We start from the raw sequence: 44,260 nt of genomic DNA on the forward strand, positions 1-44,260 counted from the left end.
GGAGAAACGGTAAAGGCTATTCCAGTGCGCATGCCCTCCCATCGCATAGGCGCCTCGGCCTGGGAATCCCTTTCAGGACTCTTCCGTTAGGCGGAAACCACTAGGATAGCGACGAGCTGCCCTGCATGCACGACGGTTGTAACCACTTTGCTCAATTGTGCCGTGCCCGACCGCCGCGCAGGGTCATTGCCAAGATGCTGAAAAGATGGGTGCGTGACTATGCTTCAACCGGCTTTCTACATTCCGCATGGCGGCGGACCTTGCTTCTTCATGGAGGATCCCAACGGCATCTGGGCCGGAATGGCGGCATTTCTGCGCAACCTTCAGTCACGATTGCCCGAGCGGCCTAGCGCGATTCTCATTGTCTCCGGTCACTGGGAAACGCCGGGCTGCTTCACATTCGGTGGGAGCCCCCGTCCGGAACTGGTGTATGACTACTATGGCTTTCCGAACCACACATATCGCTTGGGCTATGACGTCCGGGGTGATCCCGAGCTTGCGAAAAGGGCTGCCCGGCTTCTGCATAAAGCGGGCTTGCCCGCCGAAGTCGATCCGGAACGGGGGCTTGATCATGGGGCATTTGTTCCGCTGAAGGTCGCGTTTCCCGACGCCGACGTGCCCGTAGTTGAAATGGCGCTTGAACAGAGCCTCGATCCAGAGCTTCATCTCGCCGCAGGTCGCGCGCTGGCCCCGCTTCGAGAGGAAGGAGTGCTGATCCTCGCCTCAGGCATGAGCTTTCATAACTTGCGTGGATTTAGCGACGCGCGTTTCGCCGCTCCGTCGAGAAACTTCGACCGCTGGCTGGCGGAAAGCGTCGCACTTGAGCCGGCATTGCGTAGTCAGCGCCTTCGCATGTGGTCGGCAGCGCCCAGCGCGCGCTTATCCCACCCTCGAGAAGAGCACCTGTTGCCAATTCACGTCGCCGCGGGCGCAGCTGAAGGGATCGGGGAATGTGTCTATCACGAGAAAATAATGAAGACGGTGATATCCGGGTTCATGTTTTCCTGAGCCACTATGGCATCCACGGCACCGCCGAGCCATCTGCAACAGGCCATGCCGGTGTCGTGGGTAAGGATGTAGCGGTATATGCGGATCATCCGCGGATGGCCGAAATCTTGGCGTCGATCCATGCAGCGGCTTCCTTATCCTCGCCGATGTCGCAGACGAATTCCTGGCCGCGGGAGACGAGTTGTAGGGCGCCCGGTTCTGTCCAGCGCCATGGTTTGGCGTGATAGCTGAGTCCCTTGCCCTCCAGCCAATGCGGGACGAGCCAGTGGGATAGCGGGCCGCCGGGGCGGGTCATGCGTAAGGATACATGGGCGTTACGCGCGGCGGCACCTTCACCGCGGTAAATGGTGTCGTTGGTGACGCGGCGGTCGAGCAGGTGGGGATGGCGCAGGGCGACGAGCTTGGTGCGCTCGGCGGCGGACATGGTGGCGACGGGAGTGGCCGAGTGGACTTTCAGGTAGCCGTAGATGCGGTGGTGGCGCTCGCCGGTGGCGGGGTCAGTGAACAGGCCGAAGAACAGAAACACGTCACCGGGGCCGATGCCGTGGCGGGCCAGGTGCGATTGCGCCGCGCCGCATTGGCCAAGGATGCACTCGCCCTGATGGAACACCGGATCGTGGTGGCACAGGGCATCGCCGGCGATGCGGCCGCGAGTGATCCGTTCGACGATGGGGCCGAGGCCGAGATCGGCATAAGTGGTTGTTGAGCTGCCTGAGGCGGGGATTGGCATGGAGACCGGGCGGTCGTCGATGATCGGTGACGGGCACTTCCCGGCGGCAGAATCGAAGCCCTTGCGACTCAGGATTAACTTCATCGAAGGCAAGCCCCCTGGTGGGTCAGGCAATGACGGACGGCCGGTTTCGATCATCATGCCGTTCCCGTCAAACGACAGCAATGTCGGCGGATTTCGCCGCGCTGGCCGGCCAACTGGCCGCCCTCAAAGGTCGCTTCCTAATGTCGCTCAACGATAATGATGGCGTCCGCGAGACTTTCGGCGCCTTCAATATCGCGACGATCGAAAGGACCTATGGCGTTGGCAAGAAGCCCAAGGCAGTAAGTCAAGTCGTGATCAGCAATTTTGCTCTGCCCGCCAACGATAACTAATTGAGAATACAAATGGGCGCCGCACTGCGGCGCCCATTTATCGTTCGGCCTCCGACGATCAGATGCACTGCCGCTCAATAGGGAAGGCCATAAGACGAATAGATAGTGCTTCCCCAAGAGCGATCCCAAGTTGGTTCCTGATCGCGCGCATAGGAAGGCGTCTGTCCGATCCGCTCTTTTTCGATGTTGATGACGTATCCGCCGAGGTCCGTGTCGTACTCAAGCGCATCCCAAGGCACGGGACGGTATTCCTCTCCCATTCCCAGAATGCCTCCGCAGGTCATCACGGCATATTCTACGTGGCCGTTCCGCTTTCCCACCATGAAGTGATGAATGTGACCGACCTTGTCCCCATCGTGTGAATATACGGCAGTGCCGTCCACCTTTTCGGACGAGATCAAGTTTGTGGTTTCGTCAGTTTCCGATCTGTTCGCGTCGTAACTGTCATCATAGCGTCCCATCTGATTTCTCCAGCTTGCTGCCTGCCGAACGTTCGCGGTGCGGATGCCCCATCGAAGCTGGCAGTTCCGTCGATGAAACCGCAAAGCAGAGCGGACGGTTCCCGACCGTTAACCCTCACGGGCCACGCCGGCGTATTTGGTCAGCCGCCCGTCCTGATGTAGCCCTGCGAAACGATCACGAGTGTGCGCCATTGTCGGTCCCATGGCGCAATCTCAGGACCACGAGCAGTTGACCGGCGACGTGCTGCGGCTCGGCACCATCGCGTCCGTCGATCACGCCAACGCCACCTGTACCATCGAAAGCGGCGATATAGTCACCGGCGAACTGAAGAGACCGCCAGACGAGGGCTTGTATCAGCAATGTCGGTTACGAACCTCATGCTGATCCGCAACTGGGTGTCGGAAGATCGGCGCCGTGCGATCGACGCGATCATCAGAGCGGCGCGAGCTGTCGGGTCCGCGCCGGAAAAGCGCCCCGCAATTCAGGTCAGGGAACTTCTAATATCCGAGCGTGATGGAGCGGGAGCCCAAAGCATATTCGCATCGATCAAGCAGGGCAGAAAGAACGCGCTGGTATCGATTTTGATCAAACAGGGCCATGGTGTGCGGGACGCCTGGGTAGCGAGCTCGCTACCCAGGCCCGAGATCGAAGACATGCTTGACCATATTGCGTCCGAGATGTCGGTCCATGAAACGACGGCCGAGGACACGGCCTTGATCCTGAGCAGCGCCCTGGCGGACGGCCCGGCTAGCTCGCCACCCCCCTTTGGCCTCGCTCAGGCTATCACGCTGATCGGGCTCTCGGATGTCGCGCCCAAGTTTGTATCGATGGATGATCTCATTGCCTCGATGCTCGCGGACGCCGACGCTGCGGAAACCTATGTCAAGACGGTGAAGAGGGCAGTGCGCGCCTCCGGCCGGTGGCTGGCGACCAACCCTCAGCTCGATTCCTGGTTCGAGGATGGCGACAACGTCACTGCAGCGATCAAAGGCAAGCGCAAGATCGAAGACCGGATTGCCGCGATTATTGAGAACGTGCTGGAACCGAAGCGGGCCTATTGGGCCAGCGTCATCGCTTGGAGTGCATTTGCGCAGCGAGGTGACGGCCACGGTTCGGACTGGATCGAAATGGCGCTCGTCGCTCGTGAGATGGCTTCGGAACGACCTCTGAGCGAGATTCCACTAGCGCGCTTCATCGCCGTGCAAACGGAGGAGGCGGCCCGGACCTGATCAGCGAACCAACTGGGCGCCGGATGTGCAATGCGGAGTGCGCGTCCAGCACCTGAATGTATGGCAAGTTTTGACGGAAGCAATTCAGGCTGGGAACGACCGGAATGGCGGCGGAAGACGCTGCCCGATCAGCGTTTTTTCTTGGCTGTGGTCGCCCTGAAATCGGGGTCTTTGTTCGCTACCCAAGCGACAAATTTGCTGACCGTGGGATTGGCCAGAAGTCCCTCCACATCCATACCATGTCGCTGCAGTTCGGAATTGGTGAAATTCGCGATCAGCGTTTGCTGGCAAATGGGATGCATGGGCACAACATCGCGTCCGCCTCGGCTCTTGGGCACGGGATGGTGCCAAACAACGGTCTTGCCAGTGGGTCGACCACAGAGCCAGCACGATACCACCGTTGCCGGAGCGTCGTCGTCGCGATCCAGGTCGATATAGGGATCACGTTTTGAATGTTTGCGGGCCATGCGTCTGCCTAAATTACGTAAATCTGTGCTGCCCGCCTAATAGCGGGTGCGGTCAGCATTACCACGTCAACTTCGCCCATCTGCGCGCAGTCCAGCTCGCGCGCACCGGACCTTCAGTCGTCATCAATCGCGCGAATGATCCGCGGCGGATTTCCTCCCACGATGGTAAGTGCATGCGGTTGAGCATGCCGATCAAGTAGCGGTGGGGAATTGCGTCGCATACTCCAACGTCCGCGAAATCCTCAGATTTCCTGCAAATCAAAGATGCTATTCCCGGCAACCTCGCCGTGGCCGGCCAGTGGTGAACGTAAGGCAGCTTCCGACCCGCCGATTCGAGGCTGGCTGCGACAGCTCTGTCGGCGAAAACGACAAGGCCTGCTAGGCCATCGCTATCCCGCAGCACAAGGAACCGAAGGGCAGACCGGAGACTGAGCGATCCGCAATCTAAGCTCTTCCTCCGTAACAATCTCGATGGCACAACCAGCTTGCTGAAGCTCAACCGCGCGCCGGTATGCAGGACTGGCGTGGAAGTACCTGCCGAACGGCTGATCGGCAGAGATGACGAGAATGGTAGAGGTCGTCCCTACCGACGCTACGACCCGGGCTCCTGCGGCGGCGAGCCATTGGCCCAGAGCGCCATCGCGAGGCGCGCCCAGGAGAGCAATCCGATGTCCCTTGAGTGGACCTTCCTTGGCCGGCGTTGGAGCTTTTCCCCCTCGCGGGTTGGTTGGCTTGAGCCAGTCCGCCAAAGCGATGCCGGTATGATCGATAGCCTTGACGATCACCATCCCTGCGGCACGCGCATCGCTCAGAGCGTCATGGTGTTTATGCCGAAGACCCAGATAGCGGCTCAGCACGTTCAGCCGATGGCTGGGAAGATCAGGCCATGCCCGTTTGGCGACACGGACGCTATCGAGCCAAGTCGTCTCGATCGGCTGCTGAAAGTGAACCCGGCACGCCGCCGCGAGGGCGCCTTTGTCGAAGAAGGAATGGGCGACCGTGACGCGGCCTGACAAGTGTTCATCTACAATTGCGTGAACATGAGCGAAGGTCGGCTTACCCGTGACGTGATCCGAGTTGATGCCGTGGATTCTCGTGTTGAATGGCGAGAAGTCGTCGCACGGATCCAGAAGCGTATCGTAGGCGAAGATCTCTGACCCGTTTCGGAACCCGACGATACCAATCTGACAGATGCTGCTGACGCGAGAACAGGCTGTCTCAACGTCCACAACGACGAAATCGAGATCCGTATCGCTGCTTGGCGCCGCGAGCGAGCCGTTCTGGACATGTGACCTGACATACATCGGGAGGGACATATCATGCCCATCCAACGACGGCTATCGGGTAGCAAAGTTGCAATCGCTGAGCATGCCTAAGTCGGCGACGAGCACGGCTTCCTCCCATGGCTCGTGCAACAGCTCCCAATTGACAGGGCGACGGTTGGGGGGAGCTGCTGGCGTCCTAGCGTCGCCATCTCGTGAATTCCTGACCACACACCTGTTCCCGTTTCCGCTACACCATCCGCAAAATCTCACCGCAGTCCGACTGGCACTCCTTTACACAGACGTGTCCATTGGGGCATGGTCGCCACATGCGGAAGAAAGCCTCATTCTTCCCCAAGGAAGAGTTTGATCGTCGCCTTGCAACCTTGCGCGCGCGCATGGCCGAGCTTGGGCTCGATGGCTTATTGGTGTCGGCCCCGGAGAATATCTACTATCTTACCGGCCTTGATCATCAGGGCTATTTTGCCTTTCAGCTCCTGATCGTTCCGCTCGAAGACGAGCCGGTATTGATAACCCGCGCAATGGAACGCGCCACTGTGCGCGATCAGGTACCCTGGGTGAGGCATGAGGGCTATTCAGACGGGATAGAACCGCTGCCGGCGCCCAGCGACCGCAGCCAGGATATTGTCCTCTCGCACGATCATGGAGGCGAAGCCGGCCTGCGTCCGTGGGAGATGAGCTACGGCGTTCCGGTAAAGGGGCCGGTAGCCGATTCAGCCACCATCCCGGTGACAAAGACGCTTCAGGCCATACATGATTTAAGTCTGTCGAACGCCAGACTGGGTGTTGAAACGACGAGTACGTTCTTCCCTTATTCAATTGCCGACGGCATCATAAAGGAACTGCCGCAGGCGACAATTCGGAATGCCAGCGATCTGGTCAATGATTGCCGCATCATTCAATCTTCTATGGAAATAGAATGTACGCGGCAGGCGGCGCAGCTGAGCGATACCATGATGCTGGCTGCGATTGCGGCTGCCGGACCCGGCGTGTCGGAACATGAGGTCATGGCGGCGGTCTATGATGCAATGTTCCGCAGGGGTGGCACCTACCCGGGATTCATTCCACTGGTTCGTTCAACCCGTACTCTTGACCATGAGCATGGCACCTGGACAGATGGCAGGCTGAAGCCGCGGGACCTCCTGTTTGTCGAGCTGGCCGGCTGCATACGCCGCTACCATGCGCCGATGGGGCGCTTGATCTTCATTGGCAAGACGCCCTCACGCGCGGACAGCATACAGCGCGTTTGCGAGGAAGCGATGATGAAGGCAGCCGAGACCATCGGCCCCGGCGTCAGCGCCGGTGAGGTCTATCAGGCCTGGCAAGATGCCGTGGACCGCGCCGGACTGGCCGGCTATACGCGCCATCATTGCGGTTACGCGGTGGGCATCGGTTTTCCGCCCAGCTGGTCGGGCGGTGGCACGCCGCGCGGACTGCGTCGAGGCTCGGACATGCAGCTGCAGAGCGGAATGGTTTTCCATCTCATGTCCTGGCTGTTGCGCAGCGGCCGAGGGGATTCCTTCTTGTCCGATACCATCCTCGTCACGGATCAAGGGTGCGAGTTTCTCACCAACGCCTCGCGTGCCGTCACCGTCCGTTAAGCACCTCACGAGCGGCAAGCAGAAACGCTTCGACATCGGCCTCCTGTGTATCCCAGGCGGTCATGATCCGGCCGATGGAGCGCTGCTCGTCCCAGCAATGAAATGGGTGCCTTGCCTGCAACGCAGTCATCCGGCCGGCAGGCATTTGCGCGAAGACCACATTGGTTTCGACCGGCTGAGCCAGCGAAACATCAGGTAGGCTGGCCAGGCCGGCGGCAAGCATTTTCGCCATGGCGTTGGCATGGGAGGCAAGACCAAACCATAGCCGGTCCGTCAGCAGCGCGTCGAACTGGGCCGCCAGAAAGCGCATCTTGGACGCCAATTGCGCGGCCTGCTTGCGGAAGAAGGCGGCAGCGGCCGTGCGCTCGGAATCGAACAGCAGCACCGCCTCGCCAGCCAAAAGGCCATTTTTGGTGCCACCGAATGTCAGAACATCAATGCCGGTGGCGGCGCCGAGTGCCTCCAAGGGCAAGTCCAGCGCGGCAGCTGCATTGGCAAGCCTCGCGCCGTCCACATGCAGGACCATGCCATGATTATGGGCCAGCTCCGCCAGCTCGGTCAATTCTTCCGGCGTGTAGACGGTGCCCCACTCTGTCGGCTGCGCCACTGAGATAACGCGCGGCTGCACATGATGGACGACGCCAAAGCCGCGCAAGTAAGGCTGCACGGCCTGCGGCGTCAGCTTGCCGTCCTTCGTTGGCACCGGGATCAGCTTGGCGCCCAGAAATCTTTCGGGTGCACCGCATTCGTCCAGCCATATATGGGCGCTCGCCGCGCAGATCACCGCCTGATAGGAATCGACGAATGGCCGCAAGCCGACAAGGTTGGCGCCGGTGCCACCAAAGACCAGCAGCGCTTCGGCAGCGCCGCCGAATTCCTCGCGCAGACGTGCCGTGATGGCTTTGGTCCACGGGTCGTTGCCATAGGCCAGGGCATGACCATGATTGGCGCGCTCCAGGGCTTGCATAACCGCGGGATGGACGCCCGCGGCATTGTCACTGGCGAAGCTTCGCCCGACCGGCGCCGGTTCATCGTACATGGAAGGCCACCGTTTGCAGATTGCTCATGAAGTCCAGCACATGACGACCGCCCAGCCTGCCGACGCCGCTGCCAGTGCCGGACATTCCGCCGAATGCGACATGCGGCTCCCAGAAATTCGAATTGTCATTGATCACGACAATGCCGGTGCGCAGCCACTCAGCCCAATGCCAGGCTTGGTCGATATTTTCCGTGAACACGGAGGAAACCAATCCCAGATTGCTTGCCTCCACCAAGTTCTGAGCTTCATCCTCCGTTTCAAAGGACCGGATGGGCGCAATGGGACCAAATGTTTCCTCCGTGTTGACCAGACTGTCGGCTGAAATGCCCGAAAGGACGGTCGGTTCGTGGAAAAAACCGGGACGCTTTGGACGTTTTCCGCCGGAAATCAGGGTCGCTCCCCGCGCAATGGCGTCCGCGACGTGCTCTTCCATCTTTGCAACCACCCCAGGGTTATTCTGCGGCCCCATGGTTGTGGCCTCATCCCAGGGATCGCCGGGCACCCAGTTTTTGGCCTGCTCGGCCATGGCCTGTACGAACGGGGCTTCGATGCTCTTGGCTACCAGAACCCTTTCGGCCGCCGAACAAACCTGTCCCGCGGCGAAGAAGCAAGCCGGCGCAATCGCGGCGGCGGCCTTTTCGGGATCCGCGTCGGGCAGTACGATGGTGGGCCCGTTACCGCCCAACTCCAGCAAGCGAGGTTTGAGCCCACATCGCGTGCTGATCAGCCGACCGGTCGCCGAGCTGCCGGTCATGGCTATCGCATGCGTGCCCGGGTTTATGACCAACTCGTCGCCGACCTCATCGCCAGGACCAATGACCAGATTGACGACACCTGCCGGCAATCCGGCCTCGGCCATCCAGCCCATCAGGGTGGCGGCTGTTGCTGCTGCGGTGGGCGCTGGCGTCCAGACAACGGTGTTACCCTGAACGATTGCATAGGGAATATATTCGCTTGGTATCATCGCCGGGAAATTCCAGGGGGTAATCACGGCGACGGTCCCGTGCGGACGATGGAACGAGAGCAGCCGCTTTTTGGGATCGCGCGCCAGCGAGGTAGCACCCTCCTGGTAACGCGCCATTTCAGCCGCCTGGCGGAAGAATATTGCTACAAAATCGCACGCCTCGATTACGGCTTCGCTGCGCCGCGGCTTCCCAAGTTCGGTGGCCAGGATATCGGCTAGTGCGTCTACACGCTCTTCAAGCAGGCTGGCTATCCTGATCAGCAGGTCGGCACGCTCGAACAGCGGTACGTCAGCCCAGCGCGGAGCTGCCTTGTTCGCAGCGGCAATCGCGCGCCGGGCATCCTCGCGGCCTCCCCAGGCGACAGTTGCAAACGGCTTCCCGGTGGCCGGATTGATGGCTGCACGGCTTGCGCCGGACGATGCCTCGCACCGAACACCGTCGATGAACATCTGAAAATCGCTCATGCTCCTCCCCTTGGCCAGAGGTTGGGTTGCCGGAATGTTTCGCAGCTGAAAGCGTCGGCAGTGTGGCCTTTGCTGCCAACACGATGCTTGCATGAGTTGTTCGTGGCATCGGATGGAAGCGCAGGTCAACCTGCATGTCGCCGGTTCATTCAACGGCCGATCTCTCCCAAGAGCAAGACGTCAACGAGCGACTGCTTTGGGGAGCGCTGATTTGGCTGGCCAGTGACCGCAATGCTCGCATCCTTAGCCTGCAGGAATGCCAATAGAGATGATTTCAATGGCATCTTCGACGTTTGCGAAGTCCAGCTTCACTCCAGGTTCGGCGTCCATTAGCCCCCGACTGAGTGGTGCGGAAAAGGAGAGCGGGCCGGTAGCCGGATCCGCCTCGTCATCACCAACGATGGTGATGGTGCGCTGACCGCCGTTCATTTGGAAGGTCACGGTGGAGCCAAAGGTGACGCGGGAGCCATCAGCCTTTTCCGTCAGCTGCGCGGTCGCGCAGGCCGTCTCCCGCGCGGGCATCAGGCGCCGCTCGCTGCACGCCACAGGCGATCATAGTCATGGGGCCAAGCGGGTGCGGCAAGTCTGCCTTGGCCAGGGCGCTAGCCGCGCAGTGCGATTGGCGGTTCATCGAAGGCGACGATCACCATCTCCCGCGGAACATCGCGAAAATGGCGCAAGGAACCCCTCTGAACGACGAGGATAGGCAGCCATTCTTCGACAGCATCGGCCCTGCGATCCAGGACGGGGCCCTGCCCGCAGCGGTAAGCTGTTCCGCGCTGCGCCGCGCCCATCGCGATCAGTTGCGGCGCAATGCGCCCGACATCCTGTTTGTGTGGATAGACGTTCCCCCGCAGGAACTGTGGCGACGGGTGCAGGATCGGGCGGATCATTTCATGCCCGTCTCGCTTCTTCGCGACCAGCTCGCCACGTTAGAACCGCCGACGCCGCCGGAAAGGTTCGTCAAGATCGACGGCATGTTGCTGCCTGCAGACCAGCTGGAGGACGTCCTACACCATCTCCGCAGCTTCCGCCGGAACCCGCAGGCGGCTCCCCGAAGAAGCGCCTGAGCCCAGCCGGGCGCCCGAGGCGACTGGAGGCCTCAAGCAGTGCAGCGGGAACTTGTCCGCCTTCCGGGTTGTTGGTCGGGCGGAGGAAGCGCATGATTGGCAAGACGACCTGGGCTATCGCAGAAGGATATATTCCGTCCGGTAGCACCGATCCTGGCGACCCCGCCCTGGTGTCGCATGAGACGGTCTGCATCCTGAACGCCGCCGATGTCGATGCCGACATCGAGATCACACTATTTTTCGCCGATCGCGAGCCGGCGGGGCCATATCGCCTTACGGTCGCGGCACGGCGCACCCGGCACATGCGCTTCAACGATCTTTCCGATCCCGAGCCGGTGCCTAGGGATACCGATTATGCGTCGGTGATCCACTCCACTCAGCCGGTCGTGGTCCAACATACCCGCCTCGACAGTCGGCGCCCGGAAATCGCGCTGATGTCGACCATGGCTTACGCGCATGGCTGAGGTAGTGGTCGTTACCGGAGGGACAGCCGGCGTCGGCCGCGCAACGGTTCGCGAATTCGCCCGGGCTGGCGCCGACGTGGCGATCCTTGCGCGGGATCAGGGGCGCATCGATGCCACGGTCGCCGAAGTACAGGCGGCTGGCGCGCGCGCGCTGAGCATTTTCGTCGACGTGGCGGATGGGGCGGCGGTCGAGGCGGCAGCTGAGCGGATCGAACAAGAGCTCGGAGCGGTCGACATCTGGGTGAACAATGCCTTCGCTGGGATATTTTCGAGCTTCATGGACATGAGCGAGGCGGAATACCGCCGGGTCACCGACGTCTCCTATTTCGGCCAAGTCCACGGTACGCGAGCAGCGCTCAAGCGCATGCTTCCACGCGACCGGGGAACGATTGTCCTCGTCGGGTCGACCTTGGCCTATCGCGGCATCCCCCTCCAGTCCGCCTATTGCGGCGCGAAACATGCCCTCCAAGGGCTTCTGGATTCAATCCGTCCGGAACTCGAATACAGGGACAGCAAGGTCCATGTAACGATGGTCCAGCTCCCCGCGCTCAACACGCCCCAGTTCGATTGGGCCCGCGCGCACATCCGCCCCAAGCCGCGGTCTGTGGGCCGGATCTATCAGCCCGAGGTCGCCGCGCGCGCGATCCGGTTCGCGGCTCATGCGCGGCGCAAGGAAGTCTGGGTCGGCTATACGACCGTTCAGGCCATCCGCGGCGATCAGCTCGCTTCTTCCCTGGTGGACGAATACCTCGCAGCGACCGGCGTGGAAGGGCAATCGTCGGGAGTACCGATCGAGGCGGATCGCCAGGACAACCTGTTCGATCCTGTCCCGGGCGACTTCGCCGCCCACGGCCGGTTCGACGACCGAGCGCACGAGACCAGCTGGCAAATGGGACTCAACCGGCACCGCGCCGCCGTCGCGGACGGATTTGCCGCAGGTACTCTGGCGGCTGGGATGGACTGGCTCCTGAGACGCCGTCGGGGTTAGCGCCCTGGCAACAGGTCCTCTCGGTAGAAAACGGTCTGGCTTATCCGCACATCCGCGAACCGGTCACAAACTGACCAGAGGAAGGAATGGGCAAGCGGCCAATCCTGGAGAAGCAAATTGTCAAAGTGGTGGCACGACGCAGCGATCTATCAGATCTACCCTCGCTCGTTTCAGGACACGACCGGCGACGGCGTCGGCGACCTGACTGGCATCCGGCAGCGGCTCGGTTACTTGCGGGATCTCGGCGTCGGCGCGGTGTGGCTGTCTCCGATCTTCCAGTCGCCAATGTCGGATTTCGGCTATGACATCTCGGACTACTGCGCCATCGACCCACTATTCGGGCGAATGGAGGATTTCGACGCGCTGCTCGCCGATGCCCACGACCAGGGCTTCAAGCTGCTGCTCGACTTTGTGCCCAATCACACTTCCGACCAGCACCGCTGGTTCCAGGAAAGCAGGTCAAACCGGTCAAATTCCAAGCGCCACTGGTACATCTGGCGCGAACCCGCATCCGACGGCGGTCCGCCGAACAACTGGGTCAGCAACTTCGGCGGTTCCGCGTGGGAGTTCGACGAGGAGACCGAGCAGTACTATTATCACGCATTTCTCCAAGAGCAGCCGGACCTCAACTGGCGCAATCCGGAAGTCCGCGCAGCGATGTCCGACACCTTGCGCTTCTGGCTCGACAAGGGCGTCGACGGCTTCCGGGTCGATGTCATCTGGCATCTGATCAAGGATGAGCAGTTCCGCGACAATCCGCCCAATCCCGCGTGGGAGCCAGGCCAACCGGAGATCGACCGGTTCCTGCAAGTCCACTCGGCCGACCAGCCGCACGTCCGCGAGGTCATCGCCGAGTTGCGCGACGTTATCGAGGAGTACGAGAACCGACTGCTGATTGGCGAGATATACCTCCCGGTCGATCGGCTGGTTGCCTATTACGGCGGGAGCAACGACGGCGTGCATCTGCCGTTCAATTTCCAGCTGATCCATGCTCCATGGAGAGCCGAGCGGCTCGGCGAATTGATCGACGAGTACGAGCGCGCGCTTCCAGCCGGGGGCTGGCCGAACTGGGTCCTGTCGAACCACGACCAACTGCGCATAGCAGCACGCATCGGCCCCGCGCAGGCGCGGGTAGCAGCAATGCTACTACTCACCCTGAGGGGAACCCCGACGCTCTACTACGGCGACGAACTTGGCATCGACGACGTCACGATCCCGCAGGACCGGATCCGCGACCCCTGGGCCAAGAACGAACCCGACGCCAGCTTCAACCGCGACCGGGCGCGGACCCCGATGCAGTGGACCGCCGCGCCCCATGCCGGCTTCAGCAGTGGCGAACCGTGGCTGCCGCTCACCGATGACGCCGCTGAACGCAACGTCGCGTGTCAGGGTGATCAGCCGCATTCGATTCTGTCGCTGCACCGCGCGCTGCTGAAAGTTCGGGGAGCAGTCGCTGCGCTGCGGACCGGAAATTACGCGAGACTTGGCGTGAGCGGTCCGGTGCTGTCCTACCGACGCGGCGAGAACATTGCGATTGCGCTCAACTTGTCGGACGTCGCGGCGCCGCTCGACTTGCCCCAGCGGTTTGCCCGAGGAGAGGTTTTGCTACGTGCGGCTTGCGCCACCTCCGGCGGGGCGGTTCCGGACGAAATCGGACCGAACGAAGGCCTGATCATCCGCGCCCGCTAAAGCGGGGCAGCACCTCGCGCCCGAAAATGGTAACCGACGCGCAGGCTACCGGTCCTTCCGCGCCAGGCCTTCGCTCGGGTCCCCCACCCTGAACCAGCGGTAGCCGCAAGGTTCGAGGACCATAGTGTAGCCGTCATCGTCGGTGGGCTCGTCCCGCTCGTAGGACAACAGGCTAACGAGCGGGCTTCCTGCCCCTGAGCCGTCGCCCAGATCCAGCACGACCTCGCGCGGTTCCTCGGCGAAATTGTGCACGATCACGATGCAGGCCCCCTTCCAGCGGAATCGCATGGCCAGGATTTCGGGATTGGTATTCAGAATGTCGAACTCGCCGTAGCCGATCTCGGGCAGTTCCTTGCGCAGCCGGATCACCCGCTCGGTCCAGTTCAGCAGCGATTCCGGGTCCCGGCGCTGGTCGGCGACGTTGATCTGACGAAATCCGTACGGCCCATCCTCGATCAGCGGCACCATCGATGTCTCTGCCGTGGTGAAGCCCGCGTGGCGATCGTCGTTCCACTGCATCGGCGTGCGGATCGCACCCCGGCCTGCGATGCTCAGATCTTCGCCCATGCCAATCTCCTCCCCATAACGAAGCATCGGCGTGCCCGGCAGGCTCAAGAGCACGCTGTTGGCCAGCTCGATCTTACGCCGGTCGCCGTTGAGCATGGGGGCCAGCCGCCGCCGAATGCCTCGATCGAAGACGCGCATGCTATCGTCGGGAGCCATGCGTTCGAACACTTTCGCCTGCTGCTCCTCGCTCAGGCGGCTGAGATCGAGCTCGTCGTGGTTGCGAAGAAAATGGCACCATTGTGTGCCTGGTGGATTGACCCGGGAGTCCTCCAAACCCTGCTTGAGCGGTTCGGCGTCGCCCGTCGCGAGCGCATAAAAGATGCGCGGATTGACGTGAAAGTCGAACATCATGTGCAGCCGTTCCCCGGACGCGCCGAAATAGTTGGCGGCATGTTCTGGCGGAACGTTGGCCTCGGCCAACAGGACGCTATCGCCACGGCGAAACTGAGAAAACCGGCGCATGTCGCGCAGAAACTCGAATTCCATCTCGTGAGTATCGGCTTCGTGTTCATCGGTTGCGATGATGAACGGTGCGGCATCCAAGCGAAAACCCGAGACGCCGAGCTTGATCCAGAAGCCGATGACCTTGAGGATCTCTGCCTGGACCTCTGGATTCGCCATGTTGAGGTCAGGCTGAAACTTAAAGAATCGGTGGAAGTACCAGGCCTTGGCCTTCTTGTCGTAATCCCACAGGGCGTCCTGCAAACCAGGGAACACCATGCCTTGATGGCGGTTGGGCGGCTCCTTGTCGGACCAGATATACCAGTCTCGCCTCGGGCTATCGGGGCTCGATCGACTCTCCTGGAACCACGGGTGCTGGTTCGACGTGTGATTAAACACCAAATCCATCAGCACGCGAATGCCGCGCTGCTCGCATTCGTGAGTGAACTCGGCGAAGTCTCCCAGCGTGCCGAACCGTGGGTCGACGCCGTAGTAGTCGGCAATATCATAGCCGTGATCCTTGCGCGGGGAAGGTTGGAACGGCATCAACCACACCGCGCCCGCTCCTATCCCCTCAAGATAATCCAGCCTTCGGATCAGACCGCGAAAGTCGCCGATCCCGTCACCATTCCCATCCATGAAGGATTCAACGTTGAGGCAATAGATGAGCGCCTCTTTGTACCAAAGAGATTGTACCATTCATAGGTAACGGGGCGGTCTCCTCCGTGTTCCGACGGATAGGCGACTCCTTACACGAAAACGCCTGCTGGCCGGTCGATAGATCTCGGCGTGGCAGCCGAGCTCCATCTAGATTCGCAGCCAAGTGTCGCAGCGGAGCACCGGTGCGCTGGTCAGAGGCTGCCCCGCCACGGGCTGCACTATACGCTTCGCGGGCGCCCCGGCGAGCCCAAAGGACATTCAAGTGCGGCTCGGTCCCAGCCGCCGTTATCGGCAGCGGCCGCATAAGTGGTAGAGAGGAAATCCAGAAGCAGCGCGTCGGGATTGGTAGCCCCGCACACCGCTGCATAAGGCAGGACGAATTCACCGAGCGTCTCGTCGAAAGCGGCTTCCTCGGGCACCTTTGCGGTATGGAACCCTGGCGGTTCGGGATAGGCGTAGGAATAGAATGCCGCCTGCGGGTAAGCGTCGGAGCCAGGCCAGAATCCGGCGCTGCTCACCTCATGTGAATAGGCCTCGCGCGTGACCCGGTCGGGCAGCCTGGGAACGCCGCCCGGATGAAGAGGTGCACCTCGCCCGGAAAAGCGCGTGACGGCAAGGTCAAAGCTCCCCCAAAAGAAATGGACCGGGCTGACTTTGCCAAGGAAGCCCGTCTGGAACAGGCGGAATACGCGATCGACTTGCACGAGTACCTGCCAGAACCGGTTCACCGCTCCCGCGTCATAGCTCGCATGGACGTCATCCTCATCGAAGGCGATCGGATCGGGGACCTCGTTGGGCATCAGATTGATATGCACGGGCACATCGAGCGCAGCCATTGCCGCCATAACCTCGCCATAGAACGACGCCACCGTCATCGGCTTCAGCTCGATAGTGTGCACCGTGCCGGAGTTCCTGCGACTGACTAGCAGGTGGTCGACGAAGTCGAACTCGATGTCGAACGTTGCCGACCGGGCGGAAATGGCTGAAGTCCCTAAACCGCGCGCGGTAATGTACAAAGGCACATGCCAGCCGTGGTTGCGCCAGGGCGTCAGTGATAGCCGGATCTTGCCGATAATCTGCGTCCAGAGCTGAAGCGTCAGCGCCGTATCTTGCCAGGCTGGGTATTCGAGATCGGGCCAAGCTTCCTTTGCAATTGCCATTGCCATTGTCGTCCCCTGGTGAGCTGCCGGGAAGCATACACGATGTGGATGGCCGCCGCACCAAACTGCTCTGCTACGCCCGCTCACCGCCTCGACCCAGTTCTCCTTGATCTGCTTTGTGCAGGCGAAGTCCGCTGTCCGGTTGTGGTCGAGAGAGCCCGAAGGCGCTGTCAGACGTAATGCACCGGTCGTTAATGTCCGCGGTTTAGCGCCGCTCCCGGACTGGCGGACACGATCGATGCCTTGCTCAAGGCCCGCGCCACACTGCACGAGCAATTTCACCGCCTCGATGGCATTGTCACGAGGCGGGCGCGGCAGGACGAGCGAGCGCAGTTGCTGATGACTGTACCTGGCGTTGGTGCGCTGATCTCGCTGACTTTCGTGTCGGCCATCGATGATCCTGCGAGGTTCCGCTCATCTCGAACGGTTGGCGCGCATCTTGGCCTGACGCAGCGCAAGTACCAGTCAGGCGAGACCGATGTCACCGGGCGCATTTCCAAATGCGGGGATCAGGAGGTGCGCACAGCCCTCTACGAGGCGGCCTGCTTGAAATAGCCAATCTCGGCAAGCTGGGCCAATCCATCCGCGTCATTCGCATCGGTTCTGTTGGGGGCCATGTCGAGCGCCTTGGCCGCATGTCGCGCGTCAATGCAAATCACTGGTAGCTCCTCGGCTTTCGGCGCATGCCAGAACCAGACCGAGAGCGGACCAGTCTCGATGACGATCCGTTCGACTGCGGGCGCACGCTTGCGCACGAGTTGGGCAATGATCTTGGGATCGGAGGCGCATTTGCCCCGCGATATTCGCTTGCCCTCGCACCGGATCGAGACCGCAGTCTCTTTCATCGACACATCGAGTCCGATGTATTCTGCCACGACTGTTCCTCCATGGATGCTTGGGCCCGGTGTCCATCGTGAGCCCGTATCTTCATCCTATCGGGGAACAGTCACCTCCCACCACATCCACGATGCTTCAGGGCGACTCGCTCCCACGATTACCCCCATGTTTCGGGCGCAGGCAGCCTCGCAGGCGAGCGCGGAACGGGAGCGCGGCACAGCCGTTATTGTTGGCATGAGGCAGGAGGAGCTTATGTATCCGCCAACTGGCGTTTACTGGATCGAAACTGCGTCGCCCGCCGCGTTTCCGCGCTTGGCCGGTGACATCTCGGTCGATGTGGCGGTTATCGGCGGCGGATTGGTTGGCGCTATCGCCGCACGGCTGATCAAGGACCAGGGTCTGCGGGTGGCGTTGGTGGAAGCAAGAAGTGTTGGCCAGGAGGTTACCGGCAAGTCGACCGCAAAGATCACATCCCAGCACAATCTGGTCTACACCCGTCTTAGGAACAGGTTCGGCATGGATGGCGCTCGTTCCTATGCCGAGGCAAACGAGGCCGGCTTGCGGAAAATACTCGCCCTGGCGGCAGATCACCAGCTCGCCGCAGACATCGAAATCAAGGCCGCTTATACTTACACGCTCCTTGAGGAACATGTGGGCTCGATTGAAGAGGAGGTGCAGCTCGCGCGCGAATTGGGCCTCCCGGCCACTCTCGCGATGGAAACGGGGCTGCCGTTTGCGGCTCGCGCGGCAATGCGATGGATCGATCAAGCCCAGTTCCATCCGGTAAAGTTCGTCGCTGGACTGGCCGCCACGCTTCCCGGCGAAGGCAGCCATGTCTTTGAACAGTCCCGGGTGCTTGACTGGGACAGCAGCCGCGTCGTTACAGCCAAAGGCGCAATAAAGGCCGGCCACGTGGTAATGGCCACGCAGCTACCGCTCGGCCAGACCGGGGCGTATTACGCGCGGAATTACCCGCACATGCATCCGGTAATCGCCGGGCAAGCCGATCCCGGGCGTGTTCCCGAGGGGATGTACATAAGCGTCGAGCAGCCACGGCATTCCCTTCGCAGCCACCGCACGGCTGACGGCCGCCCCTTCCTCATATTCACTGGTCCTTCCTACAAGCCGGGCCATGCGGACGAGGCACGGAAAGCCTTTGCGGAAATCGAGGGTTTCGCACGCGACCACTTCGGCGTACAGGCGTCGTACCGCTGGACCAATGAAGACTATACGCCCATGGACGGCCGTCCGTTCATCGGATGGTCGTCGCGCCAGGACGGACTGCTGGTCGCGACGGGATTCGACGCCTGGGGCATTTCCAACGGCGCTGCTGCGGCAATGATCATCTGCGATCTGCTGACCGGGCGCGAGAACCCGTGGGCAGACTTCTTCGATGCCAGACGGCTCGATGTCGCGCATGGCGCAAAACAGTTCGTGAAGGGCAACGCCGCTGTGGCGGCGGAGCTTGTCGGAGGCCATCTCGCGAGCACACCCAGGGATGCGGAGGCGCTTAGCCCCGGAGAGGGTGCGGTCCTGAAGATCAATGGCGAGAAGATGGCCGTTTTCCGCGACGAAACCGGTCAACTCCATAGCCTTGCGGCGGCCTGCTCGCACTTGGGATGCCTGTTGGGATGGAACGAGTTCGATCGGACCTGGGATTGCCCGTGCCATGGGTCGCGCTTCGGACTGGACGGCGAAGTGATTCATGGCCCGGCAACGGAGCCGCTCAAAACAGGAGTGACCGGCTAGGCGCGGCCCCGCTCGGAAAGGCTCCTCGTGAAACACGCGAGCGGCCAAGTTGTACTGGCGATAAGGAGGAAGCCTATGACCACTCGCGGGTTCGCGCTGATATTCGGCGTCGTTTTCGGTCTGGTCGGCATTGCCGGCTTCGTCCCGTCGCTGGTCACGGCTGTCCATGGGCCACATCCGCCGCTCGCCGTCGAGACGGGATATGGCCTCCTGCTCGGATTGTTTCCGATCAACCTGCTGCACAATCTGGTGCACGTGCTCTTCGGACTTTGGGGGCTGATCGGCTCTCGCTCGATCGTCGCCTCAAAGTTCTATGCGCGCTCGGTTGCGGTCATTTACGCAGTGCTGAGCATCGCAGGCCTGGTCCCGGGCCTTGACACACTGTTTGGGCTCACCCCTCTGTTCGGCAACGACGTCTGGCTGCACGCGCTCCTGGCGCTGATCGCGGCCTATTTTGGCTGGCTGCATCGCGAAGTGGGCCCGGCCTCGCGCATGTAGCCCATGCACAAGGTCCCATTCGTGCAGCAATCGCCCATCCTGTGATGCAGAGCGGGCATACGCCGACGCACGAAAATTTGCGAGCGCGCGGCCCTGGCGGGCGGAACGGACGTTCGGCATCGACGCTCGTCCACGCACAGTCAGATATACAGACGCTGGTGGAGGAGCTGGCGCGCAATCACATGAACGAAACAGCGGCTATCAGCGGTCCAGACTTGAGAGTGCACGGAAAGAATGCCGGAACGTCGGCCCAGCGATAGGAACTTGTGCTCAATTGTGCTCCTAAGCGGCGGGTTGGGACTATGTGGACATATCGAACTTTCCGCCCCGAGGGTCGTTTACACTCCCATGCTGCCGATATGATCGGGGCCAATGGAGACGCCTATGGCGCGGCCTGTCAGCGTTCTTGTAAGCCTTATGCTGTTTGGCCAACCTCGCCGCCGGCTGCGGGCACACAGCGGATCTGCCGCTTACGGCCGGCATCGGACGCGCGCCGAAGTTGCCGGCTCCCACCCAATCCTTGATTCCCACGATCCAGGTCGCTGAAGCGGTAGGTTGGCCTGCCGGCAGAGCACCGGTTGCTGCCCCAGGCTTCAAGGTCAACGCCTTTGCGGCGGGGCTCGAGCATCCCCGCTGGCTTCTGACGCTGCCAAACGGAGACGTGCTGGTTGCCGAGACCGCGGCGCCAGCCCAGTCCAAGCAGTACAAGGATAAGAGCCTCAAGGGCATTTTCATGCGCATGTTCATGAAGAAGGCTGGCTCGGCTGTGCCGAGTGCCGACCGCATCACACTGCTGAGGGATGCGGACGGGGACGGCGTCGCGGAAGTGCGCGCACCCTACATCACTGGCCTGACTTCTCCATTCGGCATGGCGCTGGTCGGCTCCGCGCTTTACGTTGCCAACGCGGACGCGCTGGTGGCCTTTCCATATGATCCGCTTGCATCCGCGATCTTCGCCACCCCGAGGGCCATCGTGAGGCTGCCGGCGGAGCGGAATCATCATTGGACGAAGAGCCTCACAGCCGGTCCCAATGGTCGGCTCTACGTCGGAGTCGGCTCAAATTCCAATGTCGCCGAGCATGGGATGGCGGAGGAAGAAGGTCGCGCAGCCATCTGGGAGATCGACCCGGCGAGCGGAAGCCACCGGCTGTTTGCCACCGGAATGCGCAACCCGGTCGGGCTCGCCTTCCGGCCCGGCACCAATGAGCTGTTTGCCGTCGTCAATGAGCGGGATGAACTCGGCAGCGACCTGGTTCCCGATTATCTCACGCGTGTGCAGGACGGAGCTTTCTATGGCTGGCCCTGGAGCTACTTTGGACAGCACATCGATGCTCGCGTTGAGCCCCGGCGCCCGGATATGGTCGCGCGCTCGGCGATCCCCGATTACGCGCTCGGCTCACACGTGGCGCCGCTGGGCCTGGTGTTCGCGGACGGGGCACGTCTCGGACCGCTGTTCACCACCGGCGTTTTCATCGGTGAGCACGGCTCATGGAACCGCCGGCCGTTCAGCGGTTACAAAGTGGTGTTCGTGTCTTTCGTCCAAGGCCGGCCAAGCGGTGAACCGATAGACGTACTGGCCGGGTTCCTCGACGGCGACAAAGCCATGGGCCGGCCGGTCGGGGTGCAAATCGCAGGGGACGGCGCACTGTTGGTGGCCGATGACGTGGGCAACACCGTGTGGAGGGTAAGCGTCAGATGAGAGCGTCGAAGGCGTGCGGACCGTGACCCGTCCCCGAGTTGACGATCCATTCAATTGAAAATCGAATGTGAATGACCGACGGCTATCAGGCGAGCCATCGCCAAGGTCTCACGACCGCTTTGGCGGCGAGTCCCGCCGGCGTTCCGGAGGCACAAAGATGACCTAACATGCGGGCTTAGCGGACGTTAAGCCCGAGTTCGCCGAGGAGCTGGCCGGCCTGCTCGCGCGAAATCGTCGCGCCGCGAAACAGTGCGGCGTCGACCAGGCGCAGTCCGCCAAGATCCACGCCGCGTAGGTCTGAACCTTCGAACCGCGAGCCTGTTATCATCGCCTCGCGCAGGCTGCAGTCCTCGAACACCGTCATGCGGAAATCGCTCTTGCGCAGATCCGCGCCTGAGAAATCGACGCGGGACAGGGTTTCCTTGCGAAACGAGAAGCCCGGCAGCTTGGCGCTAACCAGCAGCACTTCTTCGAAATGGATGTGCATCGCGCGCGCTTCGGTGAAATCAGCGCCAGTAAGTTTGCAGCCGGAAAACCGGGTCGAGGTCAGGCCCACCCGGCGCATCGAGCAATTGTTCCAGTCGCCGCCGGTAAACACGGCCTCGCTGAGGTTCGCGCCGTAGAAGTCGGCAAACGGCCCGCGGCAACCCTGCCAGTGTGTGCCCTCGAGCTGTGCCCCTGACAGGTCGCTGTGCCGCAGATTGCAGCGCTCGAAGCGCCAGCGGCTGAGTTCGAGCCCGGAGAGGTCTGCCCCTTCGAGGTCGCAGTCGGTGACGAACCCAGGCGTCGTGGCACTGAGCGCGGCGAGATCGTCCCGGCAAAGCGTCCGGCCGGTCAATTGCGGCGCAGAAAACAGGTCTTCCATCACCAAGCGCAGTTCCCGAAGGATGACAGCCACAGACCGGCGCTGCCGGGTTGGCACAATGTTCCCATTGTCAATCGGGCGGCAGTGCGCATATAGAGGACCCAAGTGGACTGGGGGTTCCCGGTCGGCGTCATAGCCTCGGTGAGTTTCATCGGGGCTTTTCGCTTATTTGGGGCCGGAAAAGCTTGAGGCCCCAGTTCTCATAGCCGGTTCCAACATTCTCGCGCCCGCCGTCGCAATAGAACTTGCGGGTCAGGACTTCGAAGGCGCGGTTGTCCTGTTCGGGCCTCAGCACACTCATGCCGATCGGCCTGGCGACGAGGTCCGCAAGCTGCAGCCCCGACGAGTTGGCCTTCTTGTCGGCGAAGATGATCTCGAACGGGAGGGGCGCGCCGAACTTGTTCTCACCGTCGCAAATCCGGCGGAACTCCAGTTCGAGGTCCTTGTCCTCCTTCTTGCCGCGGCATTCGAAGACCACGTGGGTCTTCTTGGTGTCCTGGTTCTTCTCGATGAGGAACTCGTAGAGTGTCTCAAGGCAGAACCCGAGGGCGAGATGGTAGGGGTTGTCGCGCTCGACGTCGCGGGCGCCGAGGCGGTGCTTGTCGATCACACAGCTGATGAGGATGAAATTGGAATTGTCGATGATGCCGCTGAGGCCGTCGATAAAGCCGAGCTTTTCAGCTTCATTGGCGAACTTGAACGGCCCGGTTTCCTTGCGAATCTCGCGCTCGTGCAGGATCACGATATCGTGGCCGAAGTGGTTGAACTTGAACTTCTCGAGCGCCGGGACGACCTTCTCGCTGTAGTGCTTCTTGTAGAAGACGCAGAAGGCCAGCACGAACAAGGGGTAGTTCGGATCGACGGTCTGCATGCCGTGATCCCCGCTCTCGTCGACATAGACGATGAAGTTGCTGAAGCGCCCCGAGGGCGTCGTGGCGCTCTTGCGGTCCTCGACAACGGGATCGAGATCGAGATCGAACAAGGAAAATTGCTGGTCGGTTGCCGTCATCGCGCGGTGATGCCAGCACGGAACCCGCAAGCCAAGGTGAAGCGATCTTTTCCACACCCCTACGAGACCAGCGACGAGCGCTACCTTATTGGCAAGGCAGTCGCGGAAAAGCGGCGGTTCGTGAAGGGCCTGCGCGTCAATCTCGACTCCGACCGCCGATCGCGAGCCTGGTGCTCAAGGACACCGGAGAGGAAGCCAGCGCGATCCATATCCATGACCGTGACAACGAGGTGGCCGAGCCCATATCAAGCTCGTCGAAGACCTCGCCCCCGACGACGTGCTGATCACCTTCAACTGGGACACCTTGCTCGATCGAACCCTTACAGAGCGCACCCCTTGGCGCCCCGATTGGGGCTTATGCCCTTGCGTTCCAACATGACGCCGATCCGGCGATAGCCGAACCGACGGCGCTGACCGGCGATCTCCCGCATGGCTTCGCGAGCGGCCTGCCGAACGCTAGGTTCGGCAGTTCGATTTGAAGCGCAAGATCGATGGTCAATTCGAGCCGGGCAGATGTTCCATGTGCGGACCGCGGCGGTCAGCTGCTTCAGTCAGGACGCACCACACAGCGAAAGCCGACGTGGCAGGTCGTCGTGTCGACCGGCTGCGGATAGCGCGCTGCGGGACGATAGCGGCGGCAGTACTCATCGGCGCAGAGATGCGAGCCGCCCTTCAAGACCTTGCGCGGGATTCGTGTCCCGTCGCGCTTGTCGATGCTGCCGCCGCGCGATCCTCCGCGGGGGTTTGCCGGGATGCAGCAGGAGCCGCGGCTCCCGCGCTCTGCCTTGGGCTGGGAAAACCAATCATCGGTCCATTCCCAGACATTCCCGATCATGTCGTGGAGCCCATAGCCATTGGGCGGGTATGTTCCGACTGGAGAGGTCCTGAGGTACCCGTCTGCGAGCGTGTTGCCGAACGGGAAGCGGCCCTGCCAATAGTTGGCGAGCATCGCTCCGCCCGGCGCCAGTTCGTCACCCCAGGCGTAGGCGACGCCTTCCAGCCCCCCTCGCGCAGCGAATTCCCACTCTGCTTCGGTGGGCAGATCCTTTCCCGCCCAGCGGGCGTACGCCGCTGCGTCGCAGTGGGCGACGTGAACGACCGGGTGGTCCTCGAGGTCTTCGAGCGTGCTGCCCGCTCCGAGCGGTGCGCGCCAGCTTGCCCCGAAGCGAAAGTCCCACCAGCTGACCTGCGCCAGATCGATCGGTCCTGGTGAGGGCTCGAACACCAGGGAGCCGGGCTGCATCAGCTCCGGCAACATACCCGGATAGTCCTTCGGGTCGGGGGCTGTCTCGGCGAAGGTGACGTATCCGGTCTCGGCTACGAACCGGGCGAACTGGGAATTGGTTACAGGCGCGGTGTCGATCCAGAACGGATCGACACGGACGCGGCGGACAGGCGCCTCCTCAGGATAGAAGTCTTCCGAGCCCATGGCGAACGTGCCGCCGGGTATATGCACCATCCCCGGTGGTTCCGCTGTCGCCAGAGCGCCTGTGACGATCATTCAAGACAGCCTAACGATCAAACGCGATGGACACCCGCCGAACGTCGCCTTCCAGAGCGCCGTGCGGGGTAGCGTAGCGCGTGACCGGCACACCGATGTCACGGCCGATGTCGAGCGTCTCGGTCAGGCCCGAAGGGCTGAGAAACGTCTGTTCTACTCGGCCCGAGGCGAGTTCCTTGTCTCCCTGGAGAATGGCGACGCGCCCGCCCTTGCCCGGACCTTCCGCATCGAAGCGCAGACGCAAGGTCGTCGGTTCTGCCGCCAATGGCCGCTCCGCCACGATCCGGTAGATGTGGTCGGGGTGAGTGGAGCGGGCATAGACGAACACCGGCCGGCCCTGTTCGAGGAACAGGCTGAAGCCCGCGAAATGGCTGCCTACAGCCATGACGACCCCCGACGCATCCGGCTTGGCGGGCACGAGCTCCGCTTCGAGCGTATAGGAACGGCCCGCCCAGACCGGATCCCGGAGCGCGGTGATGCTGACCCCCTTGCCCCAAAAGTCATATCGTTTGCGCAACTCGCGCGGCGGCATGGTCCGAGCGAGTGCGAAACCGGTATCAAGCGGGAAGACGTTGTTGCGCTCTGCCTCGCGCTGCCAGATCGCGGCAAGCTCCCGGGTGAGTTCCGGATTGCGGGCGGCCACATTGGTCGACTGCGAGAAATCGCGCCGCAGGTCGTAGAGTTCCCACGTGCCCATTTCGCGAGGTCCGCCGGGGGGAACCTTCTCCCAAGGCACCCTGCCAGTGTCGCGAGATGCGAACCAGCCATTGTGGTAGAGCCCGCGCATTCCGGTCAGCTCGAAGTACTGGGTCCGGGGCCGGTCAGGTTCGCAACCCGACAGGCTTGGCAGCAGGCTGTGTCCGTCGATCGCCTTCTGCGCCACACCGTTCACCGTCTCCGGCGCCGGTACGCCCACGGCCTGGTAGAGGGTCGGCGCGATATCTACGACATGGCCGAACTCCGCGCAGACCGCGCCGGAATTCGCGACTTTTCCTGGCCAGGCGGCGATCATGCCATTGCGGATCGCGCCCAGCATAGATGCGTTCTGCTTAACCCACCGCAGCGGACTGTTCATCGCCCACGCCCAGCCCACGGGATAGTTGCCGTAGGTCATCGGACCGCCGAGGCGGTCCACATTGGCCGCAAGCCAGCTTGGGTCTTCCTTCAGACCGTTGATGTGCTGAAGCTCGTTGATCGTACCGGGAGGGCCTGCCTCGCCGCTGGCACCGTTGTCGCCTTGGACCACCAGGGCCAGCGTGTTGCCCAGCTGCCCCATCCGCTCGAGTTCGGCAATCACCCGGCCGAACTGCTCGTCCTGATAGGCCAGCTGTGCCGCCGCCACTTCCATCGAGCGAATGGCGAACGCGCGTTCGTCGGCAGAAAGGCTGGCCCATGCCGGGATTTCTGCCGGGCGGGGGGTCAGCTTGGTGCCCTTAGGGATGATTCCTGCGTTCAGCTGCCGCCGGTAAGTTTCCTCGCGCAGCCGGTCCCACCCTTGGTCGAACTTGCCGCGGTACCGGCCTACAACCTCGGGCGGAACCTGATGCGGAGCGTGGGTCGAGCCGGGCGCATAGTAGACAAAGAACGGCTTGTCCGGCACCGCGGCCTTCTGATTGTGGACCCAATTGATGATGTCATCGGCCAGGCGCCGCTCGAGCACGCGTCCCTCGTCCTCATCGGGATCGACCCGGTTGGTCCCCCGATACAGGTTCGGATTGAACTGATCCGAATCGCCGGCGACGATGCCGAAAAAGTACTCGAAGCCCAGACCGGTCGGCCAATGATCGAACGGCCCGGCTGCGCTGTCGTTGCCGTCCGGCAGATTGTGATGCTTGCCGAACATGGCCGTACTGTAGCCGTTCAGTCGCAGCACTTGGGCAACCGTCGCGGTCTCGGGCCCGATTCCGCCAGTATAGCCAGGGAAGCCGGTCGGCGTGTCGCTCAGATGCCCGACTCCAACGTTGTGATGATTGCGGCCCGTCAACAGGGCAGCCCGGGTTGGCGAACAAATGCCGGTGGTGTGGAAGCGGTTGTATCGCTGGCCCCGTGACGCCAGCCGATCGAAGTTGGGAGTGGCGACCGGTCCGCCGAACCCGCTCGACATGGCGAACCCGACGTCGTCCGACATGAAGAGCAGGACGTTGGGAGCCCCTTGCGGTGCACGAACAGGCTGCGGGGTTGGCAATTTCGCATCGAGGATGTGCTCGGTCACGACCCCGTCGAACGCCGCCGGCCGGATCGGCAGAACGGTCCGGTCCTGCGCGAGCAGCGGAGCGGACAGTGCGAGGCCGAGGCAGGACGTGAGCAAAAGACGGAGCTTCATGGATGGGTCCTCAAATCGATGCGATGGTACGCGAAGGCGCCGTCAGGGCCGCGGCGGCCATCGTCAGAGCCGTGTCGAACAGATGCGCGGATGCCGTTTCCGCCTCGTTGCCTTCCTGATCGGCGATCTGCAGCGCCGTGAAGATCAGGGCGATCGCCAGGCGAATGCGGGTGTTTGCATCGGTCGCTGAAGCCGCCGGAATGTGAGCGGAGATGCGCCGGACGAGCCGGCTGGTCTCCGGGAAGTCGTTCTCCACCCGGCCGCGCGAGGCGATCCAGCCCGATCGCTCGATGGCGGCGACGAAGCGGGCGTAGGAATGGCGCCCATCTGCGTCGGTCTGCTCGAGCAGGGGCAGTGCGAATGCACGCAGGAGCGCGAGCAGGTTCTTGCCTTCTCCGGAATCGTCAGCCGCTCGGAGCAATTCGCCGCGCCGCCGGTCAATGGCTGGAAGGCGATGAAGGTAGACCGCCTCGACCAGAGCCTCCTTGCTGCCGAAATAGTAGGCGACGACATTGGTGTTCGATGAACCGATCGCCGCGCCGAGCTGACGGGTCGAAACGCTGTCCACACCATGCGAAGCAAACAGGGACTCCGCAGCCTCAACCAGCGCGACACTGGTCGCCTCTCGCCTCGGATCGTGCCGTTTGCGCAAAAATCTGTCCCGAACATCTGATCTCGCCAATATGAGGCGATTGCCTTATATTAGTCAAGGGCCGGTTGCGGTCAGCTTCGCTAAGGCGCACTGCACCACTCTCAGCCGAATGGCGCTCGGCTAGCTGCCCCCCAGTGCCCGACAACCGGCTCATGAATGATGTCAGCTTTCAAGAAGTTAGAATTGCCGCAGGAACGGCCGAATTGCCGGCGGTGCCCGCTACGTTCTCTACTCAAGCGAGAAACGGCAGTGCGTGACCCAGAACGGACGTCGAAGGCAAACGGTCACGGGGCGATTTTCGTCGAGCTGGAACAAACTTTAAGCATGTTTGTTCATCTCTGATTGCGAACGCTCGCTCACAGCCTGAAAGGAATGATGAAATGCGGGGTATCCTCGGGCTCATCGTAACCGTGGTGGTGATCGTAATCGTGCTCAGATTTTTGGGCGTCGTGTAGCGCTTGCCGAAACGTCCGCTCCCCCCAACAAACCGGTGGTTCGTGGGCTCGATCAGCGGCATTGATTCCAGCCATTCGGCGTATGCAATTGGCGGATGAACGTAAGGCGGGTTCCAGGGTGGCGAACGGTTATGGGGCGGAGACGCAGGGCGTCTTTATCTACGACCGGGCCCTGACGGAGCCTGAGCATCGCCGGAGGGCAGCGAACGATCGGGTTAACACAGGCGAACGTCGCCTTCTGGTCGGGAGCTGCTTCTCACGAAGAGCCGAGCGCTGTTTCCGCAGCCGCCGCCAGAGCCGTCATTCCCTGCTTCGGATGAACCCCGTCGAAAGCCCCTACGTTCAGGCACTCGCCGACGACGGCAACTGGGCCGGAACCTGAAGGGCGGGAACTCGCGATGATCTGGGCAAAGCCGTCTTCCTGCAAACGACGACACTGCAGACGTCATCAGCATCCCGCGTACTTGGCACCGGGTGGCCTGCCCTCACCGCGTCACCACGAAAATGCACCTCACGAATGGTGTGACGTTCGTCCAGCGGATCGCTCGACCTTGCGAGAAGCCAATCACGTCGCCCGCCTTGAATTCATGCTGCTCCTCGGTTTCTTCGTTTCGCACCCGAATGTCCTCGTCCGTGTCAGGGTCGCCGGGATTTGCGGCACCGCCTTGTGCCACTGGAAGAAGCACGAGCCGGAGCTCGCCTGCAAGATCGTGAGTCGTGGGCTCACCGGTGAAGCTCTCACTGTTCTGTCGATTCTGTCTTCAATCTGGTGACCGGTGTTGTAAGGCCTTGGTATGCGTGGGAAGCGCTGTTGGGAGAAAACGCTGATGAACAAGCCAATCGGATTGGCAGCCCTGCTCGCCGCGTTAACGGTATCCACAGCGTCTTGCGTCACAAGTGCGGCGGGTCCAGGCACCGAGCTTGCCCAGCTCCGCCCGATCGCCGAAGTTGACGAGCGTTTCCAATCCTACAATGTCGAGATGGTCGAAGTCACTGGCGGTCGATTCTGGGCGCCATACGGTGGTTCCGCAGACGAAATGTATCGTCAGCGTCCGCCGGAGAACCTGGCCGACCCTCGTCTGCGTGCGCTTACCAAGCATCTAGGCCCCGCTTACATGCGGGTAAGCGGCACTTGGGCGAACTCGACTTACCTCGAAGCGGAGGACGAGGACCTCTCCAGCCCCCCTCCGGGCTACAATCAAGTCCTCACCCGTGAACAATGGCGCGGCGCAGTGGATTTCGCCCGCGCGGTCGATGCCGAGATCGGCGTCAGCTACGCGGTGAGCGAAGGTCCGCGCGGGCCGGACGGGGTGTGGACGACCGATCAGGCCCAGCGCTTGCTCGATCTGACGCGCGCCGCCGGTGGCGACCTTGCCTTTTCCGAATTCATCAACGAGCCGAACGCCGCCTCGCTCGGTCGGCTGCCGAAGGACTACTCGGTGGCGGACTACACGCGGGATTTCGGGATCTTCAAAGCTTGGGCCCAGAGGGAGGCTCCCAGCATGAAGATCGTCGGGCCCGGGGGAGTGGGCGAAGGCGGGGACCTGAGCCAGATCCCCGTCGCGTCGCTCGCGAAGATGCTGCTGACGGAGCAGTTGATGAAGGCCAATCCGGACGCCGTCGACGTCGTCTCCTACCACTTCTATGGCGGCGTCTCGCAGCGCTGCGCCAACACCCGCGCCAAGAAGGCCGACCGGGGAGAGGCTTTGACCCCTGGATGGCTCGATCTCACATTGCGCGACTGGCGCTACTACTCGCAGCTTCGGGACAAGTACGAGCCCGGCGATCCAATGTGGGTGACCGAAACCGCCCAGGCCGCGTGTGGGGGCAGTCCGTGGGCCACGGCATTCGTCGACAGCTTTCGCTATGTGAACCAACTCGGCTTGCTGGCGCAGAAGGACGTGAAGGTGGTCTTTCACAACACGCTCGCCGCCTCCGACTATTCGCTGATCGACGAGCATACGCGCGAACCGCGCCCCAACTACTGGGCGGCGATCTTGTGGCGCCGCACGATGGGCACAACCGTCCTGGCGTCGCCCTCGTCACCTTCGCCAGACCTGCGCATTTACGCCCACTGCTTGCCGGGTGGGAACGGCGGCGTTGGTTTGGCCGCGATCAACTTGAGCGAATCCCCCCACGGCCTCGACTTGGGGGCGCACGCTCGCGTTTGGCTGATGCAGTCTGGCTCGCTCGACAATAAGACGGTGACGGTAAACGGACTGACGCCTCGGCTCGAGGCTGATGGATCGCTTTCGGGCCTCGGCGGAGCGCCGGCCTCGACAAGCTTCGCGGTGCCCGGCAGGTCAATCGCGTTCGTGGCAGTGAGTGACGCCGGCAATCCGGCTTGCAGATGAGGCGTCATCAGCGAGCAGAGGTAAATACAATATGAAATCGAACTATCTCGCGATCATCACGGCGCTGTTTTTGGCCGAAATCGCCGCGACCTTCGAATCAGCCATGCTCTATGCCGCGCTGCCCACGTTGATCCGCGAGTTCGGCGATCCGATCACCGCAGGCTGGCTCGTCACGATACACCTGCTGATTGGCGCAGCAGCGGGCGTGCTTGTCGGCCGCTTGGGCGATATCTACGGGCGCAAATCAATGACTCTGTGGATGCTGGTGATCGCCACGATCGGCTCGATCATGAGCGCCGTAACCGATAACTTCGGCGTGGTCCTGGCAGGACGCGCGCTGCAGGGGCTCTCGGTTGCAGTCATCCCGCTGAGCATAGGTTTGATCCGGGAATCGCTTCCGAAAGAGCGTGTGCCTGTAGCCGTAGGGCTGATGACGACGGGCTCGGGCGTTGGCGTGGCTGTCGGTCTCGTACTGGGCGGGGTGATTGTAGACAATCTCAACTGGCACTGGCTTTTCGTGGTCAGCGCCATTCTGCTGGCCCTGTCGTGGGTGGCGATCAAGTTCTGGGTCCCGGGCAAGCCTGGCATCCCGACAAAGCAGCCGATCGACTGGATAGAGGGGCTGCTGCCGGCGCCAGGCATCATGGCGGTCCTGTACGGTGTCAGCCAGTCCAAGGCATTTGGCTGGAGCGATCCATCGGTTTGGGGCACCGTGTTGGTCGGCGCACTGGTCATGGCATATTGGTCGCGGCGCAGCCTTCGCGCCAGTGAACCGTTCGTGGATTTGCGGTTGGTGGCCTCACGCAATGTCGCCTTGGCCAATCTTCTAACGATTTGTCTGGGCCTTGGCACCATGCAACTTGTACTGGTTTTCTCGACATATACCCAGTCACCGGCCTGGACCTTGGCGGGCCTTGGCCTTGGCGCCACGGTGGCAGGACTGGCCAAGCTGCCCTCGAACGTCCTGTCCTTCTTCGCCGGTCCCCTATCCGGCTGGCTTACCAAGACCTTCGGCGATCGCCCGACCGTAATTATCGGTACCCTGCTTGCGGTGTCCGGCTGGCTCATCGGCGTCGGCTTGCCAAACACCCTGATGGAGGTGATCGCGATCTTGTGTGTAATTTCCTTTGGCACCACGATCCTCAACGCCGCGATCTATAACGTCATCGTTGGCACTGTTCCTGAAGCACGAACGGGTGAAGCGATCGGCACGATCGCGGTGACCCGCGGCATGGCGTCGGCTATCGGCGCCCAGATCATCGCCGTTCTGTTGGCAACCGCGACGCTGACAGATCCCGCCAGCGGGGCGCAATTGCCCTCGCCCGAAGGTTTCCGGCTTACGATGATCTGGATCGCTGGCTTGACTGCCGTGGGAGTGGTGCTTGCGCTGTTCCTGAAACCCCATCGCAAGGTCGCGCCCGACGTCGAAGCCGCCGCACGCGAGCAGGCGGCGTCCGAAGCATAACCTTGATTGCCGGTTGGTTATATCCGCCCAAGGGCCTTGGGGCAGTTGGATGTGTCACATGTAGGTGGAGGCCCGCAAAGTTCAGGCGGGCAACCAGCCTCTCGTCCATTCCTGTAGACGCCGGCCTCGGATAGACGCCGCCTCAAAGACTTCGACCACAAGGCCGCAGTCGCTGCCCTGGAAGAAGGCTCCGACAATGCCAACCGACTCAAGCTGCAGAAGATGCAGCAGGACCGGGAAGCGGTGCGCAAACTGACCTTCTCCGAAGACATGTCGGCCAACTCGGTACGCTCGAGGCGACCGCCAAGGCGCGTGACGAAGCGGTCGCGAAGGTCGGCCGTGCCGACTTGCTCTCGCTGTTCAAGAACGCCGCAACGGTGATCGGGACGCCAGCGTGGCCCGCCGACGACAGCTGCCCGATCTGCGACCGACCGCAATTGCAGGCAAGCAAGAGCAGTCACTGACAACCAGCGACTGCCCTCAAACTACCGGAAAAGTGGGATTTTTTCAACCTTTGGCGACTATCGCCAAACAGGATGTTGGTAGCGGAGGAGGGATAATTTTCTGGCAATTACTGAATTGATATATAATGTTTTTTATCAACATCAGGTGACGTCTAGCGGGCCTTTGCTCTTCATGGACCCTCAGGACCGGCCTTTCCTCCACCAGCGCGCTGAGGAGGGCGAGGCGCTTGCGCTGTCCCTGCGACAACTGGATGTCGGACAAGCGGCTGTCCTCGATGCAGACCCTGTGATCCCTTCCGTCAGGTTCGAGTGTCGCAACCCAAACCTATCCGAAAATCACGATGACCACGCCGATCAGCTACACCACCACCTGGGACACGACCCACGGGAACTCCGCTGAGGCAGATGGGGCAACGCCCCCGCACGCTGGGGGTTGCCGCCTCGATCGGTTTTTGAGCCGTCGTCAGAGACGACGAGCCCCGACCGGCCGGCACCAGGACCTGCAGTGGGTGGCAAACCACAGGCTGTAGGCTTTCGTATCATCGGGGTATTCTTGCTGCATCCCATGATCGGGGAATGACGGGCGCGATCATTTCCAACATTCACGCGTTCGAAGGGACCTTCGATGTCGCGGTGTCGATCGCTCCCCGGTCAGAGGTGTTTCTCAATTATGACCCCCTGAGCTTGAGAACGGAGTAGGATGGATCTTCCTCCGACCGCTTACCATCCGCGAAGCCGGCATCTCGCAGCCAATCCGCGACGATCGGCGTCGAGAGCGACCAGTCCCTAACACAGATGCGTTTCGAAATCCGCCATTCCCCCTTATCGCGAACCAGCGAGTCGATGTACCGTCCGGCCAGTTGGTTGAGAAGTTCGCCGTCTTCCGAAGTCCGCCGACTGGAAGCGAGGAAATACGTTTCCGCGCCCGCCGCATCGCCAAAAACGCGGATCAACGTCTGGCCGAGCATGTGGCTGCCCGCCACGGATCGGGGATCCTTCATCAGCTCCATGGTACGCCGCACAAATTCGGGGCCGGACGTCTTTGTTGGGCCGTGATCGTCCCAGCTTGGTTCAGCGTATACGCCGCTCATCAGTTCGGCATCCATCCGATCGCATCCGCGACAGTATTCGCTGACGAGCTTCTGGATCTCATAGTGATCGAGCATTTCCTTGATCCGAGGGTTCATGTCATTTCTCCCGCCGAGCTTTTTGAAAAATTCCTGCGCACGCCCGTGGCGCTTTTCGTTTCGCCTAGGCTTTCGGGCGTCTCGTGGACGAAATTTGTCCGCCCAGTTCGAGAGTGATGTTGCGCGCCGCATTGATGATCCGGGGGCGCCAGCGATCGATCATCGCGTCCGTGAAGCGCACGGCCGGCCCGGAAAGGGATAAGGCACCTCGGAATTTGCCGTTGGGTCCGAAGACCGCGGCTGCCATGTCCGCCCACCCGCTGTCGTCGATGCCGACAGATGCTGCGAACTGGGCAATCCTGACCTCTTCAAGACGCTCATCTTTGGGCGTCCCGAACGCCGCGATCAACTGTCCGGTCGCCCCGCGATCGAGGGGCAAGATGTCCCCTTCGGCAATTCGATCGAGCGTCGAGTGATGGGAGTCTACGCGCATCATGCAAATGCGCGAATCCGTTCCTTCGGGCGCGTGAAATGAAGCGCTTTCGCTTCCTTCCGACACCAGATTGTTCAACACCACGCCGATATATTCGCGAATGGGATTGAGCCTTTCATAGGCCGCCCCGAGCCGAAACACGCCCGGCCCGAGAGAATATTTTCCATTGCTGAAGCGCGCGACGTAGCCCGCGTTCTTGAGCGATTCGATCAGGCGGAGGACTGCACTTTTGTAGAGCCCGGTTGCTACCGACAGGTCGGTCAAGGTCTGCGGTCCCGGAGCCCTTTCCAGTGCCCCCATCACCATTAGCGCGCGATCGACGGCTTTGACGCCGCCCTTGTCTGAATCGCCGGAGGATTTTTCCGGGCTGCCGGCATCGATTTTGTCCAAGCCTTCTTCCCTTCCGACTTCCCGCTCGGGCCAAAAGTTCCATAGAATGGAACTTTTGTTCTTTTTTCTTGCGCGTGTGTCAAGGGCGAATATCGTTCTGTGAGGGGAAGATCATGACGAAATATTAAATATCAAATTGGATCAGTCATTAAAGACTGAATAGATTATCCGTCATGTCAAAGCATATAAGAAATGGAGGGGTATGTTGTGAGAAAACTTGTCCTTTTAACGCCTGTTGTTCCAGCATTGTCTGTTCTGGTATCCGGAAGTCCTGCTCTTGCTCAGGATTCTGTGCAAAGGCCGCCCAGTGATTCTGAACTGGCCGAGATCGTGGTCACGGCCAGACTGCGTCAGGAATCGCTTCAGGATGTCCCAGTTGCCGTGACGGCGATTGCCCCGATTGCGCTCGCAAATAACCTGGCTACCGACCTAAGCAAGATCGCGGAGCTGGCGCCGCAAGTGTCGATCGGGCGAGGGGTGAACGGTACGGGCGCACTCATCACCATCCGTGGTATCAGCTCGACTTCGACGGATGCGGGTCTGGACCAGAGCATCTCGATCAGCATGGACGGCATGCAGCTCAGCCGCGGGAGGGTCATTTCCGCCTCGATGTTCGATGTCGCGCAGGTCGAGATTTTGCAGGGTCCGCAAGCTCTGTTCTTCGGCAAGAACTCTCCGGCGGGCGTCATCTCGGTTTCGAGCGCAGATCCCACTGACAGCTTCGAAGGGTACGTCAAAGCCGGGTACGAGTTCACGGCTAACGAGCGCTATGCCGAGGGCGCGATTTCCGGTCCGCTCGGCGAGACGCTGGGCGCGCGGCTCGCGTTCCGCGCCAGCAAGATGGATGGGTGGATTCGCAATGTCGCGGTGCCCGGACCCAACCCGTTCGTGCCCGCAGTCCCGCTGCCCGGTGCCTGGGCGCCAAAGACCCCGGCTGGGGACAATCTCGCCGGCAGGTTGACTCTGTCGTGGAAGCCCGCCGACGATTTTGACGTTCGGCTGAAGGTGCAGCTCGATCGCTCCCGGGAGAATTCCAACGCAGCCTATGTCGAGACGTTCTGCCTGCCCCCCGTCACGAGCCCAATGGTATCGGGCATCGCCGTGCCGAACGGGGACTGCCGCAAGGATCGCGTGACGGCCCAAACCGCGCTACCGGCGCAGCTGGCGGTGAACTTTCCCTATGCGAATGGTGGGGTTCCCTATGCCCGCTCGGACTTTGCCCTGGTCGTCCTGAACATCAACAAGAGGTTCGGGGACGTGACGCTCACGTCCAACACGGGTTACTACAATCAACTTCTGCAGGGCGCGCACACGTCGGACTTCAGTTCGATCGCCTCGTCGTTCAACGTCGAGCGCGAACGCTACGAGATCGTGTCGCAGGAGCTTCGACTGAACACCGAGTTCGACGGTCCGATCAACTTCATGATCGGCGGTTATCTGGAACGCGCGACGCGCCACTGGTTCGGGGCGCCGGACATTCTTCATGTCTTCAACCCCGGCGCAAATAACTACACGACCAACATGAAGACTACCGATAGCGTCAACGAGAGCATATCGGCTTTCGCGCAGGCGCGCTGGAACGTGGTTGAAGGACTCGAACTCGCTGGCGGCGCGCGCATTACGCACGACGCGAAGCGAACCCTTTACGTTAACACGTCGAACAACCTGGACAGCGCCATCGGCAGAACGCTGCGTCCCGCCGGACTGCCGCTTATGGCGCGGTATTCCCGCGATGACGTCTCGCCCGAAGTCACGCTTACCTGGAAGCCGGACGCCGACAACATGATCTACGCCGCCTACAAGACGGGCTACAAGTCGGGCGGGCTCGCCAATCCCGTCCTCCTTTCCGCCACCGCGACCGAAAGCAGCCTGACGTTTGACCACGAGAAGGTGCGAGGCTTCGAGGCCGGCTACAAGGCCGAATTGTTCAACCGCCGCCTGCGGTTCGATATCGTCGCCTACCGCTACAAGTATTCGGGCCTGCAGGTGGTGGCGTTCGATCCGGTGCTGCTTCGCGCCAATATCGGTAACGCCGCCAGCGCGCGCACCACGGGTATCACGTCTTCGATCGCATGGCTGGCCGCGGATGGTCTGAACATCAATGCGAACGCCGGCTACAACAGGGCGCGCTATCTTTCGTTCCCGGGAGCGCAATGCTTCACCGGCCAGACCGCGGCGCAAGGCTGCGTCGGCGGTTTCCAGGACCTTAGCGGCAAGGCTCTCAATCGCGCGCCCGAACTCACATTCAGCTTCGGCGCCGACTACGAGTTCGAGGTGGCGGAGGGATGGTCCGTGAACCTTGCGGGCAACGCCTATCGCTCATCCTCGTACAATGCGCAGACAGACTACGCCGCGGGTGGTCAGCAAGAGGCCTTCTGGCGTCTCAACGCTTCGGCGCGGATCAAGTCGCCCGGAGACCAGTTCGAACTCGCGCTTGTCGGACGCAACCTGAACAACGCCTATTACCTAGTGTACAGCTTCAACCAACCGTTCGGCGGCCCAAACCAATACGGCGGCGTATTCAATCGGCCGCGCGAGGTGGCATTGGAAGGGACCTATCGTTTCTGATGTGGGTCGTGAGGCGGGAAGCCGCGTGGCATCCCGCCCTGCGTTCGCCAGCCTTGGAGGGCGCAAGCGTCGCGCTTCCCAGGGCGTCTGGCGAATTTCGATGGGATTAGGTGCGCATGACCAATTCAGGATTGACGACCGCACCGGAGGCGGACGGCGGTGCCACATGGCCCAGGCCTTCTACCGCATGGAGCGGCGTCGCGCTCCTGATGGCGGCGCTGTTCATGTCCTATATCGACCGCAGCATTCTTGGTTTGCTCGTCGAACCAGTGAAGGACTCGCTGCAACTCACAGACACGCAGATTGGGTTGGTGCAGGGGCCTGCCTTCGGAATCTTCCTGACGCTGATGGTCTTCCCGGCGGGCTGGCTGGCCGATCGCGGCAACCGGTTACGGCTCATTGCTGTAGGCTTGGCTCTGTGGTCCACGATGACCGCCCTGTCGGGACTTTGCATGAACTTCACCCAGCTATTGCTTACGCGCATGGGCGTGGCGATCGGGGAAGCATCGCTCACGCCTACGGCTCCCTCCCTGATCGCGGACGATTTCTCCCCGGAAGCTCGGAGCCTGCCGATTTCCCTTTACGCCGTGGGCGGGGCCTCGGGTGCGGGAGCTGCGCTCATCGCAGGCGGACTCGTCGCGAAAATCACCGGCGCCAGCAATGGCATCGTGCTCCCCTGGATCGGGATGGTGGAATCCTGGCGCGCGATCTTCGTCATTGTGGCCGCGCCCGGCCTGCTTCTGGTGCCTCTGTTGCTCCTGAAACGCGAGCCCGTGCGGCGAGGCGGTTCTGTTGACGGCGGGTCCCTACAAGATCTTCTCTGGCATGTATCGGGCCATCGCGCGACGATCGTTCCGCTCTTTCTGGGTGTTACTCTCTATCAGATCCAGGCGGCCGCGCTGCTCGCGTGGATTCCCGCATTCTTCATGCGCGTCCATGGCTGGACCATCACTGAGGTCGGCCTGCAGTACGGAATCGTACACCTGGTGTTCGGCTTTCTCGGCGCCGCGGTCGGAGGATCGGTTTCGGCCCGGTTGCGGCGTTCGAATAGAGCGAATGCGAATTTGCTGACCGCTGCAACTGCCGTTGGCTGCATGATCGTTCCGGCGATGACTGCAACGATGGTGCCGACCGGAATGGGGGCTGCATTGCTTCTCGGGCTCTTCATGGGATGCGCCCAGGCTAGCGGGGGGACGACGATAGCTGCCGTACAGGAACTGGTCCCCAATCGCCTGCGAGGAAAGCTGACGGCGTTGTTCTATGCCACGGTCGGATTGGGCGCGCTCGCTGTAGGACCGCTGTTGGTCGGCATGTTGAACGATCTTGCCTTTGCAACCCGGGCGGGGATCGGCGCTTCGCTCGCCCTTACGGGATTGCTAACGCTTCCAGCGAGCGCCGCACTGCTTTGGAGAGCCGCCGCGAAACAGCCGACGAGCGGATCGCGCGTTTCGCCGGCTGACTGAATTTTCGATTTTTGCACAATTGCCAATACTCGGAGACCTACATTGAAATTGCCCACATCGCGGATCAAAGGCGTCTACTGGGAATCCGACTATCCCTACGATCTCGACGACGCCACTGCGTCGGAACTGGGTGAACTGTTCGACTACGTCGCCCAGTCATACCCCGAACCCGAAGGCCGATATATTTCCGGCGGGCACGCCGGCATCTCGCAGCTCGCCCAGAATCCGCGGATCGCGCTGAACGCTCTCAAGCTAACACATGCTGTTCTGGGAGAGCGTACCTGGGCCAAGGACCATTTCGATCTGCGCGAGCTGATTGTCCAAACGGTCAATCTGCATTTTCGGTCGCAGTATTGCTTTCAGGCCCATGTCGACGTCGCCCGCCGGGCCGGGCTGACCGATGAACAGCAGGCGATGCTGTCGCTATGGGAGACTGCCGACCATGTCTACTCCGACGAACACAAGCTGATCATCGAATACACGCTGGCGGTATGCTCTGGCGTCGTTCCGGATGCGATCTTCGCGCGGGTCGTCGATCGCTACGGTGAGAAGGAAGCGATCGAGTGCACGGCGGTGATTGCAACCTGGGCGTTCTGGGCGATGATCCTGAACGCGACGGGAACGAGCTTCGATTTCGGCTTCGACAAGCCGGTAGATGATCGCAGCCCGGCATGATCGATCAGCCGGGCGTGTGAGCTGGCGGGCCCCCGTTCAGGGGCGTGGCGCCGCTTGGCGCTAGTCGGGAGAGATTTAATGCAACTGGATGTGAAGATCGCGGGAGGCACCATTTTCGATGGCACGGGCGCGGATGCCTATACCGCAGACATCGGGATAATCGGGGGGCGCATCGTCGAGATCGGCCGCATAGCGACGGTAGCGACACGCACCATTTCTGCCGACGGCGCCATGGTGACTCCGGGGTTCATCGACACGCACACCCACTACGATGCGCAATCGCTTTGGGACAGCCATCTGATCAATTCGGCGATGAACGGCGTGACCACGGCGGTCATGGGCAATTGCGGCGTCGGCTGCGCGCCGCTTTCGCCGGAAATCGTGCCTCAGGTGAAATCGCTGCTCGAGGGGGTGGAGGACATTCCTGGGCAGGCGCTGGATGCCGCAATTGATTGGAACTGGGACACCTTCGGCTCTTACTTGAGCCGGATCGAAGAAAGACCCCACGCGATCAACCTCGCGTCGAATGCCACCCATGCTCCAATCCGTCTCAAGGTGATGGGCGCGCGTGCGCTGGACGGCAGCGCTCCCTCGGGCGACGACATCGCCCAGATGCAGGCGCTGCTCGAGGAAGCATTGACCGCCGGCGCCTGCGCGTTTTCGACCGACCGCATCGCGCTTCACCAACTTTCGGACGGCTCGCACGTTCCCGACTGGCATGCGCCAAGCGATGAATTACTGGCTTTGACGCGGACGCTCACGCGGTTTCCGGGCAGGCCCTTGCAATTCGCTTCGGATTTCGGAGGAACTGTGGGCACCGAAGATGACACGCTGCGCGAACTCGCGCTGTTGCGCGATATCACCGCGCTGGGCGCGCCGGTGCTTACACCGATGCAGCAGTATCCCAAAGTGGCAGGCGGCTGGCGCCGGCTCGCGTCCGAAATTGCCGCGATGACGACGGCGGGCGCCAGGATCTCGCTGGAGGCCTCGGCTAGGGCGATCGGGTCGCTGATGGGCCTCGAGCAGTTCCATCCGTTCCTGCGCCATCCCACCTACATGGATATCCGGTCTCTACCGCTTGCCGAACGGCTGGTCCGCATGCGGGATCCCGAAGTTCGCGCGCGGCTGCTGAGTGAAGAGCCGGCGCCCGATCCCAACGATCAGATGGCCAGCTACAAATTCGAGATTCTGGCCAACCAGGCCGATCGCATCTTTATCGTCGACGGGACGCCGGACTATGAACCTGACCCTGCGACCTCGGTGAAGGCCATCGCCGAGCGTGAGGGGCGCACCGTCTATGAAGTCTTCTACGATGCCCTGATCGCCAACGAAGGGCGGCACTTCCTCTATCTGATTGTGTTCAATTTTGGCAACGGGAACCTGGATGAGCAGCATGCGATCCTGTCGCTGCCCGACACGATGTTCAGTTTCGGCGATGCGGGCGCACATGTGACGGCTGCCTGTGATTTCGCCAACACTACGTTCGCCCTGATCCATTGGGGGAGGGATCGGGCGCGCGGGTTCCGAAAGGAATCGATCGTGCATCGGCTGACGGGGGCCCAGGCGAGATTCTTCGGCTTCAGGGATCGTGGTGAGGTTCGCCTGGGCGCATATGCAGATCTCAACGTAATCGCCTTCGATCGCCTGAAGCTGACCCCCCCACGCCTCCTTCACGATTTCCCCGGTGGGGCCAAACGCCTGCACCAGGGGGCGAGCGGCTATCTCGCAACGTTCGTCCGGGGCGCGCCGATCGTGGAAGCGGATGAACTGACCGGAGAACTGCCGGGCCGTTTGCTGCGGAGCAAATGAGTTCTCCGTGCCGGCGGTCCTTCGGAGGCCGGAAGCCTGCGGAATAGCGCGAACACATGAAGGAGGATGCAGTGGCAAAGTTCAGCTCGGAAGAGATCGTGGCGGTCGGTGAGATTCAGCAGCTCATCAACGATTGGGTCTATGAGCTCGATTTCCATCACGGCGTCGGTATCGGCCAAATCGTGACCGAGGACTGCTCCTATCACATGCATTCCGGCTTGCGCAGCGGCCGGCAGGAGATCGTCACGGCCTATCGTCAGCGCCTCGACAGACTGACCGGGGATGGCGGCAAAGTTCCGCCCATGCGCCACCTCAACGCCAACCTGCGAGTTGAATTCCGAGACCGGGACTCCGCGGCTATCACCTTCGGCATGACCTTCTTCACCGCCGAGGGCCACCCGGCTGGCACCGGTCACACAGACGCGAGCGCGATTGCCGACGTGTGGATGGACTGCCGCCGCGAAGGAGACGGCCACTGGCGCATCAGCCGCTTCCACAGCGCTCAACCGTTCGCGCGGCCGCTTGGCTGACATCCTTTCGTCATCGACCGGGGTTGAGCGCCTGCCATGTGTTCAACGCGGGCCGAAAGATCCGTTCGAGCCGTTCCGCGTCGTAATGTTCGCGCACGTGGTTGATCTTGCCGTGCTTGTCGAACTCGATCACGAAAAGATAATCGTTGCCGTAGGTGTCGCCGGTGAACAGAACCCCGTGCGAGCGCGCGGCCAGCACGACGCAGTCGTGGCGGGCAATGACGGTTTCGATCGTCATTTTCAATGGTTCCAACCAGAGGTGGCCGGCCCGTTCCATTCGAGGCAAGTAATCGACGCCTTCGATCAGACCGGTCGTCGTGGTCCAAACGGTGAACTCGTCAGCGAAATGCGCAAGGGCGATGCCGCCTTGGGCCACGTTGAGCACGAACTCGCGGGCAAGCGCGATCCGGTCCTCGCTTGTCATGGCTATTGTGCTCCTGATGTCCGTTCGAGCAGCCGATCCACGCTGTCGCCAAGGCTGTGTCGCCGCCATAGACTGAGCACGACGGTGGAAATGTGCAACTGGTTGCGCGCAGTATCGCTGCGCGCGAATACCGGATCGAGCGGACCAGTCGCGTCCAGCGCCTCCGGCAGACGTTGAGCGATACGCGCCGGGCTATCTATAAAGTAGGAGAGGCCCATAATTGTGGCGTAAAGGACAAGATGCAGGCGCAGATCGGCGAGCGAAAGCCGTGGTCCGCCGTGGGCGTGGTATTCGGCGATGAAATGCTCAAGCAGGTCGTCGATGTGATGGTTCCAAACGTCGAGGTGTGCGGCACACAGGCATCCCCAGAGAGCGAACGCGACATTCTGCTGGTTGGCACGCCCCCAGTCCATCAGCCCGCACTGCAGCGTGCCTCGTTCGTCATGCCAGAAAAAGGCGTTGTCTATGTTGGCGTTCCAGTGGCAGAGCGCGATGAAGTCCGGATCGCCCTGCAAGAAGGCTCCGATCGCCGCCTCGTGATCCAGGAAACGGCCGACCTCGCGTTCGAGCTTGGCATAGAATTCCGGGTCATGAAGATTTCGTGGGAAGAGCTGCGGCGATCGCTCGGCGAGGGCGCCGAAGCGGCGGATGCGCTCGCGCACTTCCGCTTCGGAATAGGCGATCGGAATGCTTGCCGCCGCGATGGCCGGATCGTAGGGAAACATCTGCTCGATATCACCTGACAGCTTCCCGGCGCGGTGTGCACCGGCCAGTCGCGCCAAAGCAGTCAATATCGCCTTGTAATGATCGACGGGTTCGGCAATTTCGAAGTCATGGGACTTCTTGTGGTGAACCTCGAGCCCCCCCTCGCCAAAGAACACGCGCTCGGTGATCACGATCCCCGTGTGGCTCGCCGCCTCATAGTCGGCGAAATAGGGCCGGGGAACCCGCACCGGAAAGTCCGCCGCGCGCGCCAGCTGCGCTAGCAGTACTTCCCCCTTCATTTCGTGTTTTCCCCGGTCGTCGCGGATCGGATCGGAAAAGTCGCGCGAGAATTTGACGAACAGATGCTCGTGCAGGCCTGGCTGCGGCCGCTCATATTCGACTGAAAGGAATACCTTCTTACCTGTACTGCCCCCCGGGCAGTCTTCGAACCTTGTTGCACACGTCACCCGATTGTCTGCATCAAGGACGCCGAATGCCTGAAACGCTTGCGTCAAAAAATTGCTACCCGCCCGGTGCAAGGCCTCGGGATGCCTGGGTGTCATCAACTTCGTTGCGTCGCCACGCGTAAAATCTTTCAAATATCTCAAGTTCATTTGATCGTATGTACCGTCAAAATAATAATGTAGAAGAATATTATATCGGCTGAATGAGCGCGCCCAGCAACAATTGTGCAGGATCACGGTCCGCTCTCGCGGTCGCCGCCGCGTACCGGAAAACCCATGACCACCTCGTTCAGTGGCGCGACAGGGGATGACAATCTCGACAATCGATAAGGTGTCAAAGTTGATACCTTAAGTCGAAAAAGAGGATTACGATGTCAAAATCGCTACGTTATGGCAGTGGCTGAAGTTGGTCTGAAGGAAAACATGTCGCTCTTGCGCCTCCGGAATATCGTGAACTTGGCTGTGCCTACGCTTTTTCGTCAGATAAGCGGTGGGCGGGTACGATGTTAAATTGAGGCCACCCTGCAGCTGCATCTTGGCCGCATAATCTCCTCGGTCGCGGACCTCGAGATCATCAGCGAGCGTGAAACGTTTTCTGTCGAACTCGAGAAGCCATTGCGGAATGATGGTGGCAAACGGGGCCGGATCGACGTGTGGTTCCGTCTTACAGATGATGATGGCCGCGAATGGCGCTGCGCGATCGAGCTGAAGTTCTTCAAGAGAGAAAACCACCGCGAACCCAACAACCGGTACGACGTCTTCAAGGACATTGCCCGGCTGGAGCGATGTGCCGATGTCGCGGACCTGGCCTTTATGTTGATGGCAACAGATCATCGACACTACGTCGACCAGACCAGCTATTCGAGCGACACCGGCGATTTCGATTTCCGCCATGAAAGCGAGTATGCGGCGGGAACAACGCTCACCTACAAAACCGGTGCGTATGGTCCGCCCATTACGCTCGCGGGTAATACCAGCGCGGAGAGGCTGACTCACGTCGGGGATTCCCAAACTGCTGAGATTATGATTCGTTGGCACAGGCACACGGAGGCTTGTGATGGCGGCAGCGATTGGGGTTCG

At 61.5% G+C, this 44,260-nt stretch carries 38 protein-coding genes and 3 pseudogenes; 20 read left to right on the forward strand and 21 right to left on the reverse strand.

Translation table 11 applies throughout. The features are described from left to right. Positions 1–219: 219 nt before the first annotated feature. On the forward strand, positions 220–1,008 hold the full coding sequence (locus tag IEX32_RS16625) for a DODA-type extradiol aromatic ring-opening family dioxygenase (protein ID WP_188772702.1): 789 nt from the start codon (positions 220–222) through the stop codon (positions 1,006–1,008). An 85-nt stretch (positions 1,009–1,093) separates the two neighbouring features. On the opposite strand, the gene IEX32_RS16630 is transcribed toward IEX32_RS16625, so the two are convergent. Further along, on the reverse strand, positions 1,094–1,879 hold the full coding sequence (locus tag IEX32_RS16630) for an Nmad3 family putative nucleotide modification protein (protein WP_229736435.1): 786 nt from the start codon (positions 1,877–1,879) through the stop codon (positions 1,094–1,096). Positions 1,880–1,902: 23 nt separating this feature from the next. Here IEX32_RS16630 and IEX32_RS16635 point away from each other — a divergent pair, with 23 nt between their 5' ends. Next, positions 1,903–2,112 (forward strand): hypothetical protein, encoded by a 210-nt coding sequence (locus IEX32_RS16635; protein ID WP_188772671.1) that lies wholly within the window; start codon positions 1,903–1,905, stop codon positions 2,110–2,112. A gap of 74 nt (positions 2,113–2,186) precedes the next feature. On the opposite strand, the gene IEX32_RS16640 is transcribed toward IEX32_RS16635, so the two are convergent. Further along, on the reverse strand, positions 2,187–2,573 hold the full coding sequence (locus tag IEX32_RS16640) for a PRC-barrel domain-containing protein (RefSeq protein ID WP_188772672.1): 387 nt from the start codon (positions 2,571–2,573) through the stop codon (positions 2,187–2,189). A gap of 175 nt (positions 2,574–2,748) precedes the next feature. Continuing rightward, positions 2,749–2,934, reverse strand: a complete 186-nt coding sequence (locus IEX32_RS16645) for a hypothetical protein (protein ID WP_188772709.1) — start codon at positions 2,932–2,934, stop codon at positions 2,749–2,751. Here IEX32_RS16645 and IEX32_RS16650 point away from each other — a divergent pair. Beyond that, positions 2,934–3,803: a Y4lR C-terminal helical domain-containing protein gene (locus IEX32_RS16650; protein WP_229736436.1), complete on the forward strand. Its 870-nt coding sequence runs from the start codon at positions 2,934–2,936 to the stop codon at positions 3,801–3,803. The genes IEX32_RS16645 and IEX32_RS16650 overlap by 1 nt on opposite strands. Positions 3,804–3,931: 128 nt before the next feature. Here IEX32_RS16650 and IEX32_RS16655 read toward each other — a convergent pair whose 3' ends face one another. Further along, positions 3,932–4,270, reverse strand: coding sequence for a hypothetical protein (locus IEX32_RS16655; RefSeq protein ID WP_188772673.1), 339 nt, complete (start codon positions 4,268–4,270; stop codon positions 3,932–3,934). Between the two features lie 389 nt (positions 4,271–4,659). Next, positions 4,660–5,586, reverse strand: coding sequence for an exonuclease domain-containing protein (locus IEX32_RS16660; RefSeq protein ID WP_229736437.1), 927 nt, complete (start codon positions 5,584–5,586; stop codon positions 4,660–4,662). A gap of 275 nt (positions 5,587–5,861) precedes the next feature. On the opposite strand from IEX32_RS16660, the gene IEX32_RS16665 reads away from it, so the two are divergent. Beyond that, entirely contained in the window at positions 5,862–7,154 is a 1,293-nt protein-coding gene (locus tag IEX32_RS16665) for a M24 family metallopeptidase (RefSeq protein ID WP_188772674.1), read from the forward strand. Here IEX32_RS16665 and IEX32_RS16670 read toward each other — a convergent pair. The 3 genes from IEX32_RS16670 to IEX32_RS16680 all read right to left on the reverse strand — a co-directional run bounded on the left by IEX32_RS16670 (position 7,141) and on the right by IEX32_RS16680 (position 10,144). After that, positions 7,141–8,193 (reverse strand): threonine aldolase family protein, encoded by a 1,053-nt coding sequence (locus IEX32_RS16670; RefSeq protein WP_188772675.1) that lies wholly within the window; start codon positions 8,191–8,193, stop codon positions 7,141–7,143. The two genes, IEX32_RS16665 and IEX32_RS16670, sit on opposite strands and share 14 nt — an antisense overlap. Further along, a complete protein-coding gene (locus IEX32_RS16675; protein WP_229736438.1) occupies positions 8,183–9,622 on the reverse strand; it encodes an aldehyde dehydrogenase family protein in 1,440 nt (479 codons plus the stop codon). Before IEX32_RS16675 ends, IEX32_RS16670 begins: the two co-directional genes overlap by 11 nt. A 243-nt stretch (positions 9,623–9,865) precedes the next feature. Next, the gene (locus tag IEX32_RS16680) at positions 9,866–10,144 is read right to left on the reverse strand and encodes a GreA/GreB family elongation factor (RefSeq protein WP_188772676.1); all 279 of its coding nucleotides are present in this window, start codon (positions 10,142–10,144) and stop codon (positions 9,866–9,868) included. 38 nt (positions 10,145–10,182) lie between these two features. On the opposite strand from IEX32_RS16680, the gene IEX32_RS16685 reads away from it, so the two are divergent. From IEX32_RS16685 to IEX32_RS16700, 4 genes are all read left to right on the forward strand, one after another. Beyond that, positions 10,183–10,692, forward strand: a complete 510-nt coding sequence (locus IEX32_RS16685; protein ID WP_188772677.1) for a gluconokinase — start codon at positions 10,183–10,185, stop codon at positions 10,690–10,692. Positions 10,693–10,784: 92 nt separating this feature from the next. Then, positions 10,785–11,156 (forward strand): sensory rhodopsin transducer, encoded by a 372-nt coding sequence (locus IEX32_RS16690; RefSeq protein ID WP_188772678.1) that lies wholly within the window; start codon positions 10,785–10,787, stop codon positions 11,154–11,156. Beyond that, on the forward strand, positions 11,149–12,144 hold the full coding sequence (locus tag IEX32_RS16695; protein WP_188772679.1) for an SDR family oxidoreductase: 996 nt from the start codon (positions 11,149–11,151) through the stop codon (positions 12,142–12,144). Before IEX32_RS16690 ends, IEX32_RS16695 begins: the two co-directional genes overlap by 8 nt. A 117-nt stretch (positions 12,145–12,261) precedes the next feature. Then, positions 12,262–13,833 (forward strand): alpha-amylase family glycosyl hydrolase, encoded by a 1,572-nt coding sequence (locus IEX32_RS16700; protein WP_188772680.1) that lies wholly within the window; start codon positions 12,262–12,264, stop codon positions 13,831–13,833. Between the two features lie 45 nt (positions 13,834–13,878). Here the strand turns inward: IEX32_RS16700 and IEX32_RS16705 are convergent, their stop codons facing one another. Continuing rightward, entirely contained in the window at positions 13,879–15,480 is a 1,602-nt protein-coding gene (locus IEX32_RS16705) for an alpha-amylase family protein (RefSeq protein WP_229736439.1), read from the reverse strand. 239 nt (positions 15,481–15,719) lie between these two features. After that, on the reverse strand, positions 15,720–16,667 hold the full coding sequence (locus tag IEX32_RS16710; RefSeq protein ID WP_229736440.1) for a DUF5996 family protein: 948 nt from the start codon (positions 16,665–16,667) through the stop codon (positions 15,720–15,722). 327 nt (positions 16,668–16,994) lie between these two features. Between IEX32_RS16710 and IEX32_RS16715 the strand changes: the two are divergent. Continuing rightward, positions 16,995–17,204 (forward strand): annotated as a pseudogene (locus IEX32_RS16715) (transposase); the annotation flags it as partial. On the opposite strand, the pseudogene IEX32_RS16720 reads toward IEX32_RS16715, so the two are convergent. Beyond that, a pseudogene (locus IEX32_RS16720) lies at positions 17,204–17,536 on the reverse strand (IS110 family transposase); the annotation flags it as partial. The pseudogenes IEX32_RS16715 and IEX32_RS16720 overlap by 1 nt on opposite strands. A 127-nt stretch (positions 17,537–17,663) precedes the next feature. On the opposite strand from IEX32_RS16720, the gene IEX32_RS16725 reads away from it, so the two are divergent. From IEX32_RS16725 to IEX32_RS16735, 3 genes are all read left to right on the forward strand, one after another. Next, positions 17,664–19,247, forward strand: a complete 1,584-nt coding sequence (locus IEX32_RS16725; RefSeq protein ID WP_229736441.1) for an FAD-dependent oxidoreductase — start codon at positions 17,664–17,666, stop codon at positions 19,245–19,247. Positions 19,248–19,322: 75 nt separating this feature from the next. Further along, positions 19,323–19,745: a DUF4383 domain-containing protein gene (locus IEX32_RS16730; protein WP_188772683.1), complete on the forward strand. Its 423-nt coding sequence runs from the start codon at positions 19,323–19,325 to the stop codon at positions 19,743–19,745. 424 nt (positions 19,746–20,169) lie between these two features. Beyond that, entirely contained in the window at positions 20,170–21,444 is a 1,275-nt protein-coding gene (locus tag IEX32_RS16735) for a PQQ-dependent sugar dehydrogenase (protein WP_188772684.1), read from the forward strand. A gap of 175 nt (positions 21,445–21,619) precedes the next feature. Here IEX32_RS16735 and IEX32_RS16740 read toward each other — a convergent pair whose 3' ends face one another. Then, positions 21,620–22,309: a pentapeptide repeat-containing protein gene (locus tag IEX32_RS16740; RefSeq protein WP_188772707.1), complete on the reverse strand. Its 690-nt coding sequence runs from the start codon at positions 22,307–22,309 to the stop codon at positions 21,620–21,622. Positions 22,310–22,457: 148 nt separating this feature from the next. Further along, positions 22,458–23,318: a DUF3800 domain-containing protein gene (locus IEX32_RS16745; protein WP_188772685.1), complete on the reverse strand. Its 861-nt coding sequence runs from the start codon at positions 23,316–23,318 to the stop codon at positions 22,458–22,460. Between the two features lie 9 nt (positions 23,319–23,327). On the opposite strand from IEX32_RS16745, the pseudogene IEX32_RS21115 reads away from it, so the two are divergent. Continuing rightward, positions 23,328–23,438, forward strand: a pseudogene (locus IEX32_RS21115) (hypothetical protein); the annotation flags it as partial. Between the two features lie 427 nt (positions 23,439–23,865). Here the strand turns inward: IEX32_RS21115 and IEX32_RS16755 are convergent. From IEX32_RS16755 to IEX32_RS16765, 3 genes are read right to left on the reverse strand one after another with little or no spacing between them, the layout of a single operon-like run. Continuing rightward, on the reverse strand, positions 23,866–24,819 hold the full coding sequence (locus tag IEX32_RS16755) for a formylglycine-generating enzyme family protein (RefSeq protein WP_373285467.1): 954 nt from the start codon (positions 24,817–24,819) through the stop codon (positions 23,866–23,868). Positions 24,820–24,829: 10 nt separating this feature from the next. Then, the gene (locus IEX32_RS16760) at positions 24,830–27,142 is read right to left on the reverse strand and encodes an arylsulfatase (protein ID WP_188772687.1); all 2,313 of its coding nucleotides are present in this window, start codon (positions 27,140–27,142) and stop codon (positions 24,830–24,832) included. A gap of 10 nt (positions 27,143–27,152) precedes the next feature. Continuing rightward, entirely contained in the window at positions 27,153–27,794 is a 642-nt protein-coding gene (locus IEX32_RS16765; protein ID WP_188772688.1) for a TetR/AcrR family transcriptional regulator, read from the reverse strand. Positions 27,795–29,076: 1,282 nt separating this feature from the next. Here IEX32_RS16765 and IEX32_RS16775 point away from each other — a divergent pair. Further along, positions 29,077–30,603: a glycosyl hydrolase family 79 N-terminal domain-containing protein gene (locus IEX32_RS16775; RefSeq protein ID WP_188772690.1), complete on the forward strand. Its 1,527-nt coding sequence runs from the start codon at positions 29,077–29,079 to the stop codon at positions 30,601–30,603. Between the two features lie 31 nt (positions 30,604–30,634). Continuing rightward, positions 30,635–32,068, forward strand: a complete 1,434-nt coding sequence (locus tag IEX32_RS16780; protein ID WP_188772691.1) for an MFS transporter — start codon at positions 30,635–30,637, stop codon at positions 32,066–32,068. A 1,132-nt stretch (positions 32,069–33,200) separates the two neighbouring features. Here the strand turns inward: IEX32_RS16780 and IEX32_RS16785 are convergent. Then, positions 33,201–33,719 (reverse strand): nuclear transport factor 2 family protein, encoded by a 519-nt coding sequence (locus IEX32_RS16785; RefSeq protein WP_188772692.1) that lies wholly within the window; start codon positions 33,717–33,719, stop codon positions 33,201–33,203. A 64-nt stretch (positions 33,720–33,783) separates the two neighbouring features. Beyond that, the gene (locus tag IEX32_RS16790) at positions 33,784–34,542 is read right to left on the reverse strand and encodes an IclR family transcriptional regulator (RefSeq protein ID WP_188772693.1); all 759 of its coding nucleotides are present in this window, start codon (positions 34,540–34,542) and stop codon (positions 33,784–33,786) included. Positions 34,543–34,734: 192 nt separating this feature from the next. Here IEX32_RS16790 and IEX32_RS16795 point away from each other — a divergent pair, with 192 nt between their 5' ends. The 5 genes from IEX32_RS16795 to IEX32_RS16815 all read left to right on the forward strand — a co-directional run bounded on the left by IEX32_RS16795 (position 34,735) and on the right by IEX32_RS16815 (position 41,587). Next, complete coding sequence (locus IEX32_RS16795) at positions 34,735–37,110, forward strand: TonB-dependent receptor (RefSeq protein WP_268236755.1); 2,376 nt, start codon at positions 34,735–34,737, stop codon at positions 37,108–37,110. 209 nt (positions 37,111–37,319) lie between these two features. Continuing rightward, positions 37,320–38,573 carry an MFS transporter gene (locus tag IEX32_RS16800; RefSeq protein WP_188772695.1) on the forward strand — a complete coding sequence of 418 codons (1,254 nt, stop codon included), beginning with the start codon at positions 37,320–37,322 and terminating at the stop codon, positions 38,571–38,573. A 42-nt stretch (positions 38,574–38,615) separates the two neighbouring features. Further along, entirely contained in the window at positions 38,616–39,248 is a 633-nt protein-coding gene (locus tag IEX32_RS16805; RefSeq protein ID WP_188772696.1) for a carboxymuconolactone decarboxylase family protein, read from the forward strand. Positions 39,249–39,326: 78 nt separating this feature from the next. Further along, positions 39,327–41,057: an N-acyl-D-amino-acid deacylase family protein gene (locus IEX32_RS16810; protein ID WP_188772697.1), complete on the forward strand. Its 1,731-nt coding sequence runs from the start codon at positions 39,327–39,329 to the stop codon at positions 41,055–41,057. 71 nt (positions 41,058–41,128) lie between these two features. Then, the gene (locus IEX32_RS16815) at positions 41,129–41,587 is read left to right on the forward strand and encodes a nuclear transport factor 2 family protein (RefSeq protein ID WP_188772698.1); all 459 of its coding nucleotides are present in this window, start codon (positions 41,129–41,131) and stop codon (positions 41,585–41,587) included. A 10-nt stretch (positions 41,588–41,597) separates the two neighbouring features. On the opposite strand, the gene IEX32_RS16820 is transcribed toward IEX32_RS16815, so the two are convergent. From IEX32_RS16820 to IEX32_RS16830, 3 genes are all read right to left on the reverse strand, one after another. Then, a complete protein-coding gene (locus IEX32_RS16820) occupies positions 41,598–42,011 on the reverse strand; it encodes a nuclear transport factor 2 family protein (RefSeq protein ID WP_188772699.1) in 414 nt (137 codons plus the stop codon). Between the two features lie 2 nt (positions 42,012–42,013). Further along, positions 42,014–43,315 carry a hypothetical protein gene (locus IEX32_RS16825; RefSeq protein WP_229736442.1) on the reverse strand — a complete coding sequence of 434 codons (1,302 nt, stop codon included), beginning with the start codon at positions 43,313–43,315 and terminating at the stop codon, positions 42,014–42,016. Between the two features lie 231 nt (positions 43,316–43,546). Then, positions 43,547–44,260, reverse strand: a 714-nt coding sequence (locus IEX32_RS16830) for a hypothetical protein (protein WP_229736443.1), incomplete at its 5' end; no start/stop codon positions are given.

Origin of the sequence: Novosphingobium endophyticum (assembly GCF_014640675.1) — a bacterium.
GTDB classification, from domain to species: domain Bacteria; phylum Pseudomonadota; class Alphaproteobacteria; order Sphingomonadales; family Sphingomonadaceae; genus Novosphingobium; species Novosphingobium endophyticum.

What these genes read in the sequence shown, in the direction of transcription:
- IEX32_RS16745 (WP_188772685.1), bottom strand. Translation starts at nt 23,318, where the DNA reads ATGACGGCAACCGACCAGCAATTTTCCTTGTTCGATCTCGATCTCGAT.
- IEX32_RS16650 (WP_229736436.1), top strand. Translation starts at nt 2,934, where the DNA reads ATGTCGGTTACGAACCTCATGCTGATCCGCAACTGGGTGTCGGAAGAT.
- IEX32_RS16665 (WP_188772674.1), top strand. Translation starts at nt 5,862, where the DNA reads ATGCGGAAGAAAGCCTCATTCTTCCCCAAGGAAGAGTTTGATCGTCGC.
- IEX32_RS16660 (WP_229736437.1), bottom strand. Translation starts at nt 5,586, where the DNA reads ATGTCCCTCCCGATGTATGTCAGGTCACATGTCCAGAACGGCTCGCTC.
- IEX32_RS16725 (WP_229736441.1), top strand. Translation starts at nt 17,664, where the DNA reads ATGTTTCGGGCGCAGGCAGCCTCGCAGGCGAGCGCGGAACGGGAGCGC.
- IEX32_RS16740 (WP_188772707.1), bottom strand. Translation starts at nt 22,309, where the DNA reads ATGGAAGACCTGTTTTCTGCGCCGCAATTGACCGGCCGGACGCTTTGC.
- IEX32_RS16775 (WP_188772690.1), top strand. Translation starts at nt 29,077, where the DNA reads ATGAACAAGCCAATCGGATTGGCAGCCCTGCTCGCCGCGTTAACGGTA.
- IEX32_RS16705 (WP_229736439.1), bottom strand. Translation starts at nt 15,480, where the DNA reads ATGGATGGGAATGGTGACGGGATCGGCGACTTTCGCGGTCTGATCCGA.
- IEX32_RS16690 (WP_188772678.1), top strand. Translation starts at nt 10,785, where the DNA reads ATGATTGGCAAGACGACCTGGGCTATCGCAGAAGGATATATTCCGTCC.
- IEX32_RS16785 (WP_188772692.1), bottom strand. Translation starts at nt 33,719, where the DNA reads ATGAACCCTCGGATCAAGGAAATGCTCGATCACTATGAGATCCAGAAG.
- IEX32_RS16635 (WP_188772671.1), top strand. Translation starts at nt 1,903, where the DNA reads ATGTCGGCGGATTTCGCCGCGCTGGCCGGCCAACTGGCCGCCCTCAAA.
- IEX32_RS16625 (WP_188772702.1), top strand. Translation starts at nt 220, where the DNA reads ATGCTTCAACCGGCTTTCTACATTCCGCATGGCGGCGGACCTTGCTTC.
- IEX32_RS16795 (WP_268236755.1), top strand. Translation starts at nt 34,735, where the DNA reads ATGGAGGGGTATGTTGTGAGAAAACTTGTCCTTTTAACGCCTGTTGTT.
- IEX32_RS16730 (WP_188772683.1), top strand. Translation starts at nt 19,323, where the DNA reads ATGACCACTCGCGGGTTCGCGCTGATATTCGGCGTCGTTTTCGGTCTG.
- IEX32_RS16655 (WP_188772673.1), bottom strand. Translation starts at nt 4,270, where the DNA reads ATGGCCCGCAAACATTCAAAACGTGATCCCTATATCGACCTGGATCGC.
- IEX32_RS16800 (WP_188772695.1), top strand. Translation starts at nt 37,320, where the DNA reads ATGGCGGCGCTGTTCATGTCCTATATCGACCGCAGCATTCTTGGTTTG.
- IEX32_RS16640 (WP_188772672.1), bottom strand. Translation starts at nt 2,573, where the DNA reads ATGGGACGCTATGATGACAGTTACGACGCGAACAGATCGGAAACTGAC.
- IEX32_RS16710 (WP_229736440.1), bottom strand. Translation starts at nt 16,667, where the DNA reads ATGGCAATGGCAATTGCAAAGGAAGCTTGGCCCGATCTCGAATACCCA.
- IEX32_RS16780 (WP_188772691.1), top strand. Translation starts at nt 30,635, where the DNA reads ATGAAATCGAACTATCTCGCGATCATCACGGCGCTGTTTTTGGCCGAA.
- IEX32_RS16810 (WP_188772697.1), top strand. Translation starts at nt 39,327, where the DNA reads ATGCAACTGGATGTGAAGATCGCGGGAGGCACCATTTTCGATGGCACG.
- IEX32_RS16820 (WP_188772699.1), bottom strand. Translation starts at nt 42,011, where the DNA reads ATGACAAGCGAGGACCGGATCGCGCTTGCCCGCGAGTTCGTGCTCAAC.
- IEX32_RS16670 (WP_188772675.1), bottom strand. Translation starts at nt 8,193, where the DNA reads ATGTACGATGAACCGGCGCCGGTCGGGCGAAGCTTCGCCAGTGACAAT.
- IEX32_RS16695 (WP_188772679.1), top strand. Translation starts at nt 11,149, where the DNA reads ATGGCTGAGGTAGTGGTCGTTACCGGAGGGACAGCCGGCGTCGGCCGC.
- IEX32_RS16685 (WP_188772677.1), top strand. Translation starts at nt 10,183, where the DNA reads ATGGGGCCAAGCGGGTGCGGCAAGTCTGCCTTGGCCAGGGCGCTAGCC.
- IEX32_RS16675 (WP_229736438.1), bottom strand. Translation starts at nt 9,622, where the DNA reads ATGAGCGATTTTCAGATGTTCATCGACGGTGTTCGGTGCGAGGCATCG.
- IEX32_RS16630 (WP_229736435.1), bottom strand. Translation starts at nt 1,879, where the DNA reads ATGATGATCGAAACCGGCCGTCCGTCATTGCCTGACCCACCAGGGGGC.
- IEX32_RS16680 (WP_188772676.1), bottom strand. Translation starts at nt 10,144, where the DNA reads ATGCCCGCGCGGGAGACGGCCTGCGCGACCGCGCAGCTGACGGAAAAG.
- IEX32_RS16760 (WP_188772687.1), bottom strand. Translation starts at nt 27,142, where the DNA reads ATGAAGCTCCGTCTTTTGCTCACGTCCTGCCTCGGCCTCGCACTGTCC.
- IEX32_RS16755 (WP_373285467.1), bottom strand. Translation starts at nt 24,819, where the DNA reads ATGATCGTCACAGGCGCTCTGGCGACAGCGGAACCACCGGGGATGGTG.